The 57,671-nt window shown below is 41.5% G+C and carries 51 protein-coding genes, 4 pseudogenes and 1 other annotated feature (1 of these 56 running past the window's edge); of the genes and pseudogenes, 34 read left to right on the top strand and 21 right to left on the bottom strand.

Annotated elements, in window-relative coordinates; genetic code table 11:
- Positions 1-2,203: 2,203 nt before the first annotated feature.
- Positions 2,204-2,683, bottom strand: coding sequence for an Hcp family type VI secretion system effector (locus ABR397_RS03320; protein WP_350304466.1), 480 nt, complete (start codon positions 2,681-2,683; stop codon positions 2,204-2,206).
- A 370-nt stretch (positions 2,684-3,053) separates the two neighbouring features.
- On the opposite strand from ABR397_RS03320, the gene ABR397_RS03325 reads away from it, so the two are divergent.
- Complete coding sequence (locus ABR397_RS03325) at positions 3,054-3,845, top strand: BPSS1780 family membrane protein (RefSeq protein ID WP_350304467.1); 792 nt, start codon at positions 3,054-3,056, stop codon at positions 3,843-3,845.
- Between the two features lie 790 nt (positions 3,846-4,635).
- On the opposite strand, the gene ABR397_RS03330 is transcribed toward ABR397_RS03325, so the two are convergent.
- From ABR397_RS03330 to lrp, 8 genes and pseudogenes are all read right to left on the bottom strand, one after another.
- On the bottom strand, positions 4,636-6,759 hold the full coding sequence (locus ABR397_RS03330) for a M48 family metallopeptidase (RefSeq protein WP_350304468.1): 2,124 nt from the start codon (positions 6,757-6,759) through the stop codon (positions 4,636-4,638).
- A gap of 271 nt (positions 6,760-7,030) precedes the next feature.
- The gene (locus tag ABR397_RS03335; RefSeq protein WP_350304469.1) at positions 7,031-7,591 is read right to left on the bottom strand and encodes a rhomboid family intramembrane serine protease; all 561 of its coding nucleotides are present in this window, start codon (positions 7,589-7,591) and stop codon (positions 7,031-7,033) included.
- A gap of 212 nt (positions 7,592-7,803) precedes the next feature.
- Entirely contained in the window at positions 7,804-9,093 is a 1,290-nt protein-coding gene (gene serS, locus ABR397_RS03340; RefSeq protein WP_350304470.1) for a serine--tRNA ligase, read from the bottom strand.
- Between the two features lie 104 nt (positions 9,094-9,197).
- A complete protein-coding gene (locus tag ABR397_RS03345; RefSeq protein WP_350304471.1) occupies positions 9,198-10,541 on the bottom strand; it encodes a replication-associated recombination protein A in 1,344 nt (447 codons plus the stop codon).
- 8 nt (positions 10,542-10,549) lie between these two features.
- A complete protein-coding gene (lolA, locus tag ABR397_RS03350) occupies positions 10,550-11,161 on the bottom strand; it encodes an outer membrane lipoprotein chaperone LolA (RefSeq protein ID WP_350304472.1) in 612 nt (203 codons plus the stop codon).
- A gap of 73 nt (positions 11,162-11,234) precedes the next feature.
- Positions 11,235-13,400: pseudogene (locus tag ABR397_RS03355) on the bottom strand (DNA translocase FtsK); the annotation flags it as partial.
- 603 nt (positions 13,401-14,003) lie between these two features.
- Positions 14,004-14,405, bottom strand: a pseudogene (locus tag ABR397_RS24950) (DNA translocase FtsK 4TM domain-containing protein); the annotation flags it as partial.
- 244 nt (positions 14,406-14,649) lie between these two features.
- Positions 14,650-15,144, bottom strand: a complete 495-nt coding sequence (gene lrp, locus ABR397_RS03360) for a leucine-responsive transcriptional regulator Lrp (protein ID WP_350304474.1) — start codon at positions 15,142-15,144, stop codon at positions 14,650-14,652.
- Positions 15,145-15,652: 508 nt separating this feature from the next.
- On the opposite strand from lrp, the gene trxB reads away from it, so the two are divergent.
- The 5 genes from trxB to infA all read left to right on the top strand — a co-directional run bounded on the left by trxB (position 15,653) and on the right by infA (position 21,316).
- On the top strand, positions 15,653-16,612 hold the full coding sequence (trxB, locus tag ABR397_RS03365; RefSeq protein ID WP_350304475.1) for a thioredoxin-disulfide reductase: 960 nt from the start codon (positions 15,653-15,655) through the stop codon (positions 16,610-16,612).
- Between the two features lie 105 nt (positions 16,613-16,717).
- Positions 16,718-18,487: a heme ABC transporter permease/ATP-binding protein CydD gene (gene cydD, locus ABR397_RS03370; protein WP_350304476.1), complete on the top strand. Its 1,770-nt coding sequence runs from the start codon at positions 16,718-16,720 to the stop codon at positions 18,485-18,487.
- A gap of 2 nt (positions 18,488-18,489) precedes the next feature.
- The gene (gene cydC, locus ABR397_RS03375) at positions 18,490-20,241 is read left to right on the top strand and encodes a heme ABC transporter ATP-binding protein/permease CydC (protein ID WP_350304477.1); all 1,752 of its coding nucleotides are present in this window, start codon (positions 18,490-18,492) and stop codon (positions 20,239-20,241) included.
- A 6-nt stretch (positions 20,242-20,247) separates the two neighbouring features.
- Positions 20,248-20,940 carry a leucyl/phenylalanyl-tRNA--protein transferase gene (aat, locus tag ABR397_RS03380; protein ID WP_350304478.1) on the top strand — a complete coding sequence of 231 codons (693 nt, stop codon included), beginning with the start codon at positions 20,248-20,250 and terminating at the stop codon, positions 20,938-20,940.
- 157 nt (positions 20,941-21,097) lie between these two features.
- Positions 21,098-21,316, top strand: a complete 219-nt coding sequence (gene infA, locus ABR397_RS03385; RefSeq protein WP_002211347.1) for a translation initiation factor IF-1 — start codon at positions 21,098-21,100, stop codon at positions 21,314-21,316.
- Positions 21,317-21,386: 70 nt separating this feature from the next.
- Here infA and clpA read toward each other — a convergent pair whose 3' ends face one another.
- A complete protein-coding gene (gene clpA, locus ABR397_RS03390; protein ID WP_350304479.1) occupies positions 21,387-23,663 on the bottom strand; it encodes an ATP-dependent Clp protease ATP-binding subunit ClpA in 2,277 nt (758 codons plus the stop codon).
- A gap of 31 nt (positions 23,664-23,694) precedes the next feature.
- Positions 23,695-24,015 (bottom strand): ATP-dependent Clp protease adapter ClpS, encoded by a 321-nt coding sequence (clpS, locus tag ABR397_RS03395; protein ID WP_350304480.1) that lies wholly within the window; start codon positions 24,013-24,015, stop codon positions 23,695-23,697.
- A 343-nt stretch (positions 24,016-24,358) separates the two neighbouring features.
- Here clpS and cspD point away from each other — a divergent pair, with 343 nt between their 5' ends.
- Positions 24,359-24,589: a cold shock-like protein CspD gene (gene cspD / locus ABR397_RS03400; protein WP_021325221.1), complete on the top strand. Its 231-nt coding sequence runs from the start codon at positions 24,359-24,361 to the stop codon at positions 24,587-24,589.
- A gap of 75 nt (positions 24,590-24,664) precedes the next feature.
- Here the strand turns inward: cspD and macB are convergent, their stop codons facing one another.
- Positions 24,665-26,608 (bottom strand): macrolide ABC transporter ATP-binding protein/permease MacB, encoded by a 1,944-nt coding sequence (gene macB, locus ABR397_RS03405; protein ID WP_350304481.1) that lies wholly within the window; start codon positions 26,606-26,608, stop codon positions 24,665-24,667.
- Positions 26,608-27,720 (bottom strand): macrolide transporter subunit MacA, encoded by a 1,113-nt coding sequence (macA, locus tag ABR397_RS03410; RefSeq protein WP_350304482.1) that lies wholly within the window; start codon positions 27,718-27,720, stop codon positions 26,608-26,610. The genes macB and macA overlap by 1 nt, the downstream gene beginning before the upstream one ends.
- A gap of 305 nt (positions 27,721-28,025) precedes the next feature.
- Between macA and ABR397_RS03415 the strand changes: the two genes are divergently transcribed.
- The 5 genes from ABR397_RS03415 (at position 28,026) to artM (ending at position 32,095) form a co-directional block, all read left to right on the top strand.
- Positions 28,026-28,925 (top strand): lysine exporter LysO family protein, encoded by a 900-nt coding sequence (locus ABR397_RS03415; RefSeq protein ID WP_350304483.1) that lies wholly within the window; start codon positions 28,026-28,028, stop codon positions 28,923-28,925.
- A gap of 290 nt (positions 28,926-29,215) precedes the next feature.
- Complete coding sequence (gene artP, locus ABR397_RS03420) at positions 29,216-29,944, top strand: arginine ABC transporter ATP-binding protein ArtP (protein ID WP_350304484.1); 729 nt, start codon at positions 29,216-29,218, stop codon at positions 29,942-29,944.
- Between the two features lie 18 nt (positions 29,945-29,962).
- A complete protein-coding gene (gene artJ / locus ABR397_RS03425) occupies positions 29,963-30,697 on the top strand; it encodes an arginine ABC transporter substrate-binding protein (RefSeq protein ID WP_350304485.1) in 735 nt (244 codons plus the stop codon).
- Between the two features lie 13 nt (positions 30,698-30,710).
- Complete coding sequence (gene artQ, locus ABR397_RS03430) at positions 30,711-31,427, top strand: arginine ABC transporter permease ArtQ (RefSeq protein ID WP_350304486.1); 717 nt, start codon at positions 30,711-30,713, stop codon at positions 31,425-31,427.
- A complete protein-coding gene (artM, locus tag ABR397_RS03435; RefSeq protein WP_350304487.1) occupies positions 31,427-32,095 on the top strand; it encodes an arginine ABC transporter permease ArtM in 669 nt (222 codons plus the stop codon). Before artQ ends, artM begins: the two co-directional genes overlap by 1 nt.
- 63 nt (positions 32,096-32,158) lie before the next feature.
- Here the strand turns inward: artM and rlmC are convergent, their stop codons facing one another.
- The 3 genes from rlmC to ABR397_RS03450 all read right to left on the bottom strand — a co-directional run bounded on the left by rlmC (position 32,159) and on the right by ABR397_RS03450 (position 34,253).
- A complete protein-coding gene (rlmC, locus tag ABR397_RS03440) occupies positions 32,159-33,292 on the bottom strand; it encodes a 23S rRNA (uracil(747)-C(5))-methyltransferase RlmC (RefSeq protein ID WP_350304488.1) in 1,134 nt (377 codons plus the stop codon).
- A gap of 24 nt (positions 33,293-33,316) precedes the next feature.
- Entirely contained in the window at positions 33,317-33,829 is a 513-nt protein-coding gene (locus ABR397_RS03445; RefSeq protein ID WP_350304489.1) for a type III secretion system chaperone family protein, read from the bottom strand.
- A gap of 85 nt (positions 33,830-33,914) precedes the next feature.
- Entirely contained in the window at positions 33,915-34,253 is a 339-nt protein-coding gene (locus tag ABR397_RS03450; protein ID WP_231398196.1) for a YbjC family protein, read from the bottom strand.
- A gap of 238 nt (positions 34,254-34,491) precedes the next feature.
- Between ABR397_RS03450 and ABR397_RS03455 the strand changes: the two genes are divergently transcribed.
- The 3 genes from ABR397_RS03455 (at position 34,492) to ABR397_RS03465 (ending at position 38,155) form a co-directional block, all read left to right on the top strand.
- Entirely contained in the window at positions 34,492-34,752 is a 261-nt protein-coding gene (locus tag ABR397_RS03455; RefSeq protein ID WP_011145878.1) for a GrxA family glutaredoxin, read from the top strand.
- Between the two features lie 541 nt (positions 34,753-35,293).
- Complete coding sequence (gene ybjG, locus ABR397_RS03460; protein WP_350304490.1) at positions 35,294-35,902, top strand: undecaprenyl-diphosphate phosphatase; 609 nt, start codon at positions 35,294-35,296, stop codon at positions 35,900-35,902.
- A 954-nt stretch (positions 35,903-36,856) separates the two neighbouring features.
- A complete protein-coding gene (locus ABR397_RS03465; protein ID WP_350304491.1) occupies positions 36,857-38,155 on the top strand; it encodes an HAAAP family serine/threonine permease in 1,299 nt (432 codons plus the stop codon).
- 107 nt (positions 38,156-38,262) lie between these two features.
- Here the strand turns inward: ABR397_RS03465 and ABR397_RS03470 are convergent, their stop codons facing one another.
- Positions 38,263-39,084 carry a hypothetical protein gene (locus ABR397_RS03470; protein ID WP_350304492.1) on the bottom strand — a complete coding sequence of 274 codons (822 nt, stop codon included), beginning with the start codon at positions 39,082-39,084 and terminating at the stop codon, positions 38,263-38,265.
- Between the two features lie 904 nt (positions 39,085-39,988).
- Here ABR397_RS03470 and ABR397_RS03475 point away from each other — a divergent pair.
- The 3 genes from ABR397_RS03475 to ABR397_RS03485 all read left to right on the top strand — a co-directional run bounded on the left by ABR397_RS03475 (position 39,989) and on the right by ABR397_RS03485 (position 42,322).
- Positions 39,989-40,303, top strand: coding sequence for a Cro/Cl family transcriptional regulator (locus ABR397_RS03475; RefSeq protein ID WP_350304493.1), 315 nt, complete (start codon positions 39,989-39,991; stop codon positions 40,301-40,303).
- A 916-nt stretch (positions 40,304-41,219) separates the two neighbouring features.
- Entirely contained in the window at positions 41,220-41,549 is a 330-nt protein-coding gene (locus tag ABR397_RS03480) for a hypothetical protein (protein WP_350304494.1), read from the top strand.
- 563 nt (positions 41,550-42,112) lie between these two features.
- On the top strand, positions 42,113-42,322 hold the full coding sequence (locus ABR397_RS03485; RefSeq protein ID WP_350304495.1) for a hypothetical protein: 210 nt from the start codon (positions 42,113-42,115) through the stop codon (positions 42,320-42,322).
- A 104-nt stretch (positions 42,323-42,426) separates the two neighbouring features.
- Here the strand turns inward: ABR397_RS03485 and ABR397_RS03490 are convergent, their stop codons facing one another.
- Complete coding sequence (locus ABR397_RS03490; RefSeq protein ID WP_407072853.1) at positions 42,427-43,611, bottom strand: serine hydrolase; 1,185 nt, start codon at positions 43,609-43,611, stop codon at positions 42,427-42,429.
- A gap of 172 nt (positions 43,612-43,783) precedes the next feature.
- Here ABR397_RS03490 and ABR397_RS03495 point away from each other — a divergent pair.
- Positions 43,784-43,962, top strand: a pseudogene (locus ABR397_RS03495) (glutathione S-transferase); the annotation flags it as partial.
- A gap of 95 nt (positions 43,963-44,057) precedes the next feature.
- On the opposite strand, the gene ABR397_RS03500 reads toward ABR397_RS03495, so the two are convergent.
- Positions 44,058-44,885: an SDR family oxidoreductase gene (locus ABR397_RS03500; RefSeq protein WP_350304497.1), complete on the bottom strand. Its 828-nt coding sequence runs from the start codon at positions 44,883-44,885 to the stop codon at positions 44,058-44,060.
- Positions 44,886-45,175: 290 nt separating this feature from the next.
- On the opposite strand from ABR397_RS03500, the gene hisL reads away from it, so the two are divergent.
- The 11 genes and pseudogenes from hisL (at position 45,176) to ABR397_RS03555 (ending at position 52,924) form a co-directional block, all read left to right on the top strand.
- Positions 45,176-45,223 (top strand): his operon leader peptide, encoded by a 48-nt coding sequence (gene hisL / locus ABR397_RS03505; protein ID WP_152552705.1) that lies wholly within the window; start codon positions 45,176-45,178, stop codon positions 45,221-45,223.
- Positions 45,199-45,322: a sequence feature (His leader region), on the top strand. It overlaps the preceding gene by 25 nt.
- Positions 45,323-45,348: 26 nt before the next feature.
- A complete protein-coding gene (gene hisG, locus ABR397_RS03510; protein ID WP_350304498.1) occupies positions 45,349-46,248 on the top strand; it encodes an ATP phosphoribosyltransferase in 900 nt (299 codons plus the stop codon).
- Between the two features lie 5 nt (positions 46,249-46,253).
- A complete protein-coding gene (gene hisD, locus ABR397_RS03515; protein ID WP_350304499.1) occupies positions 46,254-47,570 on the top strand; it encodes a histidinol dehydrogenase in 1,317 nt (438 codons plus the stop codon).
- Between the two features lie 2 nt (positions 47,571-47,572).
- Complete coding sequence (gene hisC, locus ABR397_RS03520) at positions 47,573-48,676, top strand: histidinol-phosphate transaminase (protein ID WP_350304500.1); 1,104 nt, start codon at positions 47,573-47,575, stop codon at positions 48,674-48,676.
- Positions 48,676-49,743, top strand: coding sequence for a bifunctional histidinol-phosphatase/imidazoleglycerol-phosphate dehydratase HisB (gene hisB, locus ABR397_RS03525; protein WP_350304501.1), 1,068 nt, complete (start codon positions 48,676-48,678; stop codon positions 49,741-49,743). The genes hisC and hisB overlap by 1 nt, the downstream gene beginning before the upstream one ends.
- Positions 49,743-50,357 carry an imidazole glycerol phosphate synthase subunit HisH gene (hisH, locus tag ABR397_RS03530; protein WP_350304502.1) on the top strand — a complete coding sequence of 205 codons (615 nt, stop codon included), beginning with the start codon at positions 49,743-49,745 and terminating at the stop codon, positions 50,355-50,357. The genes hisB and hisH overlap by 1 nt, the downstream gene beginning before the upstream one ends.
- A 5-nt stretch (positions 50,358-50,362) precedes the next feature.
- Positions 50,363-51,100, top strand: coding sequence for a 1-(5-phosphoribosyl)-5-[(5-phosphoribosylamino)methylideneamino]imidazole-4-carboxamide isomerase (gene hisA, locus ABR397_RS03535; protein WP_350304503.1), 738 nt, complete (start codon positions 50,363-50,365; stop codon positions 51,098-51,100).
- Positions 51,082-51,858, top strand: coding sequence for an imidazole glycerol phosphate synthase subunit HisF (gene hisF, locus ABR397_RS03540; protein WP_350304504.1), 777 nt, complete (start codon positions 51,082-51,084; stop codon positions 51,856-51,858). Before hisA ends, hisF begins: the two co-directional genes overlap by 19 nt.
- A complete protein-coding gene (gene hisIE, locus ABR397_RS03545; RefSeq protein ID WP_350304505.1) occupies positions 51,852-52,457 on the top strand; it encodes a bifunctional phosphoribosyl-AMP cyclohydrolase/phosphoribosyl-ATP diphosphatase HisIE in 606 nt (201 codons plus the stop codon). Before hisF ends, hisIE begins: the two co-directional genes overlap by 7 nt.
- Positions 52,458-52,499: 42 nt before the next feature.
- A pseudogene (locus ABR397_RS03550) lies at positions 52,500-52,760 on the top strand (hypothetical protein); the annotation flags it as partial.
- A complete protein-coding gene (locus tag ABR397_RS03555; protein WP_350304566.1) occupies positions 52,751-52,924 on the top strand; it encodes a hypothetical protein in 174 nt (57 codons plus the stop codon). The pseudogene ABR397_RS03550 and the gene ABR397_RS03555, both read left to right, overlap by 10 nt.
- A gap of 53 nt (positions 52,925-52,977) precedes the next feature.
- On the opposite strand, the gene yiaY is transcribed toward ABR397_RS03555, so the two are convergent.
- On the bottom strand, positions 52,978-54,129 hold the full coding sequence (gene yiaY, locus ABR397_RS03560) for an L-threonine dehydrogenase (protein WP_350304506.1): 1,152 nt from the start codon (positions 54,127-54,129) through the stop codon (positions 52,978-52,980).
- A 260-nt stretch (positions 54,130-54,389) separates the two neighbouring features.
- Between yiaY and ABR397_RS03565 the strand changes: the two genes are divergently transcribed.
- The 4 genes from ABR397_RS03565 (at position 54,390) to ABR397_RS03580 (ending at position 57,047) form a co-directional block, all read left to right on the top strand.
- Positions 54,390-54,881, top strand: a complete 492-nt coding sequence (locus tag ABR397_RS03565; RefSeq protein ID WP_350304507.1) for a YbaK/prolyl-tRNA synthetase associated domain-containing protein — start codon at positions 54,390-54,392, stop codon at positions 54,879-54,881.
- Positions 54,882-55,472: 591 nt separating this feature from the next.
- Positions 55,473-56,093: a beta/gamma crystallin domain-containing protein gene (locus ABR397_RS03570; protein WP_350304508.1), complete on the top strand. Its 621-nt coding sequence runs from the start codon at positions 55,473-55,475 to the stop codon at positions 56,091-56,093.
- Between the two features lie 492 nt (positions 56,094-56,585).
- Complete coding sequence (locus ABR397_RS03575; protein WP_350304509.1) at positions 56,586-56,885, top strand: beta/gamma crystallin domain-containing protein; 300 nt, start codon at positions 56,586-56,588, stop codon at positions 56,883-56,885.
- Between the two features lie 39 nt (positions 56,886-56,924).
- On the top strand, positions 56,925-57,047 hold the full coding sequence (locus ABR397_RS03580; RefSeq protein WP_350304562.1) for a hypothetical protein: 123 nt from the start codon (positions 56,925-56,927) through the stop codon (positions 57,045-57,047).
- Positions 57,048-57,196: 149 nt separating this feature from the next.
- On the opposite strand, the gene gndA is transcribed toward ABR397_RS03580, so the two are convergent.
- Positions 57,197-57,671: the end of an NADP-dependent phosphogluconate dehydrogenase gene (gndA, locus tag ABR397_RS03585; protein ID WP_350304510.1), read on the bottom strand. Its footprint extends 932 nt past the window's final position; the window shows 475 of its 1,407 coding nt (coding positions 933-1,407); its start codon lies off the right edge, out of view; it ends in the stop codon at positions 57,197-57,199.

Raw genomic sequence — 57,671 nt, forward strand, 5'->3', positions numbered from 1 at the left:
AAATGGATTATTAGGTTACAGGCTAGAGCCAGATAATCAGCGATTATATCGGTATATTAATGCTGATCTGCTTGTTGGCTTAAAACAGCAAGGGATAGAAACGATGAATTATAAAGAGATTGCTTTAGAAATCACAGGTGACCTAAATACCGTTTATGAGCAATATAGATCGTATTGAAGGAAGGATAGAATGGTAGATTACTTATACATTATTTTTTCTTTACTTGCATTTTATCCTCTATACGTTGCTTTTAAAAAACTTTTAACCCCCTATGATGTTTATATTAATTTTTCAGCTGTATTGCTTATGGTAGCATCTAATCTTTTCCATATACATGTTTTCTATACTAGTCGGATTCCATTTTTGGGTGTATCCATATCAGATAATGACTTCATGTTTTACAGTCCTTTTGTACTATCTTGGTTGTGCACTATTACATTTATGATCGCACACAGCAGACATTATAGGAAAAACAAATGGTGACTTTATAAATTAATAAATTAATAAATTAATGATCAACAATCAGCTATACTAAGGATATAAGCAATGATCTATCTCTACATTTTATTTTCTTTGATTATGATGATTCCTTTGTATTTTTTTCAAAGTGGCTTCTACAAGCCAATAATTATTGCTGCAATTTTTCCGCTGGGATTAGTTGTACTTGTCTATATAACATTCCATATGTACGTTTTTAATTTTTATCGCGTTCCAATTATCAATATAGATATTAATGATCCATTGTAATTTGTATCCTTAATCCTTGCCCTACTTTGCTATATTCCATATTGGGTTGCACATAAGAGATTTTATCGATAAGGTTTAACTAACTAATAATCTATTAATTATTTTACTACAAGCTCGAACCAGATAATCAAAGACTATATCGGTATATAAATGCTGATCTGCTTTGGGGATTAAAAAACCAAGGAATTAAGATGATGAGTACAAAAGATATAATTTTAGAAATTGCTGGTGATATAAATACTATATATGGTCAAATGAGGAACTACTGATGAATTCAGCTTATGTTTCACTGTCTTTGATTTTATTATTCCCTGTTTATTTTTGTATAAAAAAACTATTAATATCACCCGATTTTTATCCTCATCTTTACGCAATAATATTGCCATTGATTTTTTCGGCATTTCATTTTTATGTTTTTAATTTCGATTCAATACCTCTTTTTAATGTCGATATAGCTGATAATGATTTTTTGCACTATTATTCTTTTGCTTTAGGTTATTTAAGCTGCATTCCTTATATAATAGCAAGGAGGATTGTTATCAGATAAATATAAAGGCAATTTAATCTAATGGGTTATAAGTAATGATTCATTAAATTAATGAATCATGCAAATATCACTTATAGGAAATACAGATCATATTATATCGGTATAATAATGCTGTCTGCTTGATGGTTTAAAACGACAAGGTATAGAAACTATGAATTATAAAGAGATAGCTTTAGAAATCACAGGTGACCTGAATACCGTTTACGGGCAATATAAATCGTATTGAAGGAAGGATAGAATGGTAGATTATTTATACATTATTTTTTCTTTACTTGCATTTTATCCTCTATACGTTGCTTTTAAAAAACTTTTAACCCCCGATGATGTCTACATTAATTTTTTAGCTGTATTGCTTATGGTAGCATCTAATCTTTTCCATATACATGTTTTCTATACTAGTCGGATTCCATTTTTGGGTGTGTCCATATCAGATAATGACTTCATGTTTTACAGTCCTTTTGTACTATCTTGGTTGTGTACCATTACCTGCATGATCGCACACAGCAGACATTATAGGAAAAACAAATGGTGACTTTATAAATGAATAAATTAATGATCAACAATCAGCTATACTAAAGATATAAGCAATATTTTATCTCTACATTTTATTTTCTTTGATTATGATGATTCCTTTGTATTTTTTCAAAGTAGCTTCTACAAGCCAATAATGATTATTGCAATTTTTCCGCTGAGATTAGTTGTACTTGTCTATATAACATTCCATATGTACGTTTTTAATTTTTACCGCGTTCTAATTATCAATATAGATATTAATGATCCATTGTAATTTGCATCCTTAATCCTTGCCCTACTTTGCTATATTCCATATTGGGTTTCACATAAGATATTTTATAGGAAAAATAGATAATTTTTGCAGGTAAAATAAAACTATATTACCTGCAAATAAATTAATAAATGCGATCATCCCAAATACTATAAGCACTAGTCCCTGCTATATGATGAGTCCATGTGATACTCTTATATCGCAAAGAGATCGTTTCTTGCGGCTGTGAACCTGCATGCGTTATCGAATGAGGATGATAAACAGCTAAATCAGTTATCGTCGCCCCAATCACTTTTATGGTGTAATACAACTCCTGAATCCCAGAGTGATTCGTTCTACAAACATCAAAGAACGCATCTAATATTTCATTATCTGCAATCGCCACCCCCAAAAGCGGTGATGACTTATCAATAGGTTTTTTAAATGTTATAGGATGATGATTGACATTCTGCTCTCTGGTTAGAGAGTGAGAAAGACTATATACGAGTATCTGGTCTATATGACCCAATTGACCTTTATTTCCTATTGAATCTATAGACGAACAACCTGCCGATATCAACCCCTGCTTTTGGCCCTTCAAGATTAAATAGATTAAGTCTGACATATACACTCCTTCTTAATATTAAAATATCAATAACTCATTACTAATACGAAATTTCATTCTACATAAAAAAACAAAAATAGAATTAAAATTTATGATTTCAGGGATATGTTTCAACTAAACTCAGCCATTAAAATACATTGAAACATTTTGTTACAATTATTTGCAATTTGATACAATTAGAAACACATAGCAACAAATTTAATTTAAATTGACCAATATTTTTGTTTTATTCATTATAATTAGCACTTGTCGATTAACGAAATTAATATAATATATACATCAGATTTCTCAAATAGTGATATCTTCTCAAATGAAGACAGGAAAAGGCTATTTAGCATATTGTTAACTAACAGATAAACTGGAAAAGTTCATGAATAATCAAGATCTAAACTCTAATCCCAACACTATACCTGACAATACAGAAGTGTTTATTCCTGGTGGCCTGTCCGTTAGTAGCGGAAATGGGATAACCTGGATTAGTCAAGCATGGAGTCTCGTCAAAGACAAATTAGGCATGTGGGTACTGCTCAATATTATCTATCTGGTTATTATAATGGGTCTCCAGATTATTCCTCTTCTTGGGTTGTTCGCTGGAGTTTTAGGCCCAATATTTATTGGTGGTATTATTGCTGTGTGTGAAAAACAGAGAACTACCGGACAATTTGAGCTAGTGCTGTTATTCAATGGATTTCAGAAAAATTTTACATCACTGCTTTGCGTTGGTGCTTTATCAGCTGGTGTTATAATACTTGGCATAATCTCAGCACTCATCGTCGGCGGCAGCACAATGATTCATACCTTATTATCCATCCAACAAGGGAACATTTCAGCCGAAATGCTTCAACATAGCCTATCTGCGCTATCTCTCAGTACCTTTGTTCTATTTATCTTCTGCATCGTCGCCATCGCTTTGACCTGGTTTGCACCAGCATTAATCATTACCCATAATTTGAAATTCGGCACTGCCATATCAATGAGCCTGGAAGCTGTGAAAAAGAATTTGTTACCAGGTTTCCTATTCTTCATGACTATTGGCATAATTTACATTATCTCCGCAATTCCTTTAGGTTTAGGTCTTTTAATCTCTATGCCGCTATTTTTAGCCAGTTATTATTCATCTTACCGTAATATTTTTATCAGAAGAGAAAACCATCCACTTTGATTAACTAAAATTTATACCTAATATTCACTAAATCCAGTAACCGGATTCCCAGTAAATGAGTAAATAATGAAGAAATAAAAAAAGCGTCAAATTAACGCTTTTTTATTAACACAATAATCAGCTGATATATTCTAAGCCGCCCATATATAGACTCAATACTTTAGGTGTTTAAATAAAAACATTAGCTAGAAACGCACTTACATACGGCAAACAGGATTACCAATTAAAAGCTGATAGTGAATATAAGCATCCGTTTCCAAATAAAGCCCGGATATATGTCATAAATGAAGATCACTATTTAGAAAATATGTACTAACTAAAATTCAACGTTTATGTCACAGATCATATTCATTTCCTTAAAATCAACAAAATAATATTCATGAAAATAATATAATCCACTGAAATATAAATACTATTTTTAATATACATAAAGAAATTTAAATATATTACAGCGATAATTAAACCTGATCAACTAAGTAACTCATTTATTCCACACCCATTTCGATCATTTACTCGATCACGTCAACATAATTAATATAGTTGACTAAAATCAGCCAGATAATATTTTATGAACAACTCCGCATCTTTGAAATAATTCAGAGAATCCCCCCTTCTCTGGATTATTTTATACTCCAGCAGGATATTGAACTGGTCATTGAGGTATTGAACTCTCCTTTTCCGACCCGAAATTGATCCTTTGTTAAAATGGATATAACCATACGAAATCCAAAAATCGGTGGTTATATCCATTATTGCCAGCCCGTTATTATAAACGGGTTATTAGTTGTCATTAATCAAATTGATGCTGATTCAAAGCATGTTGTGCATGAGCCGCTTGAAGATAGTTGTGGATCATTTCAATGAATTTTTCATCAGATATTTTTTTGCCATTGACTTTCAATGTCCCTCCAAAGCTATAAAGGATACGACGTTTTTTCTTCTTCAATTTTCCGCCACCTAAGCGTTTTTTAGGGGTCATATCTGGCAGAGAGGCATTGTCTGCCAGCTCCAGTGTTAATGTACTGACTTTGAAGAAAAAAGAATCAAACATCATATAATTGAAATCAATAATATTATGCAGAGGATAAGGCGTCTGAAAATCAGGACCACTGATTTTTGTTGGCTCCAAAATTATCATGCTGTTTTTACAGCGTTTATAGATGATAATTGCGAATAACAAACAAAGTAAATTCACTAAGATAATTACAGCGGAGATTGAAAGTATCCCCAATATATTCTCTGAATTGGTTCCTTCTATAATGAAAGACAAGAGGAATCCACTGCCCACAATAATCATGAGGGTTATAGTCAGAATAAACATAAGATTACGTTTACTGGATACGGTCAATGTGGCGGCTTCAGATGACACCGCCGCCTGCTCCTCCCAAATTTGTTTCTGTTCTTGATAATACTCGTCAATTTTACCTGACAGATTTTGCGTCAGTTCCACCGAAAGTGCTTTAGCATCGGCAAACAGATCATCAATATTATCGTAATATCCTGCTTCAACCTGACGCGAAGCATAATCCAGCAACTCCTGATCTATGGGTTGCTCTAGTGCTTCAATACGTGATTTGGTTGTTGGATGGGTATCCGTTGGGTGAGTGAACTCATTTTCCAAGAATTGTCCCGCATCAGGAATGCCGTTTTCACGCAGGTTATCAATAATGACAGGCAACAGATCATCGGCTTTCAATTTACCTTCAAACAACGCTGACAATTGCTTGTTAACTGCCTCGCTTACCGCTGAAATACGCAGTAGAGAGCTAGAAATAGCCTGAGTACTACTCAATCCGGCACCCACAGCATCGGCGGCATATTCACGGATACGGCTCCAATGATTAACCGCAAAATCAAACTGTTGGATGAAGAAAATACCCAAATAAATGGAAGGACTCATAACCAGACGGCTATAGTAATCTTCTCCATCTTTGACGTTACTGATCATCACATCAATGCTGCGACTCATACCTGCATAGATCGGTGAAAAATGGAGACTGTAGGTGGTATCTTCACCAGTAAAGTGCCCTAATTCATGACCAATCACCGCTGCGGATTCTTCACGGCTCAACAATGCTCCGTAGATTAGCGGGAAGTATAAGGTACGACCTTCAAGTACCTGTTCATTGTTGATGCAGACAGGATAGGAAGTTACAAAGAAACATTCCGTCAAACCGACAACAATATTATCTGGTGGTTTTGTACCGACTTGTTCAGCTAACTCATTGATCCATCGCCATAGACCAGGTGCTTCCTCTGGCGTCACGGGTTTTCCCATCAAATGGGAAGCTGAAGGGGAAAACATAGCAAAACAGTGTTTGAGTTTTACAATACCCTTAATGATGCACCACAGGATTGCCAATGCTGCTATGCCTGCAATGACAACAATTTTCCCCCCACCACCTTTCATTTCAAAATTATTGATAAACCAAAGTATTTCGTAGCTGATCAGGGAAAAAATACTGAGGCCAATCAATGTCATCTGCCCGACAAGAATAAAAGGTAGTAACCGACGACAGCGATCAAATACCTTCAATAATTCATCACGGGATTTGCGGGCTACAATACCACTACGCATACACAGCAAGATCGCGCATCCACCTAACAACAGTGATAATACACCACCGCCAATCGTCCCTAGATCCAAAATTGCCTGAAACTCACTGAGTTTGGCTTCTTCGCTACTGAGTATTTCATCTGTTTTATTAAGGATTTGTTTGGCGGTAAAAGAAGTGCCGTTGATTTTCATTGTAATGTTGGGGTCAGTTTTCAACAACTGTGCCGCCTCAGCATGTAATAATTCCATCGTGCTGAGGATCCCAGTCAGCTCACTGGTTCGGTAATATTGCCAGCCACCATAACAACTTAATATTAATGGCAGAACAAGCAGCCAAAGAAAGAGTTTATTACGCATTGAATATATCCTGTTTATATTCCTATTGGGTCGATTCACATAAGTGCAACAGCGTTAAATTGAATTCTGTTGAATGATATGGAATACGATTCTTAATTCAGAAATGAGATATGATTTAAAGTCGCAATATTGTATTCCTAAATATCCCAAGTTGTCATTCTATTTTAAATGGTAATTTATTATTAGAATAAAGACTAAGTTTATTTACTTACTGTTTATTGTTAATGAATATCTGAAATGGGGATAATCTACTATCCCCAATATCATAAAACTAATGGCCCGTTATTATCCATTTCTTTGACAACCAAGAGAAAATCAGCCCAGATATCACGCCAAAAATATGTCCTTCCGTTGAAATATCCTCTTGCCACGGTAACAGGCCAAATACGATCCCGCCATAGTACACAAACACGAGAATCGCAAAGAAGAAATCTTTTACTCTTCTCAGGAAAAAGGCATTAGCCAGCAGTAATCCCCATAAACCAAAAATCCATCCACTGGCCCCAATATGGATTGCAGTGCGCCCAAATAACCAGACTAATGTTCCTTCCATAAAGATAATAAATAGGCTGGCTAGCACATAATAACGAATGGAGTGTGTCATAAGTAACGCACTCAGTACTAATAATGCGGGAAGGTTGCTGAACAAATGCTCCCAGTCACCATGTAAGAATGGAGATAATGGAATACCCATTAATCCTTGAGCGTATCGGGGAATGATACCGAAATTGCTTAGTGCGCCACCAGTTAAAGTATTAAGCAATTGGGTTCCGATCAATATTACTGCCAATCCTATTAGAATATGAAAGTGTTGTTTTAGCCGTATTTTCACTGAGTTGTTACCTTATCACTTATTGGAAATAAAAATGAACGCTGGTCTCAAATAAAGGTGTTACGATCAGAATTGACACCACCACTACCATATTCTGAAAGTTTGGAATTTAACAATTTTGATGTATTAGGGTAATACCTCTTTAGGCGGTGGTTTAAGGCTGACAATAAAAAAGCGCCAAACTGGCGCTTTTTTATTAACATAATAAATAATCAGCCGATATATTCTAATCCGCCCATATATGGACGTAATACTTCTGGAATTTCAATGCGGCCATCTGCTTGCTGATAGTTTTCCATTACAGCAACCAAAGTACGGCCAACAGCCAAACCAGAACCATTCAGGGTATGAAGCAGCTGAGTCTTCTTATCGTCTTTACCACGGAAACGCGCCTGCATACGGCGAGCCTGGAAATCCCACATGTTAGAACAGGAAGAGATTTCACGGTAAGTGTTCTGCGCTGGCAACCACACTTCCAGATCGTAAGTTTTACATGCACCAAAGCCCATATCACCCGTACACAGTAAGACCTTACGATAAGGGAGGTTCAGTAATTGCAATACTTTCTCTGCATGGTTCGTTAACTCTTCAAGCGCATTCATTGATTCTTCAGGATGAACAATCTGGACCAATTCAACCTTATCAAACTGGTGCATCCGGATCAGGCCACGGGTATCACGGCCATAAGAACCCGCTTCTGAACGGAAGCAAGGTGTATGCGCTGTCATTTTCAGTGGTAATTCGCTTTCATCCAGAATTTCACCACGAACTAAGTTGGTTACCGGCACTTCAGCCGTCGGGATCAGTGCGTAATGGTTCGCTGCTTCCTCTTCTAAGGGCTTGGTATGGAAAAGATCTTCACCAAATTTAGGCAACTGACCTGTACCATATAAAGTGTCATGGTTAACCAGATAAGGAACGTAGGTTTCCAGATAACCATGCTGCTCGGTGTGAAGATTCAGCATAAATTGCGCCAAGGCACGATGCAGACGGGCAATCTGCCCTTTCATCACCACAAAGCGCGAGCCGGTCAGCTTAACGGCAGCGGCAAAATCCAGCCCATTTGTCAGTTCACCTAATGAAACATGATCTTTGATTTCAAAATCATATTTACGTGGTTCACCCCAGCGACTCACTTCCAGATTATCATTCTCATCTTTACCTATCGGTGCAGAGTCATCTGGCATGTTAGGAATACTTAACACCAAATCGCGGATTTCAGCCTGAAGTTTTTCCAGTTCGGATTTCGCTGTATCCAACTTCTCACCTAACTGGTTCACTTCCTGACGTAACGGATCAATATCTTCACCACGGGATTTTGCCGCACCAATAGCTTTCGATCGGGAATTACGTTCTGCTTGCAGGGTTTCAGTTTCAACTTGTAAAACTTTGCGGCGCTCTTCTTGTTTGCGCAGCGTATCCACGTCAAGGGTATAACCCCTGCGAGCCAGTTTTTCGGCGACTGCGTCTAGCTCATTACGCAGTATGTTTGGATCGAGCATGCTAGTCCTGTGCTTGTCGTTATTAAGTTAGATGATGTGAATAGACCCACAAGTTTATGGGCCATAAGATATTTTTACCCGTCAACCTTACCGTAACAGCAACATTAGCGATAGCGTTTTATCGGGCTATTTTGATCCTGTTCAGCAAGCCAGGCGAGTTTATCACCTATTTTGCCTTCTAAACCTCTGTTAGCCGGGTGATAATAGCGGGTTTCCCGCATTTCAGGCGGAAAATAAACTTCACCGGCAGCGTAAGCGTTAGGTTCGTCATGAGCATAGCGATATTCTTCACCGAGCCCCATCTCTTTCATCAATTTTGTCGGCGCATTACGCAAATGAGCAGGAACATCATAGTCAGGCTTTTCCTTTGCATCAGCCAGCGCTGCTTTAAACGCGGTATAAACAGCATTGCTTTTCGGTGCACAGGCAAGATAAACAATCGCCTGAGCAATTGCCCTTTCACCTTCTGCTGGCCCAACCCGGGTAAAACAATCCCATGCGGCAATGGCGACTTGCATTGCCCTGGGATCCGCATTACCAACATCTTCCGAAGCAATAGCCAGTAAACGACGGGCAACATATAGCGGATCACCACCAGCGGTAATAATCCGGGCATACCAGTAAAGCGCAGCGTCAGGCGCAGAGCCACGCACAGATTTATGTAATGCTGAAATTAAATCGTAATAACGATCACCTTTATTATCAAAACGAGCGCTGCGCTCTCCGCTGACTTCGTTTAATAACTCGAGTGTCAAAACCCGTTGTCCCTGAGTATTGGTTTCTGCCATATCCGCCATCATTTCCAGCAGATTTAGCGAACGACGGGCATCACCGGAAACCAGCTCTGCAACCATGTGACGAGTGTTTTCCGGCAAAACAATATCCTGACTATGATAACCACGCTCTTTATCCTTCATGGCTTGATCAAGTACTTGTTCAATCTCCTCTATCGTCAATGATTTAAGCAGATAAACACGCGCCCGTGAGAGTAATGCGGAATTCAGCTCAAAAGAGGGGTTTTCTGTCGTAGCGCCAATAAAGGTAATCGTGCCATCTTCGATATGTGGTAGAAAAGCATCCTGTTGGCTTTTGTTAAAACGATGTACTTCATCAACAAACAAAATCGTTCTACGCCCTGCATTCCGGTTTTGACGCGCTTTTTCAATAGATTCACGTATTTCTTTAATACCGGAAGTGACCGCAGATATTCGTTCAATATCCGCCTGCGCATAATGTCCAATAATTTCAGCTAATGTTGTTTTCCCCGTTCCAGGCGGCCCCCATAAAATCATGGAGTGCAGTTGCCCCGCCCGGATAGCTCTCGGCAATGGTTTTCCTTCAGCCAGTAAATGCTGCTGGCCGATATATTGCTCTAATGTCACCGGCCGCATACGCGCAGCCAGCGGCTGGAATTCATTTTGTGAAAAATCGAGTGACAGGTTGCTCACTTAAAACCTCACTGGCGCTGATCATCCAATGTGACGCCTTTCGGTAGCGTAAAACTGAACTTTGTCGCATCTACATGGGTATTTTGCTGACCTTTTAATTGATAGATACTTTTTTGTCCATCCTGTTCAACAGCCGAGAATTTCTGAATAGTGCCATCAGTCGTTACCGTAATAAAAAAGCGTTTCAGATTGCCATTGATATTATTCGGCTTCAGCTCAAAATCATTCCCTTTCTGGCTGATTTTATATTGAGACCAGTCTTTAGCATCGTTACGGGTAATAAGCATAAACGGCGTGTTGCCGGTGGCATCTTTCAGCCAGTTGGCTGTTACCTGCTCAACAAACGGATTATAGAACCACAACGTTTTACCATCCGATACCAAAACACTTTCATCAGGTGATGTCATATGCCAGTTAAATAAGTTTGGGCGTTTAACCCACAATTGCCCTTCACCTTCCTGAATTGTTGCACCATCATCACTGGTTACTGTTTGCGTAAAGCTGGCATGAAAACTATTTACTTTGCCCAAACGTTCCTGCAAATCCTGACTGGCATTTGCCCATGCTGAATTGATACTCATGCCAGCCATCAAACAACCCATCAATATTAGCTTCTTCATGTAAGAGATACCTTTACTCAGCGTTATTACCCGGTGTATTTGTTATCGGAATTGTCCGCACATTTAAAATTAATTATCCGCGCTCATGTGGCGGTGGCGCCAATATTTCACGATTGCCATTATGGCCTGGAGCACTGACAATCTGCTGTGCTTCCATCTGCTCTACAATCCGCGCAGCACGGTTATAACCAATACGAAACTGGCGCTGTACGCCAGAAATCGAAACCCGCTGTTTTTCAATCACGAATTCAACTGCCTGATCGAACAGTACATCCAATTCCTCGCTGCTATCAAGACCCAGACCACCTTCAGCATCATCACCACCACTGAGGATACTGTCAACGTACTCAGGACGACCACGAGCTTTCCAGTCATTAACCACTTCATGAACTTCCTGATCCCGGACAAATGCACCGTGAACACGCACCGGGATAGAGGAGTTTGGCGCTAAATAAAGCATGTCTCCCATTCCCAAAAGAGATTCAGCACCGCTTTGATCAAGGATCGTTCGGGAATCAATCTTGCTGGAAACCGTAAAGGCAATACGGGTTGGAATGTTAGCTTTGATCAGGCCGGTAATAATATCGACAGATGGACGTTGAGTCGCCAGAACTAAATGAATACCGGCAGCCCGGGCTTTCTGCGCCAAGCGGGCAATCAACTCTTCTACTTTTTTGCCGACTGTCATCATCAGGTCAGCAAATTCATCCACCATAACAACAATATAAGGCTCTTTTTTCAGTACAGGATGAGTGATATCCATGCTGTCGCCAGGTTTCCAGAATGGATGAGGAATTGGACGGCCCATTTCTTCCGCCTGTTTAACCTTTTCGTTATAACCAGCCAGATTACGTACACCCAACGCGGACATCAGTTTATAGCGACGTTCCATTTCACTAACACACCAGCGCAGTGCATTCGCCGCGTCTTTCATATCAGTAACAACTTCAGTCAACAAATGCGGAATGCCTTCATAAACCGACAACTCCAGCATTTTCGGGTCAATCATGATAAAGCGGACATCCTCCGGTTTTGCTTTATAGAGGATGCTGAGGATCATCGCATTGACCCCAACAGATTTACCTGAGCCAGTCGTACCCGCCACCAGCAAGTGAGGCATTTTACCTAAATCAGCGACAACCGGCTGACCACCAATATCTTTACCCAATACAATTGTCAGTGGTGATGGATTATCGCGAAATTTTTCGCAATCTAATACTTCGCGCAAATAAACTGTCTGACGTTTTCTATTCGGCAATTCCAAACCGACATAAGGTTTACCTGGAATCACTTCAACAATACGCACAGCGACCGCAGATAACGAACGTGCTAAGTCTCTTGATAAGTTAGAAATTCGTGATGCTTTAACACCTGGAGCCAAATCCAGTTCAAACCGGGTAATCACCGGCCCTGGAGAGAAACCAACCACATCAGCTTTAACCCGATAATCACTCAAACGCGCTTCAATTAAACGGGAAGTTTGCTCAAGAGCAAACATATCAACCGGCTCTTCTTCTGCTAAAGGGCTGGCTAACAGATCGAGCGAAGGCATTGGCGTCGTTGGTTTTGGTAACGGCTGATCATTACGAACCAGAAATGGATGAAACAAGCTATCTTGCTGCGGTTGCTGCGCAACATTATTGTGTGTAGGCGCCGGTGTAAAAGCAATTTCTGTGGGCTGTTCTGATAAACTTTCCGGCACTGATTGAACTGAAGGCGTAAACAGCGGCTCTGCCGGCTCTTTTGCCACTAAATCTTCAACCGGTGAGAAATCATTCAAGATCGATAAACTTTCCAGAGTAGAGAGTTCTTTTTCCTGCTGCTGGTAGCCCTGCACGTGGTAACGCTCACGTTGCCATGACGCAACTGCCTGTTTAACAATCTCTGTCTGAACCGGTTCTTCCACTGGAAGCTGATTTTCCGGTTCTAGTTGATTCTGTACTATCTGAGGCTGAATTAGAGCCTGTTCTTCGATATCCGCAGTGATATGGTAACGCTCACTCTGCTGTTCAAGAAACTGCTGGCGCAGCAACTCTTCCTGCTGTTTATCAGACTCAGTATCATCACAACCATCTATCTGTTGTCTAGCCTCTTCTTCACGCTGTTGCTGTTCTGCAAGACGCTGTGAAGGAACTTTGACGCCATACAGTTCACGACGGGTTGGCAGACGGACTGGGTTAGGACGAGGCAGTTCCGGCCCGATCCCCCGTTTAATCTGAGAATTGCCTGTTATAACCGTTGCAGAAGCTGCTGTCGCAATATCTTTTGGCTCTATTTCAGGCGTGAAAATGGAGGTGTCACTGCTATTATGTCCGTTGCCAGCCAGTTCAAATGTTGGAGCCGCTTCAACCGCAAGCTCGGATTCAGGTTTAAAATTATATTCAGAAGGAATTTCAAACATGTAACGAACAGGTTCGTCACTGTTTTTTTCATGTTGTTCTGCGAATGACTGAGACCATACAGCGTCATCAGATATACTGATCTGAATTTCAGGTTCAGCATCAATATCAGCCATACCAATGGTTGGGATATCAGATGGCTGTTTTTCTTCAACTTCTGCTTTCACTGATTCTGGTTCATCCAGTTCAGCTTTTGCCAATTCCGCAGCTGAAGGTGCTGTAAACAGCACATCATCATGATCAATATCAACCGCTGTAAATTCGGGTTCTGTTTTACCATTGGTGGAATTCTCCGGTTCAATAACCGTTTCACCATATGGAGTATATTCTTGTTCATGACGGCTGCGATTGGTAATAAATTCTATCGAGCCAAGAATTATTGCCCCGGTTTTTTCAGCAATCGTCAACCATGACCAGCCAGTAAATAACGTAAACCCAATTGCCCAAACACACAGTAAGGCCAGCGTCGCACCCAATTCATTAAACCAAGGCAACATCGCACTGCTAAACAAACTGCCAATAATACCGCCAGAAGCAAAATAATGGAGATCATCAACATTCAACGCAGCTAATCCACATGAAGTCAAGACGATGGCTAATGCGCCAATAACGCGCAAAGCAAGCACGAAAAAATCGACATATTCTCTGTCATCATGTTGTCTGAAAGCAGTCCAACAACCCAATATCATTAGTGGCGGGATGGCATAAGCCAGTATACCGAATGCAGAAAACAGCGTATCGGCCAACCATGCGCCAACACCACCACCCAAATTATGGACCGGCTCATGCCACGCAGTCTGAGACCAACTGGGATCAGAAGGGTTAAAACTGATAAGTGCGACCATCAGATAAGCCGCTAAGATAACAATGACAAGCAATACAGCTTCCAACAGCCTGCGCCCACTACTAAGTCTTTTCAACCTAATATTTTTATCTTCTGTATATTCCTGGCTCAAGAAAGGCTCTCCAGGTTTCCTGTTGATTTAACGGAACAACGCCGAGATAGCTCAGCGTTGAAACTGTATGCATAAACAGGAGTGTACCTAAGTTCTTCCAGTTTTGCACCTGTACATTTTTTTTGGCAGGATTTCAGCGAGTCTTAATGACCAAACGGTTACTCTGCTTCACTTCTTCCATCACAACATATGTGCGGGTGTCATTAACACCTGGCAGACGCAGCAAAGTTTCGCCCAGTAACTTACGATACGCTGACATATCTGGTACGCGGGTTTTCAATAAGTAATCGAAATCACCGGAAACCAAATGACATTCCTGAATCTCTTCCAATTTCTGCACAGCAGAATTGAATTGTTCAAAAACATCGGGTGCGCCACGGTTTAGGGTAATTTCAACAAACACCAGCAACGACGCATCCAGATAATGAGGATTCAACAATGCGGTGTAGCCAATAATAAATCCTTGACGCTCCAAGCGACGCACACGCTCCAAGCAAGGAGTCGGCGACAATCCTACCCGTTTAGACAGTTCTACGTTAGAAATTCGACCATCTTTCTGCAACTCATTGAGGATATTACGATCTATACGATCAAGATCTTTTCCCGGACGTTTTTTATTATCTATCATCTTTTGATCTCTCTTTATTTTCCTACACCCATAACATTTTCCCCTATCTCTTTTGAGTCTGAGCTGGAAAAGATGTCTTTTAAAGTTAAAGCCTCGCTCTATCAGAGTAAAGCAGCTCACAGGCCATTTTCGTCGTGCTGCACAGAGAAGATTATCCGCATATCGATTTGTCGATTTTTATGGAAACGAATTTAGCGAGGTGGATAATTATCTCTTACAGTGATGTTTTCGCAAATGCACAGCCGATTGTCAAAGTAAATGAACAAAAATCAGAACAACCTGTGGAACAAATTTTCAGTTAATCGTTTCGATAGCTTACCATTGATTAAAAATGAGCAAATGAAAGCCAAACAGTACTAAAAGAACACTTTTCTCAGGTTAAAGTCATTATTGGTTAATATCTATCGGTAAAATCGTTAGTAACATGAGTCTTTTAGCTTTTTTTACCCTCCTATTTCTCCTACAATCGCTCGATATACGATATGCGATAAATGGAAATGAGGTATTCATGAGCACCGCCAAACACCATAAACTCATTATTCTTGGCTCCGGTCCGGCAGGCTATACGGCTGCGGTTTATGCCGCCCGGGCAAATTTAAATCCGGTTCTTATTACCGGGGTTGAAAAAGGCGGTCAGTTGACTACAACCACTGAAGTCGAAAACTGGCCCGGTGATCCTGAAGGTCTGACCGGCCCAGGGCTAATGGAACGTATGCACCAACATGCTGAAAAATTCCAGACCGAAATCATTTTTGACCATATTCAAAAAGTTGATCTGCAAAACCAGCCTTTCCGTCTTTATGGTGATGAGCAAGAATATACCTGTGACGCACTGATTATCGCAACAGGCGCTTCTGCACGTTATTTGGGTCTGCCTTCCGAGGAGGCGTTTAAAGGCCGTGGTATTTCAGCCTGTGCAACCTGTGATGGCTTCTTTTATCGTAACCAGAAGGTTGCCGTTGTCGGCGGCGGTAATACCGCAGTAGAAGAGGCTTTATATCTGGCAAATATTGCAGCAGAAGTTCACCTGATTCATCGCCGTGATACATTCCGTTCAGAGAAAATCCTGATTGGCCGTCTGATGGATAAAGTTAAAAACGGCAATATCATTCTGCACACTAATCGTACTCTGGATGAAGTGCTCGGTGATGAGATGGGCGTTACGGGTGTCCGTCTGCGCGATACCAACAGCGGCACAACCGAAGAATTAGCTGTTACCGGTACATTCATTGCTATCGGCCATACTCCTAACACCGCTATCTTTGCAGGACAATTGGAACTGGAGAATGGTTACATTAAAGTTCAGTCCGGTTTACAGGGTAACGCGACTCAAACTTCCATTCCCGGTGTATTCGCCGCTGGTGATGTAATGGACCACACCTACCGCCAGGCAATTACGTCCGCAGGTACAGGTTGTATGGCTGCCCTTGATGCAGAACGTTTTCTGGATGGGCTGGCTGCGAAATAAACTCTTTTTCTTTCAAGGCGCTATTTCAGTAGCGCCTTTTCGCATGTAACATATCGGCAGGATGCTGACACTAGTCCAGCCTTTTTGATAATCAGAATATTTCCTATGGACAAAACAAGACAGTATGAATTGGTTCGCTGGTTGAAGCAGCAAAGTGCTCCGGCCCGGCGCTGGCTCCACCTGTCCATGCTATTTGGCTTGATCAGTGGTTTGTTGATTATCATTCAAGCCTGGTTACTGGCCTCAATCCTGCAAGCTTTAATCATGGATAATATTCCCCGCGGGCACATCATGGATAAATTCTGGATGCTGGCGGCAACCTTTGCTCTGCGGGCAATAATCAGTGTTATCCGGGAACGGATCGGTTTTATTTGCGGCAAAATCGTGCGCCAGAAAATCCGCGCGCTGGTATTGGATAAACTTGAACAACTTGGTCCAGTATGGGTTAAAGGCAAACCAGCAGGTAGCTGGGCAACGATTATTCTTGAGCAAATAGACGATATGCAGGATTACTACTCTCGCTATCTGCCACAGATGTACCTCGCAGTGATGATCCCTATTCTTATCCTGATCACCCTATTTCCTGTGAACTGGGCTGCCGGGCTGATTTTGTTTGCAACGGCTCCGCTTATTCCCCTGTTTATGGCACTGGTTGGTTTAGGCGCCGCAGATGCCAATAGGCGAAACTTTGTCGCGTTGGAGCGGTTAAGCGGTAATTTCCTTGATCGTCTGCGCGGGCTGGAAACGTTGCGCCTGTTTTATCGCGGCAAAGCGGAAGTACAACAAATCAGCGAATCCACTGAAGATTTCCGCCGCAAGACAATGGAAGTTCTGAGAATGGCGTTCCTCTCTTCAGCAGTACTGGAGTTCTTTGCTGCTATTTCTATTGCCGTCGTTGCCGTCTATTTTGGCTTCTCCTATCTGGGTGAGCTTAATTTTGGCAGTTACGGTATGGGCGTGACCCTGTTTGCTGGTTTTCTGGTATTAATCCTCGCTCCGGAATTTTTCCAACCACTGCGTGATCTTGGTACTTATTATCACGCCAAAGCACAGGCGATTGGTGCAGCCGAATCATTGGTGACTTTGCTAAACAGTGATGGTGAACATGCGCCTGCGAGTGGCGATAAAACGCTAAGTAGCCAAAGTTCGCCGACAATAATCGCGAATAATCTGGAAATTCTGGCTCACGATGGCAACCCGCTGGCTGGCCCGCTAAATTTTATTCTAGAGAAAAATCAACGGGTCGCATTAGTTGGACAAAGCGGAGCAGGTAAAAGCTCACTCTTGAATTTATTGTTAGGGTTCCTGCCCTACCGTGGCTCAATACAAATCAATGGCATTGAGCTGCGTGAGTTAGATCCACAAAAATGGCGTGATCAACTGAGCTGGGTTGGGCAAAATCCACACCTGCCTGAGCAAACTTTGCTTGATAATCTTCGCCTGAGCCAACCAGATGCCAATCAACAACAAATCCATCAGATTATAGAGCAGGCATACGTCGCCGAATTTATTAATGATTTACCTGATGGGCTGAATACTCTCATTGGTGATAATGCAGCACGGCTATCCGTTGGTCAGGCCCAGCGTATCGCTGTTGCTCGCGCCTTATTGAAACCTTGCCAATTATTGTTACTGGATGAGCCCGCCGCCAGCTTGGATGCTCATAGCGAACAACGGGTTATGCAAACACTGAATCAGGCATCTCATCTTCAGACGACCCTGTTAGTTACCCACCAATTGGAAGAAACGCTGGAATATGATCAGATCTGGGTTATGGAAAAAGGGTTAATCATTGAACAGGGAGATTATCAGACACTGAGCCAATCTCAGGGAGTATTCGCCCGTCTGTTATCTCATCGGAGCGAGGAGCTTTAGTGATGCGGGTATTGCTTCCTTTTCTGGCGCTCTATCGCCGCCATTGGTTTCTTATCAGTTTGGGTATGGTTCTGGCGATTGTTACGTTACTCGCCAGCATAGGCTTACTGACGCTGTCTGGTTGGTTCCTTGCCGGCACCGCGCTGGCAGGTTTTGCCGGACTTAATACATTCAACTATATGTTACCGGCCGCAGGTGTCCGCGGCGCCGCTATTCTTCGTACTGCCGGGCGCTATGCTGAACGGCTGGTCAGCCATGATGCAACTTTTCGTGTACTGGCACACTTGCGGGTATTTGCCTTTCAGAAAATTTTGCCGCTTTCACCGGGAGGAATCGCCCGTTTTCGCCAAGGTGAATTACTTAACCGGCTAGTTGCTGATGTTGAAACGTTGGACCACCTCTATTTACGGGTAATTTCACCGATATTCGCCGCCGTTGTCGTTATCATCGTCCTCACTTTCAGCCTCGGTTTTCTGGATCTCACATTGGCCTACACCCTTGGCAGTATTATGCTGACTCTACTGATCCTGCTGCCATTTGTATTTTATCACGCAGGTAAACCCATCGGCCGCGATCTGACCATTCTGCGTGGTCAATACCGCACCCAACTGACGGCGATATTGCAGGGGCAAGCCGAATTGATGGTATTCGGCGCTCTTGAGCGATTCCGGGAGTCGATGGCGGATGTTGAATCACGTTGGCTAAAGCGTCAACAGCAGCAAGCGAATCTGACCGGCTTGTCACAAGCAATCATGATTTTTACCACCGGTATGACCGTCACATTAATCCTGTGGATAGCCGCTAATGATGTGGGAGGGAATAGTCAGCCAGGCGCCTTGATTGCACTGTTTGTCTTCTGCTCGCTTGCCGCTTTTGAAACTCTGGGTCCAGTCGCTGTTGCATTCCAATATCTGGGACAAGTCATTACCTCTGCAACCCACGTTTCCCAATTGATGCAACAAGAGCCAGAAGTGACTTTCCCGGCGTCAGGGCCGGAAAGTTCAGAGCAAGTCAGTATTAACATTAAAAATCTCAGTTTCTCTTACCCTGGGCAACCATTACCTGTCCTGAAAAATATTTCTCTCTGTTTGAAAGCGGGAGAACATATCGCTCTGTTAGGAAAAACAGGTTGTGGTAAATCTACATTGCTACAGTTACTCACCCGTGCCTGGGATGCTAATGCAGGCTCTATCTGTCTGAACCAGCATCTCATTACTGCTTATGACGAACCGGCTCTGCGCAGTATGATATCGGTTGTTCCACAACGTGTTCATGTATTCAGCCATACGTTGCGTGAAAATTTATTACTGGCAAAACCAAACGCCATCGATAATGAGCTGGAAACTGTGTTGAAACAGGTAGGTTTAAGCAATCTGCTGGAAACAGATGAGGGGCTGAACTGCTGGATAGGCGAAGGTGGTCGTCAGTTATCCGGCGGTGAACAGCGCCGTCTGGGCATTGCCAGAGCGTTACTGCACTCAGCGCCACTCATGTTACTGGATGAACCAACAGAAGGGCTTGATGCGGATACTGAACAGCAAATTCTGTCCCTGCTGCGCCAGCATTGCCAGCATAAGACATTGATTATTGTTACCCATCGTCTGTACAGTCTTGACCATATGGACCGTATTTATGTCATGGATGGAGGCGCCATTATTGAACAAGGGCAGCATAATGAGTTACTGGCTCAACAAGGCCGCTATTATCAGTTTTATCAGCGGCAATATCAGATTCGTCCTGAATCGGGGCTGTAATACACCATGCCAATAATTCAACTGGATGATGATTCATATGACTTCCCTCATCCAGCAGAGGCATTAATGGAGCCGAACGGCCTGCTGGCAGTGGGCGGAGATTTATCCCCTGAACGGTTGAGCGCAGCTTATCACCACGGAATCTTCCCTTGGTTTTTACCAAGTGAAATACCGCTTTGGTGGTCGCCTGATCCACGTGCGATAATCATGCCGGGCGAACTGCATATTGGCCGGACATTACGCCGGTTTCTGCGCAATCATCCATACCGCATTACGGTGAATCACGCTTTTGAACAAGTGATTCATTACTGCGCTCAACGGCAGGAAGGAACCTGGATAAGCAGGGATATCCAACAAGGTTATCAGGAGTTACACCAGGCAGGAAAAGCACATTCGGTAGAAGTCTGGTATGGTGAACATATTGTCGGTGGTCTGTATGGCGTCAGCGTTGGCACTTTATTTTGCGGTGAATCTATGTTCAGCCGAATGGAGAATGCATCTAAATGCGCTTTCGTCGCTTTCTATCACCACTTTCTACGATACAGTGGTGAACTGCTTGATTGCCAGGTGTTAAATCATCACACTGCTTCATTAGGAGCAAAGGAAATCTCCAGGGAAGAATTTATTCAGTATCTTTATCAATTCAGAAACCAGTCATTAAAACCTGGCTGCTGGTTGCAACAAGTACTGGAATTATAATCAATATTTTACCAACCAATGTTGATTATGGCGGGAATGCAACCATGAGTTATTTGCAAATATAGTGGTTTAAAAGACAACATTCCTTTACATAATGAGGGTTTTTCGGCATTATCTTGCCGGTTAAAAACGATGGTTATTAAACTTAGAGGATTAGATGGCCAAAGAAGACAATATTGAAATGCAAGGTACCGTGCTGGACACGCTGCCAAATACTATGTTCCGCGTTGAATTAGAAAACGGGCACGTAGTCACTGCTCACATCTCCGGTAAAATGCGTAAAAATTACATCCGCATCCTGACAGGCGACAAGGTTACAGTTGAGCTGACCCCATATGACCTGAGCAAAGGCCGTATCGTCTTCCGTAGCCGCTGATTCATTACCGTTTCAGGTATTACACCACAGGTAATAGCAACTTTGTATTCACCTGTGGTGTGACCCTATATCAGTGCACTACGTCTTCCGGTTTCTGCTTATAAGCATTGCTGAAATCGTAAGTCAGCGCCCGTTTTGTCTTATCCAGATCAATACGAACCGAGCCACCGTGAACTAATGAACCAAACAATAGTTCATTGGCCAACGGTTTCTTTAGACTATCCTGAATAACCCGGGCCATTGGGCGAGCGCCCATCGCTTTATCATAGCCTTTATCACATAACCATTGACGGGCATCCGCACTGACTTCCAGTGAAACGCCTTTTTCATCCAATTGTGCTTGCAGTGCGACAATGAACTTATCGACTACCTGTTGAATCACTTCAATAGAAAGCGCACTAAACCAGATAATACCATCAAGGCGATTACGGAATTCCGGTGTAAACACCTTCTTGATCTCTTCCATCGCATCAGAGCTGTTATCCTGCTGCTTAAATCCAATGGATGTACGCTGAGTTTCACGTACGCCAGCATTCGTTGTCATAACAACAATAACGTTACGGAAATCCGCCTTACGGCCGTTGTTATCAGTCAGAGTACCGTTATCCATCACTTGCAATAACAAGTTAAATACATCTGGATGTGCTTTTTCAATCTCATCAAGCAGCAATACTGAATGAGGATGTTTAATCACCGCATCCGTGAGCAATCCTCCCTGATCAAAACCAACATATCCCGGTGGCGCGCCAATTAAGCGACTGACTGTGTGGCGCTCCATATATTCCGACATATCAAAGCGCAATAATTTGATATTCAGCGCCTTGGCTAGCTGTACGGTGACTTCTGTTTTGCCCACCCCTGTTGGGCCGGCAAGCAGGAAAGAACCCACCGGTTTATTATCCTGCCCTAATCCCGCACGACTCATCTTGATGGCTTCGGTTAATGCTGCAATCGCTGTATCCTGACCAAATACCAGCATCTTCAGCCGGTCATCCAGCGTCTTCAATACATCCTTATCACTGGCCGAAACTGTTTTTTCAGGAATACGGGCAATACGGGCAACAATAAATTCAATATCCGACACATTGATCGTTTTCTTACGCCGGCTGACCGGCACCAGACGAGTACGCGCCCCCGCTTCATCAATAACATCAATAGCCTTATCTGGTAAGTGACGATCAGTAATATATTTCACTGATAAATCAACCGCAGCGCGGATAGCTTTCGAGGTATAGCGTACATCATGGTGCGCCTCATATTTTGGCCGCAACCCTTTAATAATCTGTACTGTCTCTTCCGGTGAAGGCTCAACAATATCAATCTTTTGAAAACGACGCGCCAACGCCCGGTCTTTTTCAAAAATATTACTGAATTCATGATATGTCGTAGAGCCAATCACTCTGATACGCCCACTGGATAACAGGGGTTTGATCAGATTAGCCGCATCGACCTGCCCCCCAGACGCCGCTCCAGCGCCGATAATGGTATGGATTTCATCGATGAATAGAATACTTTTTCTATCCTGTTCAAGGTTTTTTAACAAAGCCTTGAAGCGTTTCTCAAAATCACCACGATATTTAGTTCCCGCCAGTAATGAACCAATATCCAGTGAATAAATCGTACAATTAGCCATCACTTCCGGTACATCTTTTTGTACAATCCGCCATGCCAATCCTTCTGCAATAGCTGTTTTACCCACCCCCGATTCCCCCACCAATAATGGGTTATTTTTCCGGCGACGGCACAGTACCTGAATCGTTCTTTCCAGCTCATCCTGGCGGCCAATCAATGGATCAATCTGCCCTCTTTGGGCAAGTTGATTAAGATTAGTTGTAAAATTCTCTAACCGATCTTCACCAACAGGCTGTTCTTCCGCAGATTGAGCGCCTATCCCCTGATGATCCGATTCACTGTCTTCTTTCTGCGTTCCATGAGAAATGAAATTAACCACGTCCAAACGACTGACATCATGTTTACGCAGCAAATAAGCAGCCTGAGACTCCTGTTCGCTGAAGATAGCCACCAGCACATTAGCACCGGAGACTTCTGAACGCCCAGAGGACTGAACATGAAATACCGCGCGCTGAAGAACACGTTGAAAGCTCAAGGTTGGCTGAGTCTCCCGCTCATCATTCTCAGGCAACAACGGTGTTGTTTGTGAAATAAAATTCTCCAGCTCTTTACGCAATTGAGCCAGATCGACCTTGCACGCTTCCAATGCTTCACGCGCTGATGAATTGCTTAACAATGCCAGCAATAGGTGCTCCACGGTCATAAACTCGTGTCTGTTATCCCGCGCTTTAGCAAAGGCAATATTAAGACTAAGTTCAAGCTCTTGATTGAGCATAGGCACCTCCCCCTAAAATCAGTATACTTGGTCAGATTTTTTCCAGCGTACAAAGTAATGGATGCCCGTGCTCCCTGGCATACATATTTACATGAGCCGCTTTAGTTTCTGCCACCTCTGCGGTATAAACCCCACAAATAGCTTTACCCTGATAATGGACATCCAGCATTAATTGCGTTGCCCGTTCAACATCATAAGAAAAGAACTTTCGTAATACGTCAACTACAAACTCCATCGGAGTGTAATCATCATTGTTAAGAATGACCTGATACATTGATGGCGGTTGCAATTTCTGCTGTTGCTCATCCTTGACAAATTCTTTACTTTTCAAACTATTATGATACTCGCTCATTGTTTTTCCAACAGGATTAATCACTAATACCAGCCACTGCCAGCAAATAAATTATGTTCCCATTTATCTTATCATTATCTGGGCAACTCCGTTTACCACAGGTTATTCCCCTATAAAAACCCGGTATAAAAGTGAATGAACGAAACTCATATCGTTATCTATATCAAACTTTAGTCATTCAAAACAACCAGACATTTGTTCTGTGCTTGACGAGAATTTGATTTTTACTACAGTATGTTTTGTGAACAAACATAGATAATGTAACTGGTTACATGTGATTGTTTACGAATGTTATATTAACGATTCATCTCAACCGAAATAATTAAACGAGGGATGCAAAAGTATGGAGACAGGCACTGTTAAGTGGTTCAATAATGCTAAGGGCTTTGGGTTTATTTGTCCGGCAAGCGGCGGAGAAGATATATTCGCTCATTACTCAACCATTCAGATGGACGGTTACCGGACACTGAAAGCAGGCCAGAAGGTGCATTTCAGCATTCACCAAGGCCCAAAGGGAAATCATGCCAGTATTATTGTTCCCCTTGAAAACGAATCCAAAGGCCAGATAACCTGACCTATAGGTCATATGACCAGGTGTTACTTCTACACCCCGCCGGTAATTTTGCCAGCGGGGTGACATAACTTCCACTTATTCTCTTGCCAGAGCGTCTATCGGATCAAGACGGGCAGCATTACGGGCCGGCAAAAACCCAAATATTACACCAATTGCGGTAGAACAGGCGAAAGCACTCAGTAAAGCCACTGGCTGGAAAACAAAACTCCAACCTGGCAGCGCCAGTTGTGCAATAAATGCAATCGTATAAGACAGTGCTATTCCCAAAATACCGCCAACCAAACAAACCAAAATAGCTTCTATCAGAAACTGCTGCATAACATCACTGGTTCTGGCCCCTACGGCCATACGGATGCCAATCTCTCTCGTGCGTTCGGTGACCGAAACCAACATAATATTCATGACCCCGATACCACCAACGATCAGTGAAATTACTGCCACCATTGTCAAAAACAGCTGTAGAGTACGGGTCGTTTTTTCCACCGTTTTTATCAGCATATCCGTGTTATAGGTGAAAATATCCTTTTTCCCATGACGTAAAGTCAGCAATCGAACAATCTTCTGTTCTACTGCCTTAGAGCTGTGACCATCCTTGATTCTGACAACAATTGAATCCAGATAATTCCGGTTGAGCAGGCGACTGGTCATCGTGCTATAAGGTAACCAGACATGTAATGAACTATCACTGCCTAATGCCGATTTTCTTTCAGCTATCACCCCGACAATAGTGGCAGGCATATTACCCATTAGAATGACTTCACCAATCACATTTTTTTGATGAGGAAATAATTTACGCTGGGTATTTTTATCAATAACCACAACTTGCCCCTGACGGCGTACCATATCCGATGTAAAACTCATTCCCTGAGCAAAGTACAAAGCATAAACCTGAAAATATTCATCACCAATGCCGGAGACTCTCGCAGCAACATCAATATTTCCTTTACGAAGGCGCGCCCCTCCCTCAATATTTGGTGAAACTGCCAGAATATAAGGTTGTGCTCTGATAGCGTCTACATCCGCGATTTTCAGCGCTTGCTTACTGGCCGGGTCGTCGCTGCCAAAATCTTCTCCCGGATAAACACTAATGGTATTGGTTGCAATCTCTTTAATATCGGATAACACCAATGCCTTGGCGGCATCTCCAATAACCAAAATAGTCACTACAGACGCGATACCAATAATAATCCCTAACATCGTCAACAAGGTCCGCATCTTATTGACGACCATTGCCCGCCATGCCATCAATAAAGCTTCATTAAACCGGCCAAAAATCTGACGTATCGATGATATTTTTGCTGTTATCGGCGGGGCTTCCGTCACGGTTTTACTCAGTTGCGAGCCAGAGTCATTCATAATGTGACCGTCTTTGATCTCAATAATCCGCTGTGCCTGCGCCGCGATTTTCGGATCATGCGTGACAATAATAACGGTATGCCCCTGTTCACACAGTTGTTTGAGGATAGCCATCACCTCTTCACCAGAATGGCTATCCAGCGCCCCCGTTGGCTCATCAGCCAAAATAACCTGACCACCATTCATCAACGCCCTGGCGATACTGACCCTCTGCTGCTGTCCACCAGAGAGCTGCCCTGGCCGATAGCTGACTTTTTCGTCAAGCCCCAGACGACTAAGCAACTCTATTGCTCTCTGTCTGCGTACAGTTTTAGCCGCCCCGGCGTAAATAGCAGGAATTTCTACATTCTGTTCAGCAGTCAAATGGGTCAGCAAATGATAACGCTGAAAAATAAACCCAAAATGCTCCCGTCTCAGTGCCGCCAATTCATCATTATTCAGTTCAGCAACATTCTGCCCCGCAACCCGGTATTCACCACCACTGGGTTTATCAAGACAGCCAAGGATATTCATCAGTGTCGATTTGCCAGACCCGGAAGCACCGATAATCGCAACCATCTCACCGGAGTGAATAGACAAGGTGACATCATCAAGTACTTTTATCTGTTGCTCGCCAGCGGAATAGCTGCGCTCTATGCCTCTCAGCTCAAGTAATGCATTCATTACTCATCCCCTGTTTCACCACGACCGGTAATCACCTGCTCATGCTCTTTCAGACCGGACAAAATCTGTACATTCACATCATTGCGTACACCAATAGCCACTTCCTGTTTCTCTTCTTTCCCCCCTTTCAGAATATCCACCTCATAGCGGGTTGGGGTAATCTGTTTACCCAGAGCAGAAAGTGGGATCATTAACACGCCACGATGAGAATCGAGCTGGACTTTCACTTGAGCCGTCATTTGTAAACGCAAAAGTTGCTTAGGGTTAGGCACCTCAAAACGGGCATAAAAGAAAATTGCATCATTAATCTTTTCTGGCGTCGGCAAGATATCTTTCAACACACCAGTGAAATTTTTATCAGGTGCGCCTAATACGGTAAAAGAGGCTTTCTGACCGGGTTTCAGGCCAATAACATCCGCCTCTGAAACTTCGGCTTTTACCAGCATCGTGCCAAGATCAGCCAACGTCAGAATAGTCGGGGCTTCCTGTGCAGCGATGACCGTTTGCCCCTGAAGTGTTTTAATATTGACAACAATGCCATCCATCGGTGCGGTAATACGAGTGTATTGTAAATTAGCCTGAGCAGTATCAAGGCTGGCCTGATTTTTACTGATTTGCGCCAGCAAAATTTCCACCCTCGCTTTTTTCACTTCAACATCCGTTTTAACCTGATCCAATTCCTGGTGAGAGACTGCCTGCACTTTTGCCAGATTATTCTGACGTTGTAATGTAAGCTGCGCCAGTTTCAATTGTGCCCTAGCTTCCATCAGATTAGCGTTTAATTCTTTAATCGTCGCTTCAACTTCTTTTACTTGGTTTTGAGCAGGTTTAGGATCGATCAATGCTAGTAATTGGCCTTTTGTCACCTTATCACCCACTTCAACATACAAGTTCTGCAACTGACCACTGACCTGCGCCCCTACATCTACTTTTCTGACAGCATCCAGCTTCCCTGTGGCCAGAACATTTTTCTCCAAATCGCCTTTAATAACGGGTACAGTCTGATATTTAACCTTTTCTGGCCCATGCAGAAAATACCCCAGAAACAATACGATAACTGCCACAATAGCTAACAACACCACCCATCGACGTTTCGAACGAATAAAATTCATTTAAATATCACCATTTTAAGAATTGGATAAAAGGAATGGTAAAAAACAATGTTTCCTGTAATGCCACGATATAGCCAGAAATTTCCACTCAATCCAGAGAATGCAGCCCTTGTTTGATTTTTACACCTACTGAAAGTTCACCCACCTTAAGAATAAAAAATTCTTTGAGCAACAACATACTTCCCCCTACCCTAGCTATTTTCTTAATGTAAAAAAATTGTTATATTTATTTCCGTAGCCTTTAAGGCTGATTTTTATACGAAACTTAGATAAAAAGATGTTAACCATTTTAAAGGATGTTAATTATGTATTCTGGACTGTTGATCATTCTTTTGCCGTTAACTCTGGGTTATCTTATCCGTTTGAATAATAAAACAGGGTTAAATGCTGTTCATCATCTCCTTAATGCGATGGTCTATGTTATTCTGTTTTTAATGGGGATAAGTTTAGCTTTACTGGAAGATTTAAGCCGTAACCTCTTCTCTATTTTTCAGTATGCCACTGTATTTTTCTTATGTATTTTCGCCGCCAATATGCTGGCATTATTCCTGCTGGAAAAACACAACCCTTGGATGGTCAACTCGCATAAACAGGAAAAACCCCCTTCCCGTTTACATATGATTTTTGAATCACTGAAATTATGTGGCGTCCTGATTTTAGGTTTCCTGCTTGGGCTTACCGGCTGGTCGTGGCTGCATTTCGCCAGTCGTGCCAGTGAAATTGCTCTGGTTGTTTTACTGTTATTGGTAGGCATTCAATTACGTAACAGCGGTATGAACCTGAAACAGATATTACTAAACCGCCGGGGTACAGCTATTGCGCTTGTTGTTGCAGTCAGTGCGCTTGCCGGCGGAGTGGTTGCAGCGCTTATTCTTGGGCTGCCAGTAAAAACGGGTTTAGCGTTGGCTTCCGGCTACGGCTGGTACTCTCTCTCAGGTATCTTACTTTCTGATGCTTACGGACCTGTCATCGGCAGCGCCGCGTTCTTTAATGATCTGGCGCGTGAACTTGCGGCAATTATGCTCATTCCGATTCTGGTCAATCGGTATCGGTCAAGCGCAATAGGGTTAAGCGGTGCGACTTCTATGGATTTCAATCTGCCGGTATTACAACGATGTGGTGGCGTCAGTATTGTTCCAGCAGCTATTGTCCACGGTTTTTTGTTGAGCTTATTGGCCCCTTTACTGATCGCATTCTTTACTTAATCAGAATTTCAGCCACAATGATGTTTGATGTTATCGATAATAATCTGAGCGCTTGATTGTTAAGAAGTCAGCAATAATTATTCATTATACAGTTGTACTTTATTCATCTTCCGCCTTATGGAAACGTATAAGTAAGCTTTTGTTAACGAATTATACAAAACGCGGATAGAACAGGTTAATCAGACATATAATTGAAATATCGATTAATAATATTCTATGCGTAAGATATTGCATAATTATGCCAACGGGTTTAGCATCGGAATAAATCACTGACTATTCAGAATTAAAGCATGAGTATTCAATTAAAAAGCATTGATTGCTATTACGGCGCACATCAGGCGCTGTTTGATATTAATCTTAAGTGTTCTTCAGGGGAAACGATGGTTTTGCTGGGGCCAAGCGGCGCAGGTAAAAGCACGTTGTTGCGGGTATTAAACCTACTGGAAATACCGCGATCCGGCCGGTTGACTGTTGCTAATCATCAATTCGATTTTGCACAAACACCAGGAATAAAGGAGATTCGTTCTCTGCGCCAGAATGTCGGTATGGTTTTTCAGCAATATAACTTATGGCCACACCTCACTGTTATGGATAACCTGATCGAAGCACCTTGTCGTGTGCTCGGTTTATCCAAACAGCAAGCTCAGGAAAAGGCGGATAAGCTACTTTCCCGTTTGCGTCTGGAGGATTTTGCCAGTCGTTTTCCACAACATTTATCCGGTGGACAACAACAGCGGGTCGCTATTGCACGGGCATTGATGATGGAACCACAAGTTTTATTATTTGATGAACCAACGGCAGCACTGGACCCGGAAATCACCGCCCAAGTGGTGAATATTATCCATGAATTGTCCGCAACAGGTATTACACAGATTATCGTTACCCATGAAGTAGAAATCGCCCGTAAAGCCGCGAGTCATGTCGTCTATATGGAAAACGGCCGCATTATAGAACAAGGTGATATCAGCCAATTTACTCAACCACAAACCAAAGCCTTTGCTAATTATCTGTCACACTAACTACTACAGGATATAGCGATGAAAAAATTACTCCTTGCCGCCCTCTTGGGTACCGTTACTTTATCTGCAACCGCCACGGAAAAACAAACCCTTCGTTTTGCTACGGAAGCCACTTATCCTCCGTTTGAATTCATTGATGCAAATAATAAAATTCAGGGTTTTGATATCGATCTGGCCAATGCTATCTGTGAGCAAATTAATGCAACATGTACTTTCACTAACCAATCATTTGACAGCCTGATCCCAAGTCTGAAATTCCGTCGCTTCGACGCTTTAGCCACAGGTATGGATATCACCCCTGAACGCCAGAAACAGGTTGATTTTACTAACACTTATTACGATAACTCAGCGACATTTATCGCAGTTAAAGGCAAGGTTTCCAGCATCGCTGAACTGAAAGGTAAACAAGTGGGTATCCAGAATGGTACAACTCACCAAAAGTACCTGATGGAACAACAAAAAGAGATTAAAACCGTTCCTTATGACAGCTATCAAAATGCCATTCTGGATCTGAAAAATGGCCGTCTGGATGCCGTTTTCGGTGACACTGCCGTTGTCAACGAATGGCTGAAAAAAAATGAAAACTTAAGTACCGTGGGTAACAAAATCACTGACAAGAATTACTTTGGTATCGGTTTAGGGATTGCGGTGCGTAAAGGCAACAAAGAGCTACAGGATAAACTGAACAAAGCACTGGCTGATATCAAACGAGATGGCACTTATGACATCATCTATAAAAAATGGTTTGAATAATAACTGAATCTCAATGAATGAATTTCAATCTCTAGCAAGCGCCGCCGGCATCACCGTCGGCCTTGCCGTTTCTGCGTTAGCGCTTGGGCTGATTTTAGCAATGCTATTTGCTGCCTGGGAATCAGCGCGCTGGAAACCTTTTGCCATACTTGGCACCTGCTGGGTTACCCTGTTCCGGGGATTGCCGGAAATTTTAGTTGTACTTTTCGTCTACTTCGGCGCATCACAACTACTGATGACACTGGCTGATGGCTTTGATATTTATCTTATTTTCTGGCATCCCAGAATTCAGATAGATATTCAGGATTTTTATGTCAGTCCATTCCTTTGTGGTGTCATTGCGCTTTCCCTGCTCTACTCTGCCTATGCATCCCAAACACTTCGTGGCGCGATAAAAGCCATTCCTGCCGGCCAATGGGAAGCGGGTCAGGCATTAGGTCTCGGCCGCACTGAAATATTTTTCCGCCTGATCATGCCTCAGATGTGGCGACATGCTCTGCCAGGGCTCGGTAACCAATGGCTGGTTTTACTGAAAGACACCGCATTGGTATCGCTTATCAGTGTTAATGATCTGATGCTGCAAACCAAAAGTATTGCGACACGGACTCAGGAACCCTTTACCTGGTATATGATTGTGGCGCTTATCTATCTGGCTATCACCCTGATAAGTCAGTTTATTCTGAAGAAAATTGAGATGCATACCACACGCTTTGATCGGAGTGCTTCCTGATGCTTGAGTATATTCAACAAATTCTGTCAGGGCTGCAAACCAGTCTGAGTCTGACCGCTGCGGCTCTTTTTACCGCTTTCATGATGTCCGTGCTGTTCACTATGGTTCTGACCATCAAATTGCCGGTACTGACACAGCTGGTAAAAACCTACATTACTCTGTTCACCGGCACCCCTTTGCTGGTGCAGTTCTTTCTGGTTTATTACGGGCCTGGGCAGTTTCCATCTTTAAAAGAGTATCCGTGGCTTTGGCATTTACTGTCTCAACCCTGGCTGTGTGCAATGGTAACACTGGCGCTTAACAGCGCGGCATATTCTACCCTGCTGTTCTATGGCGCAGTAAAAGCCATTCCCTTGGGTCAATGGCAATCCTGCCAAGCGTTGGGAATGTCTAAAGCACAATCCATGCGGATCTTACTGCCATATGCCTTCAAACGGGCGTTGTCTTCCTATTCCAACGAAGTTGTATTGATTTTCAAGAGTACTTCTCTTGCAAGTACGATAACTTTGCTGGAGGTAATGGGATACAGTCAGCTTCTGTTTGGCCGTAATTATGATGTGATGGTTTTTGTTGCCGCAGGTGTGATTTACCTGTGTGTTAACGGCATCCTGACTTTGCTGATGCGGATGATTGAACGCCGAGCGCTGGCTTTTGAGCATCGTAATTAAACGGGCGTCATGAAAAGGGATAGGGAGTTCCTACCGGAACCCCATCCCAGTCACACCTATCATTCAGTTTTGATTTAACACCAATAACGTCAAAACTTCGTAATGCTCAGTATGAGGGAACATATCGAACAACTGTGTTTTTTCCACATGGTAATTGACCAACGCAGTGATATCCTTCGCCATCGTCTGAGCATTACAGCTTGAATAAAGAATATAATCCGGCGCCATTCTACTGAGATAATCACACAACTCTTTACCAATTCCCCGACGAGGTGGATTGACCAGAACCAATTGAGGAATATGATCCTTTGCTACGGCAAAATGCGTTGAATCCAAAGCCTTGAACTCGATGTTTTTCAAACCCAATGTTTTGGCCGAATCAGCAGCACAATCAATCGCCTCAGGGCTGATTTCAATTCCAGTTAAACGGGTATTTTCATCCGCACAATGAAGGCCAAAACCACCAACGCCACAGAACAGATCCCACATACTGCTGATTTTCAATTCACGAACCCAGCGCCCTGCCGTCGCATACAACTCAGAAGCAATTTCCGGGTTAGTCTGGAAAAAACTGCGTGGACGAATATAAAGAGGAACGCCATTAAATGCTTCTTTTAGTGCTTTTTGCTCAGTAAACAGGATCTCCTTTTCACCTTCCAAGATCGCCATATGGATTGGTTGAATATTGGCAGAAATAACCGTAAGCTGCGGCAATTGCTCCCGCAACCGGGGCAAAGCACGTGCCAATTGAGCAATTTTCATTTCAGAGCGCAGTACAAAACGCAGCATCATTTCACCGCTATGACGACTTTCTGTCAGTAACAGGTATTTCAGCTCACCCCGTTTACGGGCAACGTTATATGGCGTCAAGCCAGCACAAGCAATGAAAGATTTAACGACATCAAATACAGGCTGAAAATGCGCCGGATAGAGAGGACAATTACACAGATCAACGGCAACCCCATCGCGATGCAACATGCCCAGCAATGGACGCTCTACACTGCCACTGACAACCATTTTAGCTTTATTACGAAAGGCGTTTTGTTGACTGGCAATCGGAAGCAACCATTGATTCACAATGGTTTGGCACAATAACTGTTTTAAATTCTGCTGCTTATCTTCTAACTGCTGAAAATAGGGTTTTTCAAGCCACTGACAGGAGTGACAATGCCCTGCGGAGTACTGCGTACATTGCATTGTTGAATGACCGTGTTGGAAATACTAGTGTAAAGTAAAAGTCGGTGCTTTAACGGAAGCCTGTGACTCTTCTTCCTCTTCAATATCACCCTCGATTTCGATATCACGGTTAATATACAACAAGTTATTACTGTGAATTTCAAAAACCACGCCCGCAATCTGCTCTTCGCTCTGCTGCAAAAAATGAGAAAATTGGGAAAAAGTCAGCCCGGCTGAAACAAGGAAAGATTGACATACCACTAACTTCGGTAAGTTTTCATCCTGAATATCAAGAAAAGCCTTAATCGTCAGCGAACTGGAGTTAATTTGGCTTAAATTAGCCATCAGAGGAATAATTGCTGTTGGCTTCACCTCAGCCAAAGCAGAGAACAAAATTACATTGTCCAACAGATCAATTTTAGCATCGAATAAACCATCAATATTCTGCATATGAGGTAGATGCAATGCTTGGCACGAATCGCACTCAAAGTAGGAAATTTTGAGCTGATCCAACCACTCACGCAATACTGATAAGTCAGGAATGACAAGTGAACCCATCTAACAACCCCATACAACGGAAAATGAAAAAGCGCTATAGCTTACGAAATAATTCTTTATCGCGCTATCACCAATAGCCGATAAATTATTTTTCTTTACCGTTATCGCTCGCTTTTGCCTTATTTTTACTCTCTTTTTTATCATCGATTCCCAGAAAAGAGAGGCCGTATACTGCACGCCAGACAATATTGACCGCAGCAGGAACCAAACAACCAATACCAGCGAAAATCATAACAATATGCGCTTCCGACGTCATTAGCAGATCCGTTAAGATAACAATATCATTAATAGTCAAATATGCCAGTATCAACCACCCGATGCCGATAATTTCCAGCAGGATAACCTGCTTCGGCATATCTGCCAATGAACTCATACCGTCTTTATGACCCTGCATTTGCACCCTCGCTGATAATATGGTTTGCATTATACTACCGAAAGCCCGCTGCCAAAATCGGTATGATTAATTAAAACAAAAGGCAATTCCTGCTTTTTTTTGCCGATCTATGCAGGCATAGTAGCGATAAATGAACATGAGCAATACAGCAAATAGTACTATACCCAATAGATTTCATAGTTGCAGCGCGGCGGCAAGTGAACGCAGCCAACAAAGCAGCAACTTGAAAGATGAAGGGTATATCTTAAGATAACCAAGAGGAGTTTATATGTTTACTGTGATTTTCGGCCGTCCTGGCTGCCCGTACTGTGTCCGCGCGAAAGAGTTGGCTGAACGCCTGAAAGAACAGCGTGATGACTTTGACTTCCGTTATGTCGATATTCACGCAGAAGGCATCACTAAAGCCGATCTGGAAAAAACAGTCGGCAAGCCCGTAGAAACTGTTCCACAGATTTTCGTTGATGAAAAACATATCGGTGGCTGCACAGATTTCGAAGCGTATGTAAAAGAACACCAACTGTTGCAATAAACAAACCTCACGCTCTACTTTGTTACCGTAAAAATAGCGGGTGGTTATTATAACTGTTGACCCGATTGATTTGTGCAAAAAATGTTATTTTCATCAAACCGAAAAAAAATCTGCATTTTTTTCTTAATCACGAAGAACTTTCTTGCCAAATCGTAGTCTGACTTAATGCCACTGCTTTTCTTTGATATCCCCATATTGAGGAACCCGATAGTTCATCCACTTTGGTTCAAGACTATCGGGTTTTTTTATTACCTGAAGAATATGACTTTTATCAACACATCACCGATGCTACTAACGCTCAAGCTATCAGAGATGAGTACTAACACAGGGCTAAACCAGAAAATACTATTATACATATCAATAGGTTGTTTATTTTTTTACCCTCATTACCACCAGATATTTTTTTGATGGAAATATAAACCAAAAATAAATAACATCCATAATCAAGACAATTATTCTTTACTCACAAGCCAAGCAATTTTACCCTCTTACACTGAGCTGTCGTGATATACAAAATAAATGACCATATGTGAGGCCTGATTTGTTAGAGCAAATAAACCACAATCTGTTTACTTTTTTCAATGCTACGCCTGAATCATCACCTGTCATGATTGCAATGGCTATTTTCATTGCGAAATACCTGGTTCTTATTTTCCCTCTGACATTGGCTGGTTTCTGGTTTTGGGGTTCAGAACGCGCTCTCCCCCGTCATCGGATTATCGTCAGTAAAACCGCCATGGCTTTCTGTTTTGCTATACTAGCCTCATTCTGTATCGGTTTACTCTGCCCTCACGACCGCCCTTTCGCCGAAGGTTTTGGTTACAATTTTCTTCCCCACGCGCCAACAACCTCATTCCCAAGTAATCATGGAACAACTGTCTTCACTTTCGCTTTATCCTTTCTGTTCTGGCACAGAATCTTACCCGGTTTGTACTTGATGGCAGCCGCACTGGTTATCGCATGGGCCAGAGTCTATTTAGGCGTTCATTGGCCGATGGATATGGTCGGGGCATTTCTCGTCAGCCTGATGAGCTGTGCTTTTACACAAATGGTATGGACTCTGTTCGGCGAAAATTTGCAAAAAAGATTACACAACCTGTATCAGCGCTGCTGCTCGTTTCCTATCCGGAAAGGTTGGATAAAAAGCTAGCAATACATACACTGCCAATAATCCGGACTCACAAAAATGCGGGTATTTATGCCAGCACAGTGTTTTCAACAGACAAGATACATGCAACTTAATCATCTTAGATAAGCAAACTCCGTCTTAGTCAAGATCTTTTTATTAGAAATTGCTGGGTAATTTCACACGCAAAAGATGAACATTAGTTAAACAACAGGATAATATCCCACATTCTATTTAACATTTATTTGCTTTTAAATTCAGCTCAACTTTTTTCATAAATCAAGAAAACCTGTACAAATCACTATGCAAATAAATATATAACGAAAGAGATTATTAAAACCTAATCGAAGAATGAATAGTACATATTTCATGCATATTATTGATACTATCAATTTGATATTCTTATTTTATATATATTTTTCACAAAGATACAAACATCGCACAAGATATACATATTTTCATATCTGGTAACAAATTGATATTTATCAATTTATTAACTCTTACTTCTCTTTATCGCTTGCATTCATTAATATGTAAACACAAGATAGGAAATAGCAAAAACATAAGAGAATAATGAGAGTTGAGTAATAGATAAATTGAGGTTATAATTTGACCTTATTAAAATTGGCAATATTCAGGTAACAATTACACTAAATTTCGTAACATGATGACTTTTCGGGATATATTACGCATTTGAGACGATGATCACGGTACTATTCACTAAAAATCGCTATCTTGCCGAAATCAAAATTTTAGCTTTAAAATTCCCAAACTTTCTTTCAAAAGAGAAAGTAAAGCGAAAATTCTGGCTGACTAATTTAAAGTCTAATTTTCGACCAAGATGTTAATGTGGTAATAAAAACCAGAGATATTTAAAGAATTTATACTTATAAAGAAAGAGTTAGACCACACGCATTTACATGCATGCGGCATTGTAGTTTTGTTTTTTAATTTACCGCGTTATTCTCGGAGATAACTATGGATATGACTCAAACAGGTACGATCGCTTCCCCGGCTACCAGCCCAAGCGATTATAAAACCTGGCGTAAATCAGATACAGTATGGATGCTTGGCTTATATGGTACCGCAATTGGTGCTGGTGTGCTGTTTCTACCCATCAACGCAGGTATTGGCGGTCTGCTGCCCCTGCTGGTGATGACACTGCTGGCTTTCCCAATGACATTCTTTGCTCACCGTGGAATGTGCCGTTTCGTTCTGTCCGGTAAGAATCCAGGTGAAGATATTACCGAAGTGGTAGAAGAACACTTTGGCAGCCTGGCAGGTAAACTGATCACCCTGCTCTACTTCTTCGCTATCTATCCGATTCTGCTGGTTTACAGTGTTGCTATTACCAACACCGTAGACAGCTTTATTGTTCATCAACTGCATCTGCCCTCTCCACCTCGCGCCCTTCTGGCTCTGATCTTGATTGTTGGCATAATGAGCATCGTTCGTTTTGGTGAACAAGCTATCGTTAAGGCAATGAGCGTACTGGTATTCCCATTTGTTGCAGTTTTGATGCTACTAGCGTTTTACTTGATCCCTAACTGGAACACCGCCATTTTCGAAAACATCACCGTTTCTGCTTCGAGTGCAAGCCATGGGCTGCTGATTACTCTGTGGCTGGCGATTCCAGTCATGGTGTTCTCCTTTAACCACTCACCAATCATCTCTGCATTCGCGGTAGCAAAACGTGAAGAGTATGGTGAGAACGCAGAGAGAAAATGCTCGCGCATTCTGTCATACGCTCACATCATGATGGTTATAACCGTCATGTTCTTCGTATTCAGTTGCGTATTGAGTCTGTCTCCAGAGAACCTGGCAGAAGCTAAAGCACAAAATATTTCTATTCTGTCTTATCTGGCGAACCACTTTAATACACCAGTGATTGCCTACATTGCTCCGTTTATTGCATTTATCGCAATTACTAAATCTTTCCTTGGCCATTATCTGGGGGCTCGTGAAGGTTTTAACGGTATGGTTGTTAAGACACTACGCGACCAGGGCAAAACTATTGAGCCTAAAAAGCTGAATCGTATCACATCCATTTTCATGTTAGTGACCACATGGATAGTCGCTACCCTGAACCCAAGTATCCTGGAAATGATCGAAAGATTGGGTGGTCCGATTATCGCAATGCTGCTGTTCATTATGCCAATGTATGCAATCCGTAAAGTACCTGCTATGCGCAAATATAGCGGCAAACTGAGTAACGTATTTATCGTCTTCCTAGGGCTGGTTGCTATCTCCGCCGTCCTTTACTCGCTATTTGCATAATTAACGCCCGGTTGCTGCCCTCTTCTGCGGGCAGCAACCGAATAATGACATCAGCCTACTGACTCTCAATATCAAAACACCTGAGTCAGTAAGCAGAAAAATTTAAACTACACTTCCCACTTCACCCAGTCTCCTTTTTGTTCGTCGTATTGCCACAGATCATCTTCGTCGAAATGTCCACGCTCTTCTATCGGCACCCCTTGTTGTTGTTCCTCTTCCCATTGTTGCCGCAACTTATCTGTTAAGATATAAGGTGTTCTAGTGATAATTTCTCCAATAAAAGGAAATCTATTTCCGGTTTCCTCCAAATGGATAAACTTGGCGCCAGTGGGAATATTCGAGATGACTACGGCCTCAGTCGCTGAAGGGAAGAGAATATAACCATTAATCAAAGGGAAATATTGCGGTAAACCAGGTTTATGCGGTGGTGGAATAATGTCAACCGCATTCCATGAAAGAAGATAATCCAACCCCTCATCTTTATTAGGCCCCATTGGATAACCTTGGTAAAAATAACGATTTTGAACTGAATAACTCCCCGTCAATACATATGCTATATAAAAATAGTAACTGACCAGATCTATTTCTTCTGTTCTGAATGTACCGAATATTGAATGCAAAGGAAACGTTCCCATGCCGCCAAGGAGACCAACAACCTCATACTGTTCATCGTGACCATACTGATCAATATATTTTCCCGTCTTGATTTTCGACACCTGCATATCCGTCAAAATATTGTCGTGTCCATTACTTGAATTGAATCTATATCGACCGTAAAGAAAGTGCAGACTATCCTCATAAATGTAAGTAAATTGCTCTTGATTAAGAGTACGGAGAGGATCGGGTTTGTCTGTCCATCGCTTATCAGCACCTAAATTATTACGATTTCCGAAGCGAATAGAAAGCTCCATCGGATCAAGATATGACATATAACCACCTTTTTATCACAAAATAGTGGGCACATACACCCATTAAAAAAACGATAATTATTTTACTAACAAAGGGTTAACTATATTATCATTTCAATTTACAACCTCCTGCTCTGTATTGTTCTTACTTATCCCAAAATGTGTTACGCCCAAAGTGTTAAATAAATGTATTGATTTTCCACCAAAAACAAGCAATCCATATCCCTATTTAAAAACTGATGAGTTATAATTATTTCCTTTTTAAGAATATTAATTACTTGATAAATATAAGAATCGTCATAACATTGTTTAGTCTTAATATTGAAATAGTTAACCGTATCTCTATTTTCTGCATTAATTAGTTTTTTAAATAATAGATGAGTAATTCACAAAGAAAAAGATTTTTCGTAAGAAACATATACAGCATCTCATTCGCATTAATATTTGTATAAATTTCAAACAAATAAAGCAACCATATTTATTCACTATTATTAGAAATATAATTTACATTTTTAATTATCAAACTAATCATTCAAAAACAAATACATTATCAATAATATTTTAATTTCATCTAATTATACAAAATATATAAAATTACAATTGTCTTATATTTCTCATATTGACAATCTATTTTCTATTTTTTTAAAAAAATTACCCCATATATCAGGTGATTACATTATTTTTCAAAATTTATTTGACAACATCCAAATGGCACCTATAGTTATATGTGTTAGACAAAATGTTATATGCCAATTAAAACCATTAACTGTCCTATATTTTTAGTGCTAAAAAAATTTCTTATGTAGATTGCTTTATAGTAGAGGTACCAACCACCTTATATTTCTCAAGAGAATATTTTTCTATTCTTTACTTTGGGACAATATAAGTTAATTTATCAATTATATTATATTTTGGAGTTTATATTATGATTAACGACATGCATCCTTCTTTAATTAAAGATAAAGATATGGTAGACGATATGCTCTTACGTAGCTGTAAAATCATTTGCATGAGAGTTATGCCAGACAAAGCTATGCAAGTTATGATAACAGTATTACTCCATGATGGTGTATCTGAAGAAATGCTGTTGAAATGGAATCTTATGGATAATAGAGGCATGGCTATTTATAAAGTTCTTATGGAAGCTCTTTGCGCTAAGAAAGATGTGAAGATAGGAACTGTAGGAAAAGTCGGACCTCTCGGCTGCGATTATATTAATTGCGTAGAAATCTCTATGTAAAATAATCACTTGTTGTTAAATGTTTGGGCTAAATAATAATTCCTAATAGAAAATCGATCTGATTAAAGCAATTTAATGAATTGTAAAATACAATACTGTTGCAATAGGGTATTTAGCACAACATTTTTCAGTTAAAATGATGCCGATTTTACAAAAGCTCATTCTATCAAACTTAAGGCAGAACGTAATATCAACGTTCTGCCTGCCATTATTACATTTAGTGCCATTTAATAGAGAAATAGAAATTTATAAAAAATTCAATATTAATTTACCTGACTATATATTTACCGAATAGAACATTAGAAATAACAATCACTCAAACTTTAATTTTCCAACAAAACAAAATCCGTTAAAAACCACCTGTAAAATAATAAACACTTCAACTCAAGCTTCGAAAACAACATAGAATAATATTTTAATTTTTATGCTCGTTAACATTTCATTCCTAAATATAATTATACAAAAAATACTTTTACATTGTGATTATTAACAGAAATAATATGCATTAATACTATTAAAACTAAAATACATTCCCATGAATTAATTCCAAATTTTACAATTATATATTCATCAGATTACTTCCAACACACATGATTTATTAACAATAATATCCCATACCAATAGCATCACATATAAATTAATTGTTAATTTTATCCTTTCAAAAAGACATAAATAAATATCAATATTATTTTTTGATTATCGTTATCCCTTTGATTATTATAACTCTAACCCTTTAGAGGAAATATATTATTGGTGAAATTTTAGCAGCATCAATAATTATATAACACGGATAAACTTTTAATATAGATTACAATTACCAATTACCTTATATTTCTTCGGCGGCCAAATTATTGGTCTGTACATTTGAGTAATAAGAATTTACTTTTCAACTACATTAAACTATAGGATTAATACAATGAACTTTGCACATCCTTCTGCAACTGGTGAAGTGGCAACAGAAAATAAAATTGAGCAAGCTCCTAATTACTATTTCGCTGTTGGTACCGTAACTTCAGTTCAAGCAGCACCAGATCAAAACCAATTGCAGATTACTGTGACTATGCAATTCCCTAACGGTAAATTTAACTACATCTTATGGTGGAATACTCAAGACTACAAAGGCGCAGCACTGTACCACCTTCTTCTGAACGCTTGCAGCAGTAACAAACGTGTAAATATAACCTCTTCATCAGTTGTTTCTCCTGGTGGTTACAATTATATCTACAACGCAACATTACTGGCTTAATATCAAGTTATAAGCCACTAGATGGCTGCGTCAAATACGATATTGTTACAATAATATTTGGCGCAGTATTTCTTTTGTAGAATAAGGTTTATATTTATTCAAAGCCAAAAGAAGCTTGTTACCAAATACTCCTTTCTCCAGGCAGAACCGGAATTTCAAAGTTCCGCCTGTTCTGGAATTATTTATTTACAACAATACTAATTTTAATTCTTAGCTCAACATTAACTTAATTTAAATATTATGTGAAATAAAAACGATAACAAATCAAAAATAAATTACAATATGTTTAATTACGTTAACAATAGTATATTAAATTAATTTCATTAGTTATATTTTACAACTCAGATGTTTTAATTTATTAATAATTAATTTCACATCTAATACTATCTACAAAATAATAAAAAAACAATTTAAAGCTGTTCTCTTGACAAATATCAATAACGCTTACTACTATTTTTAGCGCATGAATATCTATTTTCCTTTTATTTATTACCGGTAGATTCACATAATAGGTGATTATATGTCAAAAGAAAATCAACACATTAAAAAAACATCTTCAGGTTATGCAACAGATCATTTCTATGATGGAATATGTGTTTGGCAAAAATGTCACGGTCTTTGAAAAAGATACTGAAGGTGAAAATAAACCGCTGAATTTATGGGTTTACTGGAAAGATAAACCTAACGGCGTTTTATTATTCAAAGGCCGGTATAACGGTTCTGCCGTAAAAAGCAGCGGGGATTGTTCTCTGGAAAAAGACAAATATATGTAAAACGTGCGCGACAAAAATGCCGCGCCCTGAGCCAGGAAGAATATATCTGCTGCATGTTGGCGTTCGAACTCATCCTCCCAAAAAAATTAAATACTTAAATTAAATCAACCAAAAATAGCATTAAACCAACCGCTAACTTTCATGACAATCAAATCCCAAATACGACTGAAAAACCCTCCTTTCTCAACAACGTCTTTAACAACTAAAGGCCGCTGCTCAATAACTTTATCACCTAATTGGAAATTAATAACACCAACAACCTGGTTTTTTGTCAAAGGTGCTTCCAATGGTGTTTGATTCAACGTATAACTGGCTTTCAGATTTTTCAACTGACCACGGGGAATCGTGATTGCTGCGTCTTTTTCCACACCAAGAGCAACATCTGACCGATCACCATACCAAACCTTTTCTGAAACAAACGGTTCACTGGCTTTAATTGGTGTCACCGTTTCATAAAAACGAAATCCCCACAAGAGTAATTTTTCGCTTTCAGCGAAACGAACCCGATCGCTTGGCGCGCCCAGCACAACGGAAATAAGCCTCATTGGCCCCTCTGTCGCTGAAGCAACCAAATTATGGCCGGCGCCGCTGGTATAGCCTGTTTTCACACCATCCACATTCATATTTTTATTCCACAGCAATCGGTTACGATTAGGCTGTCGAATGTTATTAAAGGTGAACTCTTTCTCTTTATGAAGGGCGTATTCATCAGGAACATCACGGATCATGGCCTGACTCAATACCGCCATATCACGAGCGGTACTGAATTGACCTTCAGCATCCAATCCATGAACAGTACGAAAATAGGTATTAGTCAACCCAAGCGCTTTTGCATAATTATTCATCAGACTAACAAATGCGTCCTGACTACCTGCCACATGATCAGCTAAAGCAATGCTGGCATCATTACCAGACTGAATAACAACACCGCGATTCAGGTCGATCACTTTTACCCTGTCACCGGGTTTAAGAAACATCAGAGAAGAACCTTTCAGTATCGGGTTACCCGTTGCCCAGGCATCCTTTCCGACCGTAACCCAATCTTCCGGTGTGATTTTTCCGGCTTTTATCGCCTGACCAACCACATAGCTGGTCATAATTTTTGTCAGACTGGCTGGATCAAGCGGCTCATCAGAATTACCAGAAGCCAAAATTTTACCGCTATCATAATCCATCAACACATAAGCTTTAGCCTCCACCGAAGGAACGACAGGTTCATCCGACGCATAAGCACTGGTATTTACGACTAATATAGCTGACAGCACCGCAGTAACACACTTCATCGTCATAGCCAAACTGTTCTTCATCACCCTTCTCCCTTTTACTTACAAGAAAAATGTCAGATTTCTATTAATATAAGATGTTGTATGACAAGAAACCAATGTAATAGTGCAAAGATTGTTCTGACCATTGATTTTAATTTAAGTGGCCGTCTAATCACCCTGATTTAAGGAGAAACCCATGTTGACCGTTTGGGGCCGTAAAAACTCTTCCAATGTAAAAAAGTGCTCTGGTGCCTGAAAGAGCTGAATGTGCCGTATAACCAGATAGATGTTGGCGGTAAATTTGGCAAACTGGATGACCCGCAAGATCTACAAGAAAGAGCGAATGCAGATAAATGGATGGATTGGGTCAGTTCACTCCATCTTTGCCAAATATTGAACGCTGGTACCAGCGGATGGCAGCAAGACCCGCGTTCAAAGAAATTGTCATGATTGAATTAAATTAATAAAAATCAGCTCATTGGCATCCATCTGGGATCTGGGTATTGATACTCAAACCCTAACTGTCTACAAATACGGCTGCCATCAATAATCCGACTCTTCACCTGAGTTCCTTCTCTGGCAAACTCAGGTGGAATTAAATCAAGCTGATTGCTCGCTTTAGGGTAAAACTCAACTTTGGTTGGATGAACAGGCGCACATAAATTATAAATATGCCCCCCCTCAGTCCTCTGAATTAACAGACTAATGGCTGAAATAACATCATCCTGATGAACCAGATTTACCAGCTGGCCCCCGCCTTTGACTTCCTTTTTCCCCGCCAGAAAACGCCCGGCATGACGACCACTCCCCACCAGCCCAGCCAAACGTAAAATATCAACGGAAATATTTGGCAGTTTGTGCAACCAATTCTCTAATTCAACCAATGCCTGAGCTGAAGGTGTTTCAGGGCAAAAAGGAGCATCTTCATTCAGGTTACCGGCAATAAAACCATAAACGGAAGTAGAACTGGTGAAAATAATCCTTGGTACAGAATATGATAGAGCCGTATCGACAATTAACTGAACTGCCTTAACATAGTTATGACTACCACCCACCGTGTGGCTTGCCGGTAAAGTGATAATCAGCACATCAGCGACCATCAACTGTTCCAAATCATCAAACGCACAATTAATTTGGGGTTCCAGTTGTAACAAATAACATTCGATACCAGACATACGCGCTGCGTCTACACCATCTGGCGTCGTTTTACTGCCAACAACCTGCATACCGCTACGGCTCAATGCTTTGGCTAATGGCATTCCCAACCAACCCAGACCGATAATGGAAATTTTTTTCATCATCACCCCTTTTTATGCCTGATATTACTTTGATTATGCTGACAATCTGAACATTAAGCCACTGTTATTATTAATCCTGTACTTTTCTTATAGCAAACAATATTTCAAGTAAAAACAAGATATTATTGTAATATAAATTTATTGTTAAAAAAATTGATTGCTTTTAGCCTGCCAAATCGTATAGGTTGAATAGCAAGCAAAAAATTTAATCACTGTGGGTTGCCAATCAAAGCAACCAGCAGCAAATGGTAAATACTAGAAATAGTCAATGTAAAAAAGAGAAGCCCATTATGATTCGCATTCAATTCAACCATCATCATCACCATCATCCTGATTAGTCTTTCAGGCTGCTGTGTGCTGGAAGACGTTTAACGGTCTTCCGGTGGCATGAATGCAATACAAAACCCTCGGAAGAATTCTTCCGAGGGTTTTTTTATGTTTCCGATTTTAAATAGGGATAAAAATGTTAGATAAATCACGTTTACGTATAGCGATGCAAAAATCAGGCCGATTAAGCGAAGATTCACGAGAGTTACTGGCCCTCTGTGGGATTAAAATCAATCTGCAACAACAACGTCTGATTGCATTCGCGGAGAATATGCCAATTGATATCCTGCGGGTACGTGATGACGATATCCCAGGACTGGTTATAGATGGCGTCGTTGATCTGGGCATTATTGGTGAAAATGTGCTGGAAGAAGAGCTGCTAAATCGCCGTGCTCAGGGAGAAGATCCACGTTATTTCACTTTACGCCGTCTTGATTTCGGCACTTGTCGTCTTTCACTGGCAGCACCTCTGGATTACAACTATACCGGCGTCGAATGTCTGCAAGATGCCCGTATCGCTACCTCTTACCCTCACCTGCTAAAACGTTATCTTGATCAGAAAAAAATCCACTTTAAATCCTGTCTGCTAAATGGCTCAGTAGAAGTTGCCCCCCGGGCCGGTTTGGCAGACGCCATCTGTGATCTGGTTTCAACCGGTGCAACTCTGGAAGCAAATGGCCTGCGGGAAGTGGAAGTTATCTACCGTTCAAAAGCCTGTCTGATCCAACGTGATGGCGAAATGCCCGCCGAAAAACAGCAATTAATAGATAAGTTAATGAGCCGCATTCAAGGAGTGATTCAGGCCCGTGAATCCAAGTACATCATGTTGCATGCACCAAATGAAAGACTCGAAGAAGTGATTTCTCTGCTACCAGGGGCAGAACGTCCGACTATCCTACCGCTGGCAGGTGATCAGAACCGCGTTGCTATGCATATGGTGAGCAGTGAAACCCTGTTTTGGGAAACGATGGAGAAACTTAAATCCCTTGGCGCCAGTTCCATTTTAGTTTTGCCGATTGAAAAAATGATGGAGTAAACAAGATGACTACCCGTTTCGAAACCTTGATTCGTTGGCAGGAATGTCATGCTGAACAGCAAAGCGCTTTGCTGACACGCCCTGCTGTTGCGGCTTCAGAAGAAATTTCCCGCACAGTGGAAAAAATTCTGAATGCAGTTAAAGCTGATGGTGATAGCACTCTGCGGGAACTCAGCCAACATTTCGACAAAATCACTATTAAAAATATCCGTATCTCGCCGGAAGAGATAGAAGCCGCAGAGAACCGCCTGAATAATGAAATTAAACAGGCGATGCAGCAAGCAATGAATAATATCCGCGTTTTCCACGAAGCTCAGAAACCTGTGGAGATTAAAGTGGAAACTCAGCCTGGAGTCCATTGCCGACAAATAACACGACCCATTGATTCTGTCGGGTTGTATATCCCCGGAGGTTCCGCGCCATTACCTTCTACCGTTTTGATGCTCGGAACGCCTGCCAAAATAGCGGGTTGCCGTAAAGTGGTACTTTGTTCTCCGCCACCTATTGCCGATGAAATTCTCTATGCAGCCAAACTGTGCGGAATTACGGAAATATTCCAGATTGGCGGAGCACAGGCCATTGCCGCTATGGCATTCGGAACAGAATCCATACCCAAAATAGATAAGGTTTTTGGCCCTGGTAACACTTATGTCACTGAAGCTAAAAGACAAATTAGCCAGCGAATGGACGGTGCCGCTATTGATATGCCTGCCGGACCATCGGAAGTGCTTATTATTGCCGATGAGAGTGCAAACCCTGTATTTGCTGCCGCAGATTTACTCTCACAAGCAGAACACGGACCGGATTCACAAGTCATATTGGTCACGCCTAATGAGAATCTAGCCAAAAAAGTTATAGCGGAAATCGAAAAACAGCTTACCCTGCTCTCCCGCAAACAGATTGCCGCCAAGGCACTGGAACACAGCCGCATTATTGTGACCAAAAACCTGCAACAGTGTGTAGAAATCAGTAACCGCTATGGCCCTGAACACCTGATTATTCAAACTTGTCAACCAGAACATCTTGTTGAAAAAATCACCAGTGCCGGCTCAGTTTTCCTTGGTGACTGGTCGCCAGAATCTGCGGGAGATTACGCCTCAGGAACCAATCATGTCTTACCAACCTATGGCTACACCTCAACTTATTCCAGCCTTGGTCTGGCTGATTTCCTGAAGCGTATGACGATTCAGCAACTCACTCCGCAAGGGCTGCTGGACTTATCTCAGACCATTGAAACACTAGCGCAGGCAGAACAATTGACTGCTCACAAAAACGCCGTCACTTTACGCGTGGCTGCACTGAATATTGCAGATAAGGAGTAAACATGAATAACGTTTTTGATGCCAATCTGTTGGCACGCGAAAATGTCCGCAAATTAATACCTTATATGTCTGCCCGTCGCCTCGGCGGCAATGGCGATGTTTGGTTGAATGCCAATGAATACCCACTGGCCCCTGAGTTACAACTCACCGGGCAGACACTGAACCGTTATCCTGACTGCCAGCCTGCATCAGTAATCTGCCGTTATGCAACCTATGCCGGTTTACAACCTGATCAAGTACTGGCCTGTCGTGGCGCAGATGAATCCATTGAGCTGCTGATCCGTGTATTTTGTGAACCTGGACAAGATGCAGTGCTGTTCTGCCCTCCGACTTATGGTATGTACAGTGTCAGCGCAGAAGCTTTCGGTGTCGAACAAAAGAAAATTGCCGCACTGAAAAATTGGCAACTGGATATCAAAGCAATCGAAAATAACCTCGACCGGGTAAAGCTTATCTATATCTGTAGCCCTAACAATCCAACAGGGAACTCGATCAACCCTGATGCACTACGTAAAGTTCTGGAACTGGCAGCCAATCGCGCAATTGTCACTATTGATGAAGCCTATATTGAGTTCTGCCCGGAAAATAGTATCGCAAGCTGGCTAAAAAACTATCCGAATTTAGTCATTTTGCGAACCCTCTCGAAAGCTTTTGCTTTAGCGGGTTTGCGCTGTGGATTTACTCTCGCCTCTGTGGATATCATCACTCTGTTGTTAAAAGTCATTGCGCCTTACCCGCTTTCCACTCCTGTTGCGAATATTGCAGCACAGGCACTGACAGCAGAAGGCATCGCCGTTATGCAAAAACGGGTCATTGAAATCAGGGAGAACCGCGACTACTTGCAGCAAGCTCTGAATAAATTGGCCATCGTTGAAAAAGTATTCCCCAGTGAAACCAACTACACACTGGTGAAATTCTATGATGCCGAAACCGTTTTCAGAACATTATGGCATCAGGGCATTATTCTGCGCGACCAGCGCAAACAGCCTGAATTGGATGGTTGCCTGCGGATCACCATAGGCACCCGTAAAGAATGTGAACAGGTGGTTGCAGCCATCAGCACCCTTTCCACTAAAAATAAACAACAAAAGGAAACAACACGCTGATGAACCAGAAACACCTTTTTATTGACCGGGATGGCACGCTGATCACTGAACCATTAATAGATTTTCAGGTTGATCGCCTGGACAAACTGGCATTGGAAGCTGATGTTATTCCTGCTCTGCTTGCTCTGCAAAAATCAGGTTTCAAGCTGATTATGATCACTAATCAGGATGGCCTTGGTACAAATAGCTTTCCATTGGAACAGTTTGAACCACCACACAACCTGATGATGCAGATTTTTAATTCTCAAGGGATCCGCTTTGATGAAGTTTTAATTTGCCCACACAAGCCAGAAGATAACTGTAATTGCCGTAAGCCAAAAATAAAATTGGTGGAAAAATATCTGGCCGAAGGCTTGATGGACACGACTAACAGCTATGTTATTGGTGACCGAGAAACAGATCTGCAACTAGCTGAAAATATGGGAATTAAGGGGTTACGTTACCATCCGGAAAACCTTGGCTGGCGAACCATAAGTGAACAACTAACCCGTAAATATCGTCATGCTCACGTTCAACGAGTGACAAAAGAGACCTCTATCAAGATTGACGTTTGGCTCGATCATGAAGGTGGCAGCAAAATCAATACCGGCGTCGGATTCTTCGACCATATGCTGGATCAGATTGCTACCCACGGTGGCTTCCGTATGCATATCCAAGTTAAAGGCGACCTCTGTATTGATGATCACCACACTGTTGAGGATACCGGTCTGGCTCTCGGCGAAGCGTTAAAGCTGGCTCTGGGAAATAAACGGGGCATCTGCCGCTTCGGTTTTGTGTTGCCAATGGATGAATGCCTTGCCCGCTGTGCTCTGGACATCTCTGGTCGCCCCCACCTTGAATATAAAGCTGAGTTCAAATACCAGCGAGTGGGTGATCTGAGTACCGAAATGGTTGAGCATTTCTTCCGCTCACTCTCTTATGCAATGGCCTGCACACTGCACCTAGAAACGAAAGGCAGCAATGATCACCACAGAGCGGAAAGCTTGTTCAAAGTCTTTGGCCGGACACTGCGTCAGGCGATTCGAATAGAAGGCGATACATTGCCAAGTTCCAAAGGGGTCCTATGATGAAAGTCGTCATTCTTGATACTGGCTGCGCTAACCTGTCATCAGTCGCTTATGCTATCCAAAAATTAGGTTATAAGCCTGAAATCAGTCTGGATCCAGCAACGATCCTGACCGCAGATAAATTACTTCTGCCTGGCGTCGGCACGGCCAGTGCAGCAATGGATCAACTGAAACAACGGGAACTTATCCCGTTAATTAAAGTACTGAACCAACCTGTGTTAGGTATTTGTCTTGGCATGCAATTATTCGCCGCCACCAGCGAAGAAGGCGATCATGTCACAGGTGATACAGGTGATGATGTCACTCTGCTTGAGTTTATTGACTCACCGGTCAAAAAAATGGCTACCAATGGGCTTCCGTTGCCTCATATGGGCTGGAATCAGGTTCTGCCAGAAGCCGGGCACCCTCTGTTCCGCAGCATTAAAGACAATAGCCATTTTTATTTCGTCCATAGTTACGCGATCCCAGTGAATACATACACAATCGCTCAAACTGAATATGGCAATACTTTCAGCAGTGCAATCGCCAAAGATAACTTCTTTGGCGTGCAGTTTCACCCTGAACGTTCCGGTGCCGCTGGAGCCAGGCTATTAAAGAATTTTCTGGAGATGTAAGCGCAATGATTATACCGGCACTAGATTTGATTGATGGCCAGATCGTAAGGTTACATCAGGGAAATTATGATCAACAGCGGGATTATCAATATGATCCTCTGTCCCATTTTCAGCAATATGCTCAACAGGGAGCAAAACTACTCCATCTGGTCGATCTGACTGGAGCTAAAGATCCATCAGCCCGCCAAACTCCTTTACTGCGAAAGTTACTTTCAGCTGTTTCTGTGCCTGTTCAGGTTGGCGGCGGCATTCGTACAGAAGAAGATGTAAAAACATTGCTTGATGCCGGCGCCAATCGGGTTGTCATTGGTTCTACCGCCATAAAACAACCGGCATTAGTTATGCAATGGTTTGAGCGTTATGGTGCAGAAAACATTGTGCTGGCACTGGATATACGCATCAATGACGCAGGTATAAAACAGGTTGCTATCAATGGCTGGCAGGAGAATTCAGCTGTCACGCTGGAACAGGTTGTTGAACAATATCTGCCTTTGGGACTGAAATATGTCCTGTGTACCGACATCTCCCGCGATGGCACGCTGAATGGCTCGAACATCGAACTCTATCGGGAAATTTGCCAATGCTATCCGCAAATTGCGTTTCAGGCTTCAGGTGGTATTGGCACGTTAAATGATATCACCTCTCTGCCTGCCAGCGGTGTAGCCGGAGTTATTATTGGTCGTGCATTACTCGACGGGAAATTTACACTAACGGAGGCAATTCAATGCTGGCAAAACGCATAATTCCTTGTCTTGATGTTCGTGATGGGCAAGTGGTTAAAGGTGTTCAGTTTCGTAACCACGAAATCATCGGCGATATTGTTCCACTGGCTCAACGCTATGCAAAAGAAGGCGCCGACGAGCTGGTTTTCTACGATATTACCGCCTCATCTGATGGGCGGGTGGTAGACAAAAGTTGGGTAGCCAGAGTGGCAGAGGTGATTGATATCCCTTTCTGCGTCGCCGGTGGCATTAAAACCGTCGAAGATGCGGGGAAAATCCTTTCATTTGGGGCAGATAAAATCTCCATCAACTCCCCTGCACTTGCTGACCCAACTTTAATTACACGTTTGGCAGATCGTTATGGCGTTCAATGCATCGTCGTAGGGATTGATAGCTGGTTTGATGAAAGCACTGGCTGCTATCAAGTTTATCAGTTTACCGGGAATGAAAAACGGACAACAGCGACTCAATGGCAAACCCTCGATTGGGTAAAAGAAGTACAGCACTGCGGCGCGGGTGAAATCGTACTGAATATGATGAACCAGGATGGTGTCCGTAATGGCTACGATCTGACGCAACTAAAACAGGTACGCGATGTCTGTCATGTCCCTCTCATTGCCTCCGGCGGCGCCGGGACACCAGAACATTTCCTTGACGCCTTTAAACAGGCAAACGTCGATGGCGCACTAGCCGCATCAGTATTCCATAAACGTATTATTAATATTGGTGAACTAAAACAGTACTTTGCACAACAAAACGTGGAGATAAGAACTTGCTGACCGAACAACAAATCGAAAAACTGGATTGGGAAAAAGTCGCTTATATGATGCCGGTTATCGTACAACATGCGGTATCCGGTGATGTCCTCATGATGGGCTATATGAATAAAGAAGCACTTAATACCACGATCAATTCAGGCAAAATCACTTTCTTTTCCCGTAGCAAACAGCGTCTGTGGACCAAAGGTGAAAGCTCCGGCCATTTTCTTAATTTGGTCAGTATCTATCCTGATTGTGACAGTGATGCCCTGTTAGCCCTCGTTGACCCGAACGGCCCCACCTGCCATTTTGGTACAAACAGCTGCTTTACTCCGGCCCAAACTGAGTGGGGGTTTCTCTACCAGCTTGAAAAATTGCTGGCTGGTCGTAAAACAGCGGACCCTGACCATTCATACACCGCAAAATTATATGCCAGCGGTACCAAACGAATCGCCCAGAAAGTCGGTGAAGAAGGTGTAGAAACCGCTTTGGCGGCTACGGTTAATAACAGAGAAGAGCTAACGAATGAAGCGGCAGACCTGATGTATCACCTGATGGTTCTTCTCCAAGACCAAAATCTGGATCTCAGTTGTGTTATTCGCCAACTACGGGAAAGATGAAACAATTGACGTGGCGGTTGGTATGAAAACTGATGCCGCCGTTCACTGCATTTTTATGGCGCCGGTCATTTTACTACGATTTCCACACTGGCTTGGTATGCCCGTTATGACCGTGGACCTCTGCATGTGACCCCGTTGAAAGGAGGCCATCCGGCTCTGGTCAGCGGATTCTGGCGAACAGACAGCATCCCTGGCAAGCAGTATTTCTTTGCTCAGGGTGCCATTGCTTTTGATGTTCAGGACGCGGAGTCAGGCACAACCGTATGGCATCTGATACGGGAAGGAAAAAATATGTGGGAATAACGGATTATCCACTGCCTCATCATGAACGGAGAGAATATAGAAACTTGGATTACTTTTCCCGGCTAAAATCACAACGGGTCGGTTTTACTTTTACTAATGGTGATGAACTGACTGTTTCTCATCTGGGTATCTCAATGACTTTGTTTAAAAAACAGGGTAATTGAGATACCCAGGAGAAAAAACAGGACATTCCACTGTTATCTATGGATCAACCAGATCACATAGCAGCTTTGAAAATTGCAACAATTTCTTCATGGCTGGCCTGAGCTGGATTAGTCAAACAACAGATATCTTTCAGGGCATTCGTTGCCATCATTGGCAAATCTTCTAGTTTGACATTCAATTCAGCCAAACCCGCCGGAATGCCAATATCTTTTGACAACTTACGAATTTCAGCAATACACGCCGCCGCCCCCTGCTGATCGTTCATGGCTCTTACATCTACCCCCATTGCTGCCGCAACGTCTTTCAAACGACCAGCAGATACTTTGGCGTTGAATTCCTGAACGTGCGGCAATAAAACAGCGTTACATACGCCGTGTGGTAAATCGTAGGAACCACCCAATTGGTGAGACATTGCATGAACATATCCAAGCAGTGCACTATTAAATGCCATACCTGCCAAAAATTGCGCATAAGCCATGTTCTCACGGGCTTTTATGTTACTTCCATCTTCTACTGCGTGGCGCAGAGATTGGCTAATCAGCGTGATCGCTTTCAACGCACAGGTATCTGTTATTGGATTAGCGCTTACAGAAACATAGGATTCAATCGCATGAGTCATAGCATCCATTCCCGTCGCTGCGGTTAAACCTTTCGGCATTCCCACCATCAATTCCGGATCGTTTACGGACAACACAGGTATGATATTTTTATCCGCAATAACCATCTTCACGTGGTGCTCCACATCCGTAATGACACAAAAACGCGTCATTTCAGATGCGGTACCCGCAGTAGTATTAATAGAAATTAATGGCAAATGTGGCTTAAATGAACGATCAGTACCTACGTAATCCCGGATATTTCCACCGTTAGCTGCTACTAACATGATGGCCTTTGCGCAATCATGTGGTGAACCACCACCTAAAGAAATAATACAATCGCTGTTATACTGACGCAGAATATCCAGACCTTCAGAAACGTTAACCGTCGTCGGATTTGGATGTGTGCCATCGTAGACCACACTCTCAATACCTACATCTGCCAGCAAAGATTGAACTTTTGCTACTATTCCAATTTCATTTAAAACATGGTCAGTTACAATAAATGCTTGCTTATAACCATAATCTTTCATCGAATTTACCGCTTCAACTAAACAGCCCACACCTATCATATTGACCAATGGCATAAAAAATTTCGTTGTTATCATCAGCAAGTCCTTAATATTAAAATAGTTTTAATATGAAAATATAAAAAATCCTCTTGCAACAAATATAAATAATAGCTCTATTTAAGTCGTATAACTTAAAAAATATAAATATATACCTCGATAGAATCAGATGATATCCATTCAAATGCCAACTTTATAATCTTTCTGGTTGGTAATATGTCTTAATATAAATATAATAAATCCAATAATTGAAAAAGATCATGTATCAATTCATTACACTATTTGCTTAGGAGTTTATTTTGTCCTCTAATGAAATATTTAACCGTCTGATTATGTTACTGGATGATAGTCATGCCCGTTATCGAGTGATAAAACATCCAACCGCAGGTCGCTCTGAAGAAGTTGCAAAAATTCGTGGTACACAACTTGGACAAGGCGCTAAAGGATTAGTTTGTCACATTAAAGGGGGAGGGTTCCGTCAATATGTACTTGCTGTACTTCCTGCGGATCAACAAGCTGATCTCTTCGTACTGGCAAAACAGCTCGGTGGCGCTCGTGCATCCTTGGCAAGTCCTAAAGAAGTTTCTGAACTGACTCAATGTGTGTTCGGTGCTATTCCACCTTTCAGTTTCCATCCGGATTTAAAACTGGTTGCAGACCCTTTATTGTTTGAGCGCTTTGATGAACTTGCCTTTAATGCCGGCAGTCTTGAATGCTCTGTCATTCTCAACACCAAAGATTATCACCGAATTGCACAACCTGAACTGGTGAATTTTCGGCGGACCGAATAAATACAATTACAGAAAATTAAAGTGATAATAGGTCGATTGAAGTTGAAGAGATGTCATAAGTAAATTTCATTGCTAACTTAAGGTAAGCAAATAATTCTCAATTCAATGATGAAAAATTAATTAAATAGTCTATAGGAATAGGCTATTTAAGATAATACTTTAAGTTTTTTCATTTAAAGCAGTAACTATTCCCCCCCGCAAATTCATATCATTAGATAATGATTATCATTATGTTCACATTATATGAACATTAAACAGACAGATATAATTATCAAATACCATGAATATCTAATTATTCACTGTTTAGTCATATACAAAAAGTTATCAATTACTTTAGGGGATAATTCCCCATCCAAATAAAGGTATTCCTTGATAGGAATTTTCAATTATTTTAATTTCAGAACCTTTATTTCAACCTTTAGCCAAAAAATAGCATGTCAATTATATTAACGTTATATTGGCAACAATTTAATATATCTGTTCATTATATTTTATTAAATACAAAAACCCCACACTCATTGTATTCTGAATTTGCTTTCAGAAAGAAAGATTACATTTTTCCAAAATAAGTTTTTTAAGGAGTAAAGAAATATGACTGATAAATTAGTTACAGGTGCAACCTTTTTCGATAGAAAATACTATCTAGGAGAAGCGCATCATTATCCAGAAAACGATAGCATTATTCCACTGCCTTACGATCTCAACGATAGATTTCGTTCAGTGAAAATTGGAACGCTATCAAAAGTCTATGCGTGGCGTCATTATAGTAATTGGGAACCAGGCCAACGTTACCGTGAATGGGAATATGATCATCCAGATATTGATAGAGAAATTAAAGGATTATCTAAATTTAAAATCGCACCAAAGGATACATGCCTGGTTGCATTAAGAATCATTGATGACACCAATTCAGGTATAAGATTCTCCATGTTCACAAATACACATTGTGTAGGCCCAGTTGAAACGACGACTGATGATGATTATGCGCTCGTTGGTATACTCCCATATAATATAGAGTTAGTCACTGCTATTGCGATAAGGAATACCAAAACTGGAGTATATATTAATAACGGATCATTCTATTTTCATCGTGATTCAAATGGTGTTGTTACTATTGATGAGAAGGCTAATTTCCCTAAAAATCTGAGAATAGTCAACGCAGGTAATAACCGCTTTGATATTCATATCATCAGTACCGACTTTTCGTTCTAATCTGGGTATGATGCAATAATAATTAATCCTTGTTTTCAGACAGGCTACGTTCTGAAAATTTAAGTAACACCGTTGCGGCATATCATCATCAACCGCAACGGTGTATTCCAAGATCATCAAAGACTTTGATAATATAAATTATTTCTTCTTATTTATCAATACTTAATAAATAACCTGTAGTAAATGATGATAAAAAACAGGTCGTAGTCTCTGCCGGAACAGTAAATTTTTCAACAATCGATAATTCACTTCCATCTATTCCTCTTTTCAGAAAAAGACTTATCTAATGATTCTCTTATGAATTATCTAAAAATCCAACCATTCCATTATTATATATTTATTTATAGGTATTTACGTAATATTATTCATGAAAAATAACTTGATAGTATTTGTCCAAAATACCAAATGTGAAAAATATTCATATTAAATGAGAATGCTAAAATTAAGGTAAAAATCTTACTGTAAATATCAACATTTAATATTTCAAACAATATGTTGCATTTATTATATGAATCTACTATCTATATATTATTCACATCAACTTTGAGGAGTAGAAAAAATGACAAAATAATTAATCACAGGTGTAAAATTTTTCGAAGAAAAAACGATCAAGGTAAGTCACACGAATATCCTGGACTTGATAGAATCATATCGCTCCCTTCAGAGCTTAACGACAAATTTCGCTCAGTAAGAATTGGAAAATTATCAAAAGTTCATATATGGCATCACTATAACGATCCAGAGAATAAATACTATGAATGGGTGATCGATAATCCAGATATTGATAAATAAATTAGAGGATCATCTAAATTCAGGGTTGTCCAGAAAGAGATAGTCACTTCAATATATGTAAGAAATACCAACACCGGAGAATATATTGGCAACGGAGCATTCTATTTCTCTTACTCTTTCTCTTATAATGCACATGGTGCTGCAATCATCACTCTCAGATAAATCATTTTCTGAAAATTAATTTAAGCCGCACCGTTGCGGCACACGATCAAAAAACCGCAACGGCGCACCCAGAATTATCGAGGAAGCTAAAACGACATCATACCCAATACAAACGCTTCACTCTTCCGGTCAATCGTTGATAACAGGATCTACTCCATCCATTCAGTGTGAAAAACACCCTCTTTATCAGTACGCTTATAAGTATGGGCACCGAAGTAGTCACGTTGCGCCTGAATCAGATTTGCTGGTAATACGGCTGAACGGTAGCTGTCATAGTAAGAAATAGCTGCGGAAAAAGTGGGAGTTGGAATGCCATTCTGCACACCATAAGAGACAACATCACGCAACGCCTGCTGATATTCATCAGCAATTTTCTTGAAGTAAGGCGCCAATAACAGGTTGGCAATATCTGCATTTCCGTTATATGCATCAGTAATTTTTTGCAAGAATTGAGCGCGAATGATGCAACCAGCGCGAAAAATTCCAGCGATCTCACCGTAATTCAAGTTCCATTGGTACTCATCAGATGCCGCTTTCAATTGCTGAAAGCCCTGAGCATATGAGACGATTTTACCTAGATAGAGTGCACGGCGCACTTTCTCAATAAATTCAGCTTTATCATCT

This window comes from Photorhabdus viridis (assembly GCF_040256935.1).
Lineage (GTDB): Bacteria > Pseudomonadota > Gammaproteobacteria > Enterobacterales > Enterobacteriaceae > Photorhabdus > Photorhabdus viridis.

Excerpts from the sequence above, each read along its gene's own strand:
- hisH (WP_350304502.1), top strand. The coding sequence starts at position 49,743 with ATGAAAGTCGTCATTCTTGATACTGGCTGCGCTAACCTGTCATCAGTC.
- ABR397_RS03450 (WP_231398196.1), bottom strand. The coding sequence starts at position 34,253 with ATGCAAACCATATTATCAGCGAGGGTGCAAATGCAGGGTCATAAAGAC.
- hisD (WP_350304499.1), top strand. The coding sequence starts at position 46,254 with ATGACTACCCGTTTCGAAACCTTGATTCGTTGGCAGGAATGTCATGCT.
- cydC (WP_350304477.1), top strand. The coding sequence starts at position 18,490 with ATGCGGGTATTGCTTCCTTTTCTGGCGCTCTATCGCCGCCATTGGTTT.
- artJ (WP_350304485.1), top strand. The coding sequence starts at position 29,963 with ATGAAAAAATTACTCCTTGCCGCCCTCTTGGGTACCGTTACTTTATCT.
- serS (WP_350304470.1), bottom strand. The coding sequence starts at position 9,093 with ATGCTCGATCCAAACATACTGCGTAATGAGCTAGACGCAGTCGCCGAA.
- hisC (WP_350304500.1), top strand. The coding sequence starts at position 47,573 with ATGAATAACGTTTTTGATGCCAATCTGTTGGCACGCGAAAATGTCCGC.
- rlmC (WP_350304488.1), bottom strand. The coding sequence starts at position 33,292 with ATGCAATGTACGCAGTACTCCGCAGGGCATTGTCACTCCTGTCAGTGG.
- hisF (WP_350304504.1), top strand. The coding sequence starts at position 51,082 with ATGCTGGCAAAACGCATAATTCCTTGTCTTGATGTTCGTGATGGGCAA.
- ABR397_RS03465 (WP_350304491.1), top strand. The coding sequence starts at position 36,857 with ATGGATATGACTCAAACAGGTACGATCGCTTCCCCGGCTACCAGCCCA.
- ABR397_RS03490 (WP_407072853.1), bottom strand. The coding sequence starts at position 43,611 with ATGACGATGAAGTGTGTTACTGCGGTGCTGTCAGCTATATTAGTCGTA.
- cspD (WP_021325221.1), top strand. The coding sequence starts at position 24,359 with ATGGAGACAGGCACTGTTAAGTGGTTCAATAATGCTAAGGGCTTTGGG.
- artQ (WP_350304486.1), top strand. The coding sequence starts at position 30,711 with ATGAATGAATTTCAATCTCTAGCAAGCGCCGCCGGCATCACCGTCGGC.
- artP (WP_350304484.1), top strand. The coding sequence starts at position 29,216 with ATGAGTATTCAATTAAAAAGCATTGATTGCTATTACGGCGCACATCAG.
- ABR397_RS03320 (WP_350304466.1), bottom strand. The coding sequence starts at position 2,683 with ATGTCAGACTTAATCTATTTAATCTTGAAGGGCCAAAAGCAGGGGTTG.
- ABR397_RS03445 (WP_350304489.1), bottom strand. The coding sequence starts at position 33,829 with ATGGGTTCACTTGTCATTCCTGACTTATCAGTATTGCGTGAGTGGTTG.
- hisG (WP_350304498.1), top strand. The coding sequence starts at position 45,349 with ATGTTAGATAAATCACGTTTACGTATAGCGATGCAAAAATCAGGCCGA.
- aat (WP_350304478.1), top strand. The coding sequence starts at position 20,248 with ATGCCAATAATTCAACTGGATGATGATTCATATGACTTCCCTCATCCA.
- ABR397_RS03455 (WP_011145878.1), top strand. The coding sequence starts at position 34,492 with ATGTTTACTGTGATTTTCGGCCGTCCTGGCTGCCCGTACTGTGTCCGC.
- clpA (WP_350304479.1), bottom strand. The coding sequence starts at position 23,663 with ATGCTCAATCAAGAGCTTGAACTTAGTCTTAATATTGCCTTTGCTAAA.
- hisB (WP_350304501.1), top strand. The coding sequence starts at position 48,676 with ATGAACCAGAAACACCTTTTTATTGACCGGGATGGCACGCTGATCACT.
- ABR397_RS03475 (WP_350304493.1), top strand. The coding sequence starts at position 39,989 with ATGATTAACGACATGCATCCTTCTTTAATTAAAGATAAAGATATGGTA.
- ABR397_RS03330 (WP_350304468.1), bottom strand. The coding sequence starts at position 6,759 with ATGCGTAATAAACTCTTTCTTTGGCTGCTTGTTCTGCCATTAATATTA.
- ABR397_RS03415 (WP_350304483.1), top strand. The coding sequence starts at position 28,026 with ATGTATTCTGGACTGTTGATCATTCTTTTGCCGTTAACTCTGGGTTAT.
- cydD (WP_350304476.1), top strand. The coding sequence starts at position 16,718 with ATGGACAAAACAAGACAGTATGAATTGGTTCGCTGGTTGAAGCAGCAA.
- clpS (WP_350304480.1), bottom strand. The coding sequence starts at position 24,015 with ATGAGCGAGTATCATAATAGTTTGAAAAGTAAAGAATTTGTCAAGGAT.
- ABR397_RS03500 (WP_350304497.1), bottom strand. The coding sequence starts at position 44,885 with ATGAAAAAAATTTCCATTATCGGTCTGGGTTGGTTGGGAATGCCATTA.
- macB (WP_350304481.1), bottom strand. The coding sequence starts at position 26,608 with ATGAATGCATTACTTGAGCTGAGAGGCATAGAGCGCAGCTATTCCGCT.
- hisA (WP_350304503.1), top strand. The coding sequence starts at position 50,363 with ATGATTATACCGGCACTAGATTTGATTGATGGCCAGATCGTAAGGTTA.
- ABR397_RS03485 (WP_350304495.1), top strand. The coding sequence starts at position 42,113 with ATGCAACAGATCATTTCTATGATGGAATATGTGTTTGGCAAAAATGTC.
- trxB (WP_350304475.1), top strand. The coding sequence starts at position 15,653 with ATGAGCACCGCCAAACACCATAAACTCATTATTCTTGGCTCCGGTCCG.
- yiaY (WP_350304506.1), bottom strand. The coding sequence starts at position 54,129 with ATGATAACAACGAAATTTTTTATGCCATTGGTCAATATGATAGGTGTG.
- lolA (WP_350304472.1), bottom strand. The coding sequence starts at position 11,161 with ATGAAGAAGCTAATATTGATGGGTTGTTTGATGGCTGGCATGAGTATC.
- ABR397_RS03570 (WP_350304508.1), top strand. The coding sequence starts at position 55,473 with ATGACTGATAAATTAGTTACAGGTGCAACCTTTTTCGATAGAAAATAC.
- lrp (WP_350304474.1), bottom strand. The coding sequence starts at position 15,144 with ATGATAGATAATAAAAAACGTCCGGGAAAAGATCTTGATCGTATAGAT.
- macA (WP_350304482.1), bottom strand. The coding sequence starts at position 27,720 with ATGAATTTTATTCGTTCGAAACGTCGATGGGTGGTGTTGTTAGCTATT.
- ABR397_RS03575 (WP_350304509.1), top strand. The coding sequence starts at position 56,586 with ATGTTGCATTTATTATATGAATCTACTATCTATATATTATTCACATCA.
- ABR397_RS03325 (WP_350304467.1), top strand. The coding sequence starts at position 3,054 with ATGAATAATCAAGATCTAAACTCTAATCCCAACACTATACCTGACAAT.
- ABR397_RS03480 (WP_350304494.1), top strand. The coding sequence starts at position 41,220 with ATGAACTTTGCACATCCTTCTGCAACTGGTGAAGTGGCAACAGAAAAT.
- infA (WP_002211347.1), top strand. The coding sequence starts at position 21,098 with ATGGCCAAAGAAGACAATATTGAAATGCAAGGTACCGTGCTGGACACG.
- ABR397_RS03470 (WP_350304492.1), bottom strand. The coding sequence starts at position 39,084 with ATGTCATATCTTGATCCGATGGAGCTTTCTATTCGCTTCGGAAATCGT.
- artM (WP_350304487.1), top strand. The coding sequence starts at position 31,427 with ATGCTTGAGTATATTCAACAAATTCTGTCAGGGCTGCAAACCAGTCTG.